The organism is Streptomyces tyrfis, assembly GCF_037034285.1.
Taxonomy (GTDB): domain Bacteria; phylum Actinomycetota; class Actinomycetes; order Streptomycetales; family Streptomycetaceae; genus Streptomyces.
This window is the reverse complement of sequence record NZ_JBAGJZ010000036.1, coordinates 1-57,401: the sequence shown is the minus strand read 5'-3', so window position 1 is coordinate 57,401 and position 57,401 is coordinate 1. Positions and strand designations below refer to the sequence as shown.

Here is a 57,401-nt window from a genome sequence, read left to right as displayed (position 1 = left end):
CGCGGCCGCCGTCCGCGGGCGGGGCCGCCGACGAGCCCCTCGTGACCAGCCGCACGGGCAGGCTGCCCGGCTCGGCGGGACGGCCGTCCAGGACCGCCAGCAGGGCGGCCATGCCGCGTTCGCCCACCCGCTCCGCGGGCAGCCGCACGGTGGTCAGCTCCGGTTCCAGGGCCGTGGCCAGGGCCAGATCGTCGAAGCCGGTGACCGACAGGTCGTCCGGGACCCGCAGACCGAGCCTGCGGGCCGTCTTGCAGGCGCCCGCGGCGAGGACGTCGTCGTCGCACACGACCGCCGTGGGCCGCGGGCCCGGAGCGGCCAGCGCCCGCTCGGCGGCCTCGCGCCCGCCCCGGACGTCGAGCGTGGCCCCGACCGTCCGCAGGGAGGCGCCGGGCACCGCCGCCACCGCCTCGCGCAGCGCCCGGGCGCGGACCGCGAACGTCCAGGAGTCGACCGCCGACGCCAGGTGGACGAAGCGGCGGTGGCCGAGCGCGAGCAGATGCTCCGCGACCTGCCGCATGCCGTCCGCGATGTCGAGGTTGACCCGCGCCGCGACGCCGGTGTCCGCGGGGTCGCTGTCGAGCATGACCAGCGGCAGGCCCGCGCCGCGCAGCGCGTCGAGCGCCCCCGCGGCCATCGAGGAGGCGATCACCCCGTCCAGGGAGGCGCGCGCCGAGGCGAAGGGGTCCCTGGCCGGGCCGACGCCCTCCGGGGACGGGTAGAGCACCACCCCGAAGCCGTGCTCGGCGGCGACGGCGGCGGCGCCGGTGTAGACGCGGGCGAAGAACTCGCTGGTGAGGGCCGGCACCACCAGCAGCGCCGTCCTGGTACGGCCGAGGCGCAGGTGGCGGGCGGCCAGGTTGGGCCGGTAGCCGAGGCCGTCCGCGGCGTGCCGCACCCGTTCGGCGGTCGCCGCCGAGACCCGGCCGCGCCACTTGTCGCCGAGCACCAGGGAGACCGTGGCCTGCGAGACGCCGGCCGCCCGGGCGACGTCCCGGCTGGTGGGCCGGGCGGGGGCGGGCTGTGCTGCGCTGGTCACTCGGGCCTCCGGGCCGGTCGGGGCGGGTCCGAGGTGGACCCGTGAACTCGGCACATGGTACGTATGGGCCGCTTAGTTATACGTAAAACCCCATGGCGCCGGAGGGCGCCCGAGGAGAGGGACGGATCATGGCCGCCGGATATCTGGACATCCTCCGGGCGCGGCACGCCGCCAGACTGCTGGCGGGAACCCTGATCGGCCGGCTGCCCAACGGCACCGCCCACATCGCGATCGTGCTGTTCACCCGGGCCGAGGGCGGCAGCTACACCCTGGCCGGGGCGCTCGCGGCCGTCTACGGGCTGTCCACCGCCGTCGGGCAGCCGCTGCTGGGCCGGGCCGTGGACCTCTGCGGACAGCCGAGGGTCCAGCTGCCGGCCGCCGTGGTGTCGGGGCTCGGCATGGCGCTGCTCGCGCTGACGGGCCCGCACTCGCTGCCGGCGGCCTGCGTGGGCGTGGTGGTGGCGGGGCTGTTCACCCCGCCGCTGGAGGGCGGCCTGCGGGCCCTGTGGCCGTCGGTGCTGGACGGCGAGGAGCGGGTGCACCGGGCGTACGCGATGGACGCGGTCGCCCAGGAGATCATGTTCACGGTGGGGCCGCTGCTGGTGACACTGCTCGTCTCCCTCTGGTCGCCCGCCGCGGCGCTGCTGGTGATCAACGCGATCGGCGTCCTCGGGGCGCTCTCCGTGGTCGTCTCCGAGCCGTCCCGGGCCTGGCGCTCCGCGCCCCGCGAGGCGCACTGGCTGGGCGCGCTGCGCTCGCCGGGGCTGCTGGCTCTGCTGGGCGCGTTCTTCTTCGTCGGGCTCGCCCTGGGCTCGATCACCGTCGCCGCCGTGGCGTACGCCGACGACCACGGCCGGGAGTCGGTGTACGGCTGGCTGATGGCCGCGCTCGGCCTGGGCGCGCTGATCGGCGGTGCGGTGTACGGGGCGCGGCGGTGGGCCGGGGCCCCGGAGCGCCGGCTGCGGTTCCTGGTGGCCCTGCTGGCGCTGGGCTACCTGCCGCTGACGCTGACCCCGGGGGTGGCCGCCATGACCGCGCTGGCGGCCCTGGCGGGGGTCTTCCTGGCCCCGACGATGGCCTGCTCGTTCATCGTGGTCGACCGGCACGCGCCGCAGGGCACGGTCACCGAGGCGTTCTCCTGGCTGGTGACGACGTTCGGGGTGGGCGCGGCGGTGGGCACCGCGGTCGCGGGCCCCGCCGTCGAACTGGGCGGCACGCGGTGGAGCTTCGCCGTGGCCGGGGCCAGTGGGGTGGCGGCGCTGATCGTTCTCCTGGCCACGAAAAAGGCGCTGGACGTTCCCGGACGTATGACCGTCGCGGTACGGAGATCGGAAAATGATCGAAACGGTGCTGTCGAACCCGGTTTCAGCTCAGGCCGTAAGGCGTAATGTTCAGTCATGGACCGCCGCATTTTCGGGCTGGAGAACGAGTACGGCGTCACGTGCACGTTCAGGGGACAGCGCCGACTGTCCCCTGACGAAGTGGCGCGCTACCTCTTCCGCCGTGTCGTGTCATGGGGCCGCAGCAGCAATGTCTTCCTGCGGAACGGCGCCCGCCTCTACCTCGACGTGGGATCGCATCCGGAATATGCAACCCCCGAATGCGACAACCTGACCGAACTGGTCACCCACGACAAGGCCGGTGAGCGCATTCTCGAAGGTCTGCTCGTCGACGCCGAACGCCGCCTGCACGAGGAGGGAATCGCGGGCGACGTCTACCTCTTCAAGAACAACACCGACTCTGCGGGAAACTCCTACGGATGCCATGAGAACTATCTCGTGGCCCGGCACGGGGAATTCTCCCGGCTCGCGGACATCCTGATTCCCTTCCTCGTCACCCGGCAGCTGATCTGCGGCGCGGGCAAGGTGCTGCAGACGCCGCGCGGCGCGGTCTACTGCGTCAGCCAGCGCGCCGAGCACATCTGGGAGGGCGTCAGCTCCGCCACCACCCGGTCCCGGCCCATCATCAACACGCGGGACGAGCCGCACGCGGACGCGGAGCGCTACCGCCGCCTGCACGTCATCGTCGGCGACTCCAACATGTCCGAGACGACGATGCTGCTCAAGGTCGGCGCGACCGACCTCGTGCTCCGCATGATCGAGGCGGGCACGGTGATGCGGGACCTGACGCTGGAGAACCCGATCCGGGCGATCCGCGAGGTCAGCCACGACACCACCGGCCAGCGCAAGGTGCGTCTGGCCAGCGGCCGCGAGGCGTCCGCCATCGAGGTGCAGCGCGAGTACTACGAGAAGGCCGTCGACTTCGTCGACCGCCGGGGCATCCGCACCGGCACGGTCGCCCGGGTCCTGGACCTGTGGGGCCGCACGCTCGAGGCGATCGAGACCCAGGACCTCGACCGGATCGACACCGAGATCGACTGGGTGATGAAGTACAAGCTCATCGACCGGTACCGGACCAAGCACAACATGACGATGTCGCATCCGCGGGTCGCCCAGATAGACCTCGCATACCACGACATCCACCGCCGGCGGGGCCTGTACTACCTGCTGGAGCGCAAGGGACAGGCCGACCGCGTCTGCAACGACCTGAAGATCTTCGAGGGCAAGTCCGTGCCCCCGCAGACCACCAGGGCGCGGCTGCGCGGGGACTTCATCCGCCGGGCCCAGGAGCAGCGGCGGGACTTCACCGTCGACTGGGTCCACCTCAAGCTCAACGACCAGGCGCAGCGCACCGTGTTGTGCAAGGACCCGTTCCGCTCGGTGGACGACCGGGTCGAGAAGCTGATCGCCGGGATGTGAGGCGGCGCCGGATCCCGCCGGAGGGTGACGCGACGCGGGCCCCGTACGTTTCTCGTACGGGGCCCCGCGCACGCCCTAGAGTGTCCGGGACCCAACCAACAGTGCCGTCTGAGATCTGAGGAACACGTGCGCCGACTTGCCGGCCTTCTCGTCGTCCCCCTGCTGCTGCTGACAGGGGCCTGTGGCAACGACAAGGGCTCCGAATCAGCTTCCGCCTCCAAGGACGGGTTCCCCGCGATCACTGCGGGTGCGAAGTTCGGGGAGAAGCCCACCCTGGCCAAGGGATCCGGGACCCCGCCCAAGGAGCTGAAGACGAGGGTCCTCAGCCAGGGCGACGGACCCGAGATCAAGAACGGCGAGGCCGTCCAGGTCAACTACCTCGGACAGTCCTGGGACTCCGACAAGCCCTTCGACAACAGCTTCGACCGCAAGCCCTTCGACCTGACCCTGGGCGCCGGCATGGTCATCCAGGGCTGGGACAAGGGCCTCGCAGGCAAGAAGGTCGGCAGCCGGGTCCAGCTGGTCATCCCGCCCGACCTCGGGTACGGCGCGCAGGGCCAGGGCGACATCAAGCCCAACTCCACGCTGGTCTTCGTCGTCGACATCCTGAAGGCGACGCAGATCCCGGCCTCCGCCAAGGGCACCGCGGTCGCCCAGAACGACCCCGCCCTGCCGAAGGTCGCCACCAACACGGACGGCAAGGCCCCGAAGGTCACCATCCCCTCCCAGAGCGCCCCGCCGACGAAGCTCGTCTCCGACTACGTCCTGGAGTCCGACGGCGAGGTCGTCAAGGACACCGACAGCGTCATCGTGAACTACGTCGGCCTGGTCTGGAAGGACGGCAAGGAGTTCGACAGCACCTACACCGCGGGCCGCACGCAGACTTTCCCGCTCGCCCAGGTGACCCTGAAGGGCCTCAAGAACGGTCTGGTCGGCAAGAAGATCGGCAGCCGGGTGCTCCTCGTCATCCCGCCGGACCAGGGCTTCGGCGACCAGGCGCAGCAGACCATCCCCGCGAAGTCCACCCTGGTCTTCGCCGTGGACCTGCTGGCGAAGATGTAAGACTGTCCCGGTTGCGCAGTTCATCATCAAGAGGAGCACCTCAGTGAGCATCGAGAAGCCCGAGATCGACTTCCCGGGTGGCGAGCCGCCGGCCGACCTGGAGATCAAGGACATCTGGGAGGGCGACGGCGCGGAGGCCAAGGCGGGCGACACCGTCTCCGTCCACTACGTGGGCGTGGCCTTCTCCACCGGCGAGGAGTTCGACGCCTCCTGGAACCGCGGCACCCCGCTGCAGTTCCAGCTCGGCGTCGGGCAGGTCATCGCGGGCTGGGACAAGGGCGTGCAGGGCATGAAGGTCGGCGGCCGCCGCCAGCTCACCATCCCCGCGCACCTCGCGTACGGCGACCGCGGCGCCGGGGCCCGCATCGCCCCCGGCGAGACGCTGATCTTCGTCTGCGACCTGGTCGCCGTCTGAGCCGCGTCTCCCACGCCACGAGGGCCCGTGCCGCAAGGCGCGGGCCCTCGCTTTTGTCCCGGCACCGCATAGCGGTACGGTCGACGATCGTAGAGCGGAACAGAAAGGGCGTCGATGGCGATCGCCAAGGCCGAGCGGCTGATGAACCTGGCCCTGTGCCTGCTGGGAACCCGGCGCCCGCTGAGCAAGCGCGAGCTCCGCGGCTCGATCGAGGCGTACCTGGAAGCGGGCTCCGACGACGCCTTCAACCGCATGTTCGAGCGCGACAAGGACGATCTGCGCGAGCTCGGCCTGGTCATCGAGACGGTGGAGAGCCTGGACGGCGACATCGGCTACCTCGCCCGCCGCGACAGCAACCGGCTGCCCCCGATCACCCTGGACGCCGAGGAGGCCGCCGCGCTCGGGCTGGCCGCCAAGGTCTGGCAGCAGGCCCGGCTCGCCGGGGCGGCCAGCGGCGCGCTGCAGAAGCTGCGGGCGGCCGGCATGCCGGAGGCCGAGGACGCCTACGAGGTGCACAGCGCCCTGGAGCCCCGGATCCCGGTGCACGAGGCCGCGTTCGAGCCGCTGATGCTGGCCTGCCGGGACCGCCGCCCGGTGACCTTCGACTACCGCAAGGCCAACGCCGCCCGGCCCGAGACGCGCCAGGTCGAGCCCTGGACCCTGGAGTGCTGGCGCGGCCACTGGTATCTGGCGGGCTGGGACCGGGAACGCCGGGCCGAGCGGGTCTTCCGCCTCTCCCGGATCACCGGAAGGGTGCGCTCCCGGCAGGCCGGGACGTTCACCGCCGAGGTGCCCGACGTGGTCACCGTCCGCGAGACCGTGGAGAGCTGGGCGGGGGAGACCGCCACCCGGACCGCGCTGATCAGGCTGCGCACCGGCGCCGGATACCCGCTGCGCTCGCGCGCCGTCTCGGTCCGCGAACTCGGCGACGGCTGGGACGAGCTGGAGATCCCGTACGGACACGGACTGGACGCCTGGCTCGTCGAGTTCGGCCCGGACGTCGTCGTGCAGGAGCCCGCGGACCTGCGGGCCGACGTGGTGGACCGGCTGCGCGCCGTGGCCAAGGACTGAGGGGGCCCGTTCATGGCCACGAACGCGATCGACCAGACCCGGCGGATGCTCTCCCTGGTCACCTATCTGCGCGAGCGCCCCGGCGCCCACGTCCAGGACGTCGCCCGCGCGTTCGGGATCAGCGAGGACGAGCTGATCTCGGACCTCGACGTGCTGCCCATGTGCGGGACGAGCTTCCGCGGCGGCGACCTGCTGGACATCGACACCGACGGCGACCGGATCTGGTGGCACAACCCGGACGACGTCGCGGAGCCGCTGCGGCTGGCGGCCGACGAGGCGACGGCGCTCCTGGTCGCCGCCCGCGCCGTGGCCACGCTGCCGGGGCTGCGCGAGAGCGACCGGCAGGCGCTGCTGCGGGCCACCGCGAAGCTGGAGACCGCCGCCGGCGAGGTGGGGGCGGCGAGTTCGCGGCTCTCGGTCACCTTCGAGTCCGAGGGCGGGGTCTTCGCGGAGGTCGACCGGGCGATCTCGGAGCGGCGCCGGCTGTGGCTGCGCTACTACTCGCCCGCCCGCGACGAGCTCACCGAGCGCGAGGTGGACCCGATCCGGCTGTTCGCCGTGGGGCACACCTACATGGAGGCGTGGTGCCGCTCCTCCGAGGACCGGCGCACCTTCCGGCTCGACCGGGTCGCCGAGATCCGGCTGCTGGACGCCCCGGCCGCGCCGCCCGAGCTCGAACTCCGCGACCTGTCCGCGGGGCTCGTCCAGCCGTCGGCACAGGACCCGGAGGTCGTGGTCGAGGTCGGCCCCGGCGGACGGTGGGTCGCCGAGTACTACCCGCACGACACCGCCCAGGAACTGCCGGACGGCGGACTGCGGATCACCCTGCGCACGCCCGACCCGGCCTCGCTGCGCAGACTCGCGCTGCGACTCGGCGGCGAGGGCCGCATCGTCTCCCCGCCGGACCTGGCGCGGAGCGCACAGGACGCGGCCCGTGCCGCGCTCGCCGCCTATGACGACCCGGTCCGAGCGGACAGTTCGAGGGAGAAGTGAGCGATATGCCTGCGATGTCAGGTACGCCGACCGTGGTTCCGGAGTCCGTGCGCTTCAAGGCGGCCTGTCCGGACTGCCGGGAGCGGTTCGAGCTGGCGGCGGGAGCGATCCGGCTCGCCGTGGGCGCCAGCCGCCGTACCACGTTCTACTCCTTCACCTGTCCGGAGTGCGGCGCGGCCGTCCGCAAACCCGCCGGGGAGCGGATAGTCGAGCTCCTCACCCACGGCGGTGTGCGGACGCTGCGCCTCCACAGCAGTCTGTAGCACCGCCGTCGCACGCGCCGCGTGGCCGGATCGCCCGGACACCACCGTGCGCGGGCGCTTCCGCGCCGTGCGACGCACCACATCCGACGCCCTGCGCCGTCCCGCCGACGAGGGGGACGGCCCTGAGAACACACAGCGAGGCTCCGCGCATGTTCTGGCCCATGCTCGCCGTCGCCCTGGGATTCCTCGGCATCGCCGTTCTCGGCGTGCTGGGCGTCAGGGTCTTCATCGAGGTCCGGCGTCTGGGACGGCAGGTGGCCCGGACCGCCGAGCGGATCAACCGGGCCGCCGAGGACCTGGAACGGGCCGCGACGGACCTCGCCGCTGCGGGCGGGGCCCGGCCCCCGGTCCCGCGCGTCCGCACACCCTTGTGACCTGGGGTGATCCATCGGCCAGGGCGCGCCCTCCTGTTTCCCGGACTCGGCAGGTACGCTGCTGAGGCGGCCCGGAGAGCGAGGCGTGGGCCGTCGCCGCGGGGACGCACGGGTATTGCCCCGTGTTCACTCCCGCGGGATACGATCGCTGACAGTACGACGACCGGTCGTCCGTCGGATGTCCGGTCCGCCCCACCCCCGCTGCCTCGGTGAGAAGGTACACGCTTATGTTCGGAAGAATCGGCGCTCCCGAGATCATCCTGATCCTCGTCGTCGTTGTTCTGCTGTTCGGCGCGAAGAAGCTTCCTGACATGGCTCGCTCGCTCGGCAAGTCGGCCCGCATCCTGAAGAGCGAGGCCAAGGCGATGAAGTCCGAGGGCTCCCCGTCGGCCACCCCGGCCGAGCCGGCCTCCAACGACCAGGCCCAGGACCAGGCCGCCCCGCGCACCATCAAGGCCGCGCCGGGCGACGTGACGAGTTCCCGCCCGGTCGCCGAGCCGAGTGACTCGACCAAGCGCTGACAGAAACGGGCCGACGCAGGCGCCCGGAACGGGTGGCGGCCTGCTGTACGAGATGAGGACGTGGGTTGCTCAAGTCTGCCCGCAAGCAGGAGAGGGACCCCGAGGGCCGCATGCCCTTGGTGGAGCACCTGCGTGAGCTGCGCAACCGGTTGGCGAAGGGGCTGCTGGGGATCGTCGTCGTCACGATCGTCGCCGCCTTCTTCTACAAGGGGATCATCGAGTTCTTCACCAACCCGGTACTGAAGTCGGTCGGTTGCGAGTCGAGCTTCGCCGAACTCGCCAAGAGGGAAGACGGCACCTGCGCCCGCATCGTCCTGAACGGTCTGCTCACCCCGTTCACGCTGGCCCTCAAGGTCTCCCTGATGGCGGGCGTCGTCGTCTCCTCGCCGATCTGGCTGTACCAGCTGTGGGCCTTCGTCGCGCCCGGGCTGCACCGGCACGAGAAGAAGTACTCCCTCGCCTTCGTGGGCGCGGGCTTCCCGCTGTTCCTCGCCGGCGGCTTCTTCGCCTACAAGACCCTGCCCACGATGGCGCGGGTGCTCCTGGACTTCTCGCCCGCCGATCTCGACAACCAGCTGCCGCTGGACGAGCTGCTGGATCTGATCACGCGCATGGTTGTGGTCTTCGGGCTCGCCTTCGAGCTGCCGCTGCTGCTCGTGATGCTCAACTTCGGCGGGATCCTCACCGGCAAGCGGATGCTCGGCTGGTGGCGCGGCATGATCATGGGGATCACGGTCTTCGCGGCGGTGGCCACCCCCAGCACCGACCCGGTCAGCATGCTGCTGCTCGCCGGACCGATCTGGGTCCTGTACTTCGTGGCCACGGCGATCTCCCTCGTCAACGACCGGCGCAAGGCGCGGCGCGAGGCGGAGGGCCCCGGCGACGACGAGGCGTCGGAGCTGGACCTCACCCCCGAGGACATCGGCGAGATCGAACCGGTCTCCACCGGGCGCCCGCTGCCGGGCGGGGCGAACCAGGACCGGGACCGGGACCGGGTCAACGGTTACGACGACATCACCTGACCTTGTAGGGTCCCCCGGGTGACCAGCGAGATCACCCTCTTCGTCAATCCCACCGCAGGACGCGGCCGGGGCGCGCGAGCCGCGCGACCGGCCGCGTCCGCGTTGCGGGACGCGGGATTCTCCGTGCGCACCGTGCTCGGCGCGGACGCCCCCGACGCGCTGCGGCGCGCCCGGGAGGCCGTCGCGGGCGGCACCGGCGCGCTGATAACCGTCGGCGGGGACGGCATGATGTCCCTCGCCCTGCGCGCCCTCGCCGGGACGACGACCCCGCTCGGCGTCGTCGCCGTCGGCACCGGGAACGACTTCGCCCGCGCCCTGGGCATGCCGATCAGGGACCCGGCGGCCGCCGGACGGCTGGCCGCCGAGGCGCTCAAGGGCGGCGACGTCCGCGCGATCGACCTCGGCAGGGCCGGGGACCGCTGGTTCGGGTCCGTCCTGGCCTCCGGCTTCGACTCCCGGGTCAACGACCGCGGCAACCGGATGCGCTTCGTCGGCGGACGCTTCAAGTACGACCTCGCGGTCCTCGCCGAGCTCGCCGCGTTCCGGCCCGTCCCGTACCGCCTGCGACTGGACGGCGGCCCGGTCCGCGAGATCGAGGCCACGCTCGTCGCCGTCGGCAACGGCGCCTCGTACGGCGGCGGCATGCGGATCTGCGCCGACGCCGTCATGGACGACGGGCTCCTCGACGTGACCGTCGTCGGCGACTGCAGCCGGGCCACGCTCCTCAAGGTCTTCCCCCGGGTCTACCGCGGGACCCATCTCGACCACCCCGTGGTGACCGCGCACCGGGTCTCCTCGGTCGAGCTGGCCGCCGCCGGCGTCACCGCCTACGCGGACGGCGAACCCCTGGGGGAGCTGCCGCTCACCGTGACCTGCGTCCCGGGCGCGGTGCGGGTGCTCGGGCCCCGTCCGTCCACCGGTTCCTAAAGATCGCGCCGCTGTCAGGGGGGACGGGTAGGCTCGGGGACAAGATGACAGAGGACCTCTCACCCGCTGAGCGATACCAGGCCTCCCGGCTCCGTGCCGCCGAGCTGGCCACCGCACTCGCGCCCTTCCGGGAGCTGTACGAATTCGGTCTGGACCCCTACCAGATCGAGGCATGCGAGGCCCTGGAGGCCGGAAAGGGCGTGCTCGTCGCCGCCCCGACCGGCTCGGGCAAGACGATCGTCGGCGAGTTCGCCGTGCACCTCGCGCTCCAGCAGGGCCGCAAGTGCTTCTACACCACGCCGATCAAGGCCCTGTCCAACCAGAAGTTCGCGGACCTGGTCAGGCGCTACGGACCGGACAAGGTCGGCCTGCTCACCGGCGACAACAGCGTCAACGGCGACGCCCCCGTGGTCGTCATGACCACCGAGGTCCTGCGGAACATGCTGTACGCGGGCTCGCAGGCGCTGCGCGGCCTCGGCTACGTGGTGATGGACGAGGTGCACTACCTCTCCGACCGGTTCCGGGGCGCCGTCTGGGAGGAAGTGATCATCCACCTACCGGAATCCGTGACGCTGGTGTCGCTCTCCGCGACCGTGTCCAACGCCGAGGAGTTCGGCGACTGGCTGGACACCGTCCGCGGCGACACCCAGGTGATCGTCTCCGAGCACCGCCCCGTGCCGCTCTGGCAGCACGTGCTGGCGGGCCGCCGGATGTACGACCTCTTCGAGGAGGAGAGCGACCACGGCGGCCGCGGCACCGCCCGCCGCGAGGTCAACCCCGACCTCATCCGGCTGGCCCGGATGGAGAACCAGCGGACGTACAACCCGCGCGAGCGCCGCCGCGGCAAGATGGTCCGCGAGGCGGACCGGGAGCGCGAGCGGCGCCAGCGCAGCCGGATGTGGACCCCGTCCAGGCCGGAGGTCATCGACCGGCTGGACGCCGAGGGGCTGCTCCCCGCGATCACCTTCATCTTCAGCCGGGCGGGCTGCGAGGCCGCCGTGCAGCAGTGTCTGCAGGCTGGGCTGCGCCTCAACGACGAGGCCGGGCGCCGTCTGGTCCGGGAGATCGTCGAGGAGCGCACCGCCTCCATCCCCGGCGAGGACCTCCACGTCCTGGGCTACTACGAGTGGCTCGAAGGACTGGAGCGGGGCATCGCCGCGCACCACGCCGGAATGCTGCCCACGTTCAAGGAGGTCGTCGAGGAGCTGTTCGTGCGGGGCCTGGTCAAGGCGGTCTTCGCGACCGAGACCCTCGCCCTGGGCATCAACATGCCCGCGCGCTCGGTCGTGCTGGAGAAGCTCGTCAAGTGGAACGGCGAGCAGCACGCCGACATCACGCCCGGCGAGTACACCCAGCTGACCGGGCGGGCCGGACGGCGCGGCATCGACGTGGAGGGCCACGCCGTGGTCCTGTGGCAGCGCGGCATGGACCCGGGCGCCCTGGCCGGCCTCGCCGGCACCCGCACCTACCCGCTGCGGTCCAGCTTCCGGCCCTCGTACAACATGGCGGTCAACCTGGTCCACCAGTACGGGCGGCACCGCTCGCGCGAGCTGCTGGAGACGTCCTTCGCGCAGTTCCAGGCCGACCGGTCGGTGGTCGGGATCTCCCGGCAGGTCCAGCGGAACGAGGAGGGGCTCGCCGGCTACCGCGAGGGGATGACCTGCCACCTCGGGGACTTCGCGGAGTACGCGGGGCTGCGCCGCGAGCTCAAGGACCGCGAGACCGAGCTCGCCAAGCGCGGCGCGACCCAGCGGCGGGCCGAGGCGGCGGCCTCCCTGGAGAAGCTGCGGCCCGGCGACGTCATCCACGTGCCCACCGGCAAGTTCGCCGGGCTGGCGCTGGTCCTGGACCCCGGGCTGCCGGCCGGCCGGACCAACGGGCACCGCGGGATCGAATACCACGACGGGCCCAGGCCCCTGGTGTTGACCGCCGAGCGGCAGGTGAAGCGGCTGGCGCCGATCGACTTCCCGGTCCCGGTGCGGGCGCTGGAGCGGATGCGGGTGCCGAAGTCGTTCAACGCGCGCTCGCCGCAGTCGCGCCGCGACCTGGCCTCCGCCCTGCGGACCAAGGCGGGGCACATTCCGCCGGAGCGGCACCGCAAGGGGCGGGCCCCGGCCGCCGACGACCGGGAGATAGCCCGCCTGCGGGCAGCCCTGCGCGCGCACCCCTGCCACGGGTGCGACGAGCGCGAGGACCACGCCCGCTGGGCCGAGCGCCACCACCGGCTCCAACGCGACACCCGGCAGCTGGAGCGCCGCATCGAGGGGCGCACCAACACCATCGCCCGCACCTTCGACCGGATCGTGGCCCTGCTCACCGAGCTCGACTATCTGAGGGCCGACGAGGTCACCGAGCACGGGCGGCGGCTGGCCCGCCTCTACGGGGAACTCGACCTGCTGGCCAGCGAATGCCTGCGGGCCGGTGTGTGGGAGGGCCTCAACCCCGCCGAACTCGCGGCCTGCGTCTCGGCGCTGGTGTACGAGGCCCGGCAGGCCGACGACGCCGTCGCGCCCAAGCTGCCGTCGGGGGCCGCGCGGACCGCGATGGGGGAGATGGTCCGGATCTGGGGCAGGCTCGACGCCCTGGAGGAGGAGTTCAAGATCAACCAGGCGGAGGGGGTCGGGCAGCGCGAGCCCGACCTGGGCTTCGCCTGGGCGGTGCACATGTGGGCGTCGGGGCGCTCCCTGGACGAGGTGCTGGGCGAGGCGGAGATGCCCGCCGGGGACTTCGTGCGGTGGTGCAAGCAGGTGATCGACGTGCTGGGCCAGATCGAGGCGGCGGCCCCCCGGGACGGGAGCACCGTGGCGCGGAGCGCGCGCAAGGCGATGGACGCGGTGCTGCGCGGAGTGGTGGCCTACAGCTCCGTGGGCTGACCCGGCGCCCGGGCGGCACGGCGGGCCCCGGGCGGGCCGGGCGCCCGCGGGGTGCGCCGGTCCGCCCGGGGCCCGTGGACGTTCGCCGCCCGCCCGGGGTCAGGCGGCGGCGCGGGCCGCGTCCCGCCTGGCCACTTCCTCCCGGACGAGCGGGATGACGTGCCGTCCGAAGTCGATCGCGTCGTCCAGCAGGTCGTAGCCGCGCGCGGACAGGATCTCCACGCCCAGGTCGTAGTAGTCCAGCAGGGCCCGCGCCACGGTCTCCGGAGTGCCCACCAGAGCCGTCGAGTTGCCCGCCCCGCCGGTCTCCGCCGCGGTCGGCGTCCACAGCGCCCGGTCGTGGCGCTCGCCCGCGGCCGCCACCGCGAGCAGCCGCTGGGACCCGGCGTTCTCCGGGGCCTGCGACGGGTGACGGCGGCCCGGCCGCGCACCGGCCCCGCGGGCCCTGATCCGGTCCAGGGTGCGATGCGCCTTCTCCCAGGCCAGTTCCTCGGTCGGGGCGATGATCGGCCGGAACGCCACCTGGATCCTCGGCGTGTCGGTGCGGCCCGCCGCCAGCGCCGCCGCCTTCACCGAGGCGATCTGCTCGGCGGTCTGTGCCAGGGGTTCGCCCCACAGGCAGTAGACATCGGCCTCGGCGCCCCCGGCCGCGTACGCCGCGGGCGACGAACCGCCGAACGAGACCCGGGGGTGCGGCCGTTGCACGGGGAAGGTGTCGCTGACGAAGTCGTGGAAGCGGTAGTACGTACCCTCGTGGTCGAAGGGCTCGTGCGAGGTCCACGCCCGCTTGATGATCCGGATGGCCTCGCGGGTGCGCGCGTACCGCTCGTCCTTGGTGAGGAAGTCGCCCTCGCGCCGCTGTTCGCGGTCGTCGCCGCCGGTGATGAAGTGCACGGCGAGACGGCCGTCGCTGATGCGGTCCAGGGTGGCGAAGGTCTTGGCCGCGAACGTCGGGTACGAGACGTTGGGGCGGTGGGCGACCAGGATCTGGAGCTTTTCGGTGCGGGCCGCGACGAAGGCGGCGGCGGGGGACGGGTCGGGGGAACCGGAGCCGTAGGCGAACAGCACCCGGTCCCAGCCGTGGTCCTCATGGGCGCGGGCCAGCCGGAGGGTGTACTCCTTGTCGAAGGACGCCCCGGAACGGGGCGTCACCTCGGAGCCCTGGTTGGTCGCCGCGATGCCGAGAAACTCGACGGGCATGGCAGAGCCTCATCTCGTGCTGGGAGGGACGGTCGTGTGTCGTGCCGGCGCGGAAGCGGTCAGGGACGACACGAGGCGGACCACACCCGACCGAAGTCGATGTGGTCACGGGTGACCAGCCGCAGCAGAGGGCTCATCCGCCCAGTGGAACAGGCGATTCGACGACGCGTCAACCACTCCCGGGCGCGGACGGACGGTCCCGGACACCGCGGCGCCCGGCCGGATCGCGCCCCCCGGGGGGCCTGCGACAGGCGGTCAGCGGTCCGGCAGGCGGCAGGCGGCAGGCGCTCAGCGGTCGGCCGGCGGCCGGGGCGTCCGGCCGTCGTCCGTCGCCCCGGCCGCGGGCGCGGGCGCGTCGCCGTGCGGCGCGGACAGGCTCGCGCGGCAGGCCAGTTGGAGCGCGAGCCGGACGTCCGGATCGTTCAGGTCGGCGCCCGTCAGCCGGGCGACCTTGCGGATCCGGGCGCCCACCGCGTTGCGGTGCAGATGCAGCGCCTCGGCCGCGCGGGCGGGCGAGTTGTTGTGGTCCAGATAGCCCTGGAGCGTGCGCACCAGCGGCTCGGCGCGCTCCGGGCCCAACGCCAGTACGGGAGCGAGGAGTTCGGCGACCGCCTCGCGGGCGGTGTCGGAGGCGTACCACTCCAGCAGCATCCGGTCGAGCCCCACCGCGTCGTGCGCGGCCACCACCGGGCCGGCGCCGCGCGGCACGGCCGCCCGTGCCTCCCGGGCCGAGGTGCGGATGCCCAGCGGCCCCCGGTGGGGCGAGCCCACCCCGCACCGCAGCCCGGCCTCCGGACGCGGCCCGCCCAGCCGGTCCACCACGCGCCGGGCGCGGGCCAGGACGGCGCGCCGCCCGTCCGCCCCCGGGTCGGCGGGCCAGGTGCTCAGCAGCACGAGGGCGTCGTCGACCAGGGCGGCGTTCCACTGCACCGCGTCGGCGGCCGGCGCGGCGGGCGCGGCGGGCCCCGCCGAGGCGTCCCAGGCCCGCAGCAGGGTCAGCGCCTGGGACATCACCGCGTCCAGCGCCTTCGGCCGGTCGGCGGCGTCGAGACCGGCGGCCTCCACCCGCAGCGCGATGTGCCAGCCGTCCACCGGCAGCGCCAGCGCCCGGCCCCGGGCGGCCAGCCGGGCGGTACGGTCCCTCGGGGCCACCAGCAGCTCGGCCAGCAGCCGGCCCCGGGAGCGCACGGGGACGTCGTCGTGCCCGCCGCCCGCCGCCGCGAGGGCCGCCAGCGCCAGGACGGCCCGCACCGCGGACCCGGCGTGACCGGGCCGGGGCGGGGCCGCGAGCCGGATCTCGCCGTCCGGCCCGGCCGCGGACGCCCCCTCCTCGCCGGGCCCCGCCGCCCGCAGTTCCACCGGCAGACCCAGCGCCCGGGACGCGGCGGCGGCCACCCGTTCCGGGTCCCCGGCGGCGGCCGTCACCTCCCGCGCCGCGGCGGCGACCCGGGCCAGCGCGTCCGCGGCCGACCCGGCCGTCGCGCGCTCCACCGCCACCACCAGGGCGGCGAGATCCCCCTCCGCGTACAGCACCGCGACCCGGCCCCGCTCGGCGAGTGCCCGCGCGGTCGCCGTCACCTCGGCGGGCAGCCCGTGCGGCGCCTCGGCCACCCCCGTCAGCACCAGGGCGGCGGCCCCCGCGGCCGCCGCGTCCCGCACCGCCACGTCCAGCAGATGCCCGGGCACCGGCGCCAGCAGCACCGCGACCGTCCCGGCGGGCAGCGCGGCGAGCCGGTCCGGGCGCCGCTCCAGGCGCACGCCCGTGACCTCCACCGCGTCGAGCGGACCCACCAGCGGGCGGAGCCCGTCCAGGCCGGGGGAGGAGAGCAGTTCCAGGAGGTTCGGCATCCTTCCAGTGTGCCGCGAGCACACCGACACGGCGAAGAGAGGGCCTTCGGCCCAGGTGGCACGGCCCGCGTCTCCCTACGCTGGAACACATGCACGTGGACGCCGGAGCACTCGCCGACTTCGCGCGGGGCTGTGCCGTCCTGGGATCGGGGGGCGGCGGCCCCGCCGACGTGACCCTGCCCGTCGCCGCCCAGGCGATCGAGGAGCGCGGCCCGGTGCCCGTCGTCGACCCCGCCCGGCTGCCCGCCGACGCGCTGGTCATGCCCGTCGGACTGGTGGGATCGCCCGCGGTCGCCGCCGAACGGATCGGCGGCCGCACGGAACCCGCCCGGCTGCGCGCCCGCTTCGAGGCCCTGCACGGGGCGCCGGTGACCGCGGTGATGAGCAGCGAGATCGGCGGCCTCAACGGCTGCGTCGCCGTCGCCTGGGCGGCCCGGCTCGGGCTGCCGCTGCTGGACGCCGACTCGATGGGCCGCGCCTTCCCGCGCATGGACCAGAACGTCCTGGAACTGGCCGGAGTGCGCCCCTGCCCGGCCGTCCTCGCCGACGAGCACGGCCACACCGTCGTCATCGACGACGTCGACGGCGCGCACCTCGAACGGTTCGCCCGCGCCGCCGTCGTCGCCTTCGGCGGGCGCGCCGCGTCCACCGACTACCCCCTCACCGCCGGGCGGGCGGCCCGCCACGCCGTCACCGGATCGGTCACCCGGGCCCTCGCCCTCGGCCGGGGCGAAGGACCCGCGCCGCTGCTCACCGGCAAGGTCTCCTCGGTCCGCCGGTACGCCACCGAGGACGCCGACGGCGACGACGCCGCCACGGTCCTGCTGGAGGGCACCGGCCCCGACGCCGGCCGGCTGGTGCTGCTGGAGGCCCGCAGCGAGTTCGTCGCCGCGCTGGAGGACGGCGCCCCCCTCGCCGTCGTCCCGGACGTGATCGCCCTGGTCGACGTGGCCACGGGCTGGGCCGTCCCGGTCGAGGAGGTCCGCTACGGGCTGCGCGTCCGCCTCGTCACGCTCCCCTCCGCCCCCGCCTGGTACACACCGGCGGGCCTGCGGCTGGCCGGACCGGCCGCCTTCGGCCTCCCCGGGCTGGCCCCGGACCGCCGCCCGGGAACCGCCCCCGGAACCTCCCCGGCCGCTCCCGGCCCCGCGACCGGGGGAGGCGCGCCGTGATCCTCGGTGTCGACGTCGGGCCCACCAGCACCGACGCCGTCCTGCTGGACGGCGGCCGGGCGGTCCGGGCCGTCAAGGTCCCCTCGATCGCCGGTGACGCCGTCGGCTCGCTGGCCGCCGCGGTCGGCGCGCTCCCCGCCGGGCCCCGGAGCCGGGCCACGCAGCTCGCCGTGGGGCTGCGGGTCGCCGCCCGCGCGGTCCGGGAGCGCGAGGGGCTGGCCCGGGTCGGGGTGCTGCGCGTCGGGGGCGCCGCCGCCGACGCGGTGCGGCCGCTGTACGGCTGGCCCGCGGCGCTGCGCGACGCCGTGTGTGCGGGCACCGCCAACGTCCGGGGCGGCGGGGGCCTGTCGCCCCGCGACGCCACGCCGCTCGACCGGGACGCCGTCGCCCGCTTCGGCGCCGCGCTCGCCGGCCGCGCCGAGGCCTTCGCCGTCACCGCCGTGTTCTCGCCGGCCGACGGCGGGCAGGAGCGGGAGGCCGCCGAGATCCTGCGCGCCGAGACCGGCCCGGACACCACCGTCCTGCTCTCCAGCGACGTCGGCACGCTCGACCTGCTCTCCCGCGAGAACGCCACCGTCCTCGACGCCGCCCTGTCCGTGCTGGTGGCACGGGTCGCGGACGAACTGACCGCCACCCTGCCCCGTCTCGGTCTCGCGCCCGGCGCCGCCGTCCTCGTCACCCGCAGCGACGGCACCCTGATGAGCCTGGAGTACCTGCGCCGCCAGCCCGGGCTCAGCCTGGGCAGCGGACCCGCCTGCACCATCCGCGGCGCCGGACTCCTGGCAGGCCTCGGCGACGCCGTCGTCGCCGACATCGGCGGCCGCCGCGCCCGGGTCGGCGTGCTGACCGGCGGTTACCCGCAGGAGGCCGGGCCCGGCGAGCGCTTCGGCGGCGTACCCGTCAGCCTGCGCTTCCCCGACCTGATCACGGTGCCCGCCGACGCGCACCGCGAACTGGCCGAGGCCGCCGACCGGATGCGCCCCGCCGCCGGACCCCTGCCGCTGATCCTGGTCGGCGGCGGCGCGGACGGGGTGCCCGGCGGCGTCCTCACCGGATTCGACGTGGTGCGGCCCGAACACGGCGGCGTGGCCGGGGCGTTCGGCGCGGCGGCCAGCCCGGTCGGCGGCCAGTACGACCGCATCGTCACCCGCGGCCCGGGCCGCAGGCTCGACGCCGTGCGCGACGAGGTCCGGGACCTGGCCAGGGCCGGGGCGGTACGGGCCGGCGCCGACCCCCGGCGCGTGGAGACCCGGTCCGAACCGGACCTTCCGGTGCCGTATCTGCCCGGCGCGGTGCTCCTGCGCGCCCGGGCCGCGGGACCGCCGCTCCCGCTCTGACCCGCTCGCCCCCTCGCTCCCGCTCGTCTCCTCCTCGTCCTCCTTCTCCTCCCGTTTCTCCGTCCCGCAGCGGCCCGGCGCCGTGCTGCCGCGGCCCTTCCCCGTACCCGCGTCCCCGTCCTTCCCTCCCCGCCCTTCCCCGCCCCGCCCAGCCCAGCCAAGGAACCGTCCCCATGACCCAGCAGTCCGCAGCGCGGCCCCAGCCGGAGCCGCCCACCCAGCCGCCCGCGCCCGAGCCGCCCGCGCCCGAGCCGGTTGCACCCGGGCCGGCCGCCCCGTCCCAGGACGAGGACTACCCGCTGGAGCGGGTGCCGCGCGCCGCCCGCTACTCCTGGTTCAACGTCGCCGTGCAGCGTTTCGGCCAGCTCTCCGACCTGACCCAGTTCCTGCTGGGGGCCACGCTCGGCGCCGGTCTCTCCTTCTGGGGCGCGTTCTGGGCGTTCACCCTGGGGTCGGTGATCCTGGAGATCGTCTGCATCTTCGTCGGCGTCGCCGGGATGAGGGAGGGGCTCTCCACCTCGATGCTGGTCCGCTGGACCGGCTTCGGCCGCTACGGCTCCACCCTGATCGGGCTCGTCATCGCGGTCAGTCTGTTCGGCTGGTTCGGGGTGCAGACGGCGGTGTTCGCGGCCGGACTGCACTCCATCGTGCCCGCGCTGCCCGTCTGGGCCTGGTGCCTGATCTGCGGCCTCGGCGTCACCGCCCTGGTGCTGCGCGGCTTCCGGGCCATGGGCTGGACCGCCTTCGTCACCGTCCCCGCCTTCCTCGGCCTCGCGGGCTGGGCCATGGCGGTCGAGTTCTCCCGGCACCACATCGGCGACCTGGTGACGGCCGCGCCGTTCGGCGCCCACCTCTCCGTCGCCACCGGAGCCACCATCGTGGCCGGCTCGTACATCGTGGGCGCGGTCACCACCCCCGACATGACCCGCTTCAACCGGAACACCGGCGACGTCGTCAAGCAGACCGTCGTCGGCATCAGCCTCGGCGAGTACGTCCTGGGCCTGGGCGGGGTGCTGCTGGCCTACGCGGTGAAGTCCTCCGACCTGATCGCCATCATCACCTCGTCCTCCGGGGTCATCGGCGTCATCGTCCTGGTCTCCGCCACCGTGAAGATCAACAACTGGAACCTGTACTCCTCGTCGCTGGGCCTGATCGGCGCCGTCGAGGCGCTCTTCAAGGTCCGGCTGCACCGGGTCGGCACCACCGTCGCCATCGGCGTGCTCGGCAGCCTCGCGGCGGCGGCCGGGATCCTGGACCGGTTCACCGAGTTCCTGACCGTGCTCGGGGTCCTCACCCCGCCGGTCGCCGGGATCATGGTCGCCGAGTACTTCGTCGTGAAGAAGTGGCGGCCGCAGCTGGACGCCTCGCGCGCGGTGGGGCGGCTGCCCGAGACCGAGCCCAGCTGGGTTCCGGCCACGATCGCCCTGTGGGCCGTCGCCTCCTTGTTCGGCTGGCTCGGCGACCACTACCAGTGGTGGGGGATACCGGCGCTCAACTCCCTGCTGCTGGCCGGGATCGGCTATGTCGTCGTCGGCCGGCTCGGCCTGGTCCGCAGCGCCCGTGACCTGCCGTTCGACCAGCCCGCACGGCCCGCCGCGGCGATCGAGGCGGAGCGCGACGCGGCCCGGGCGCGGAGCGCCGCCGCCTGACCGGCGGACCCCTCATCCACCCACCCCCTACGAAAGACGGACACACCATGCGCATCGGAATCGACGTCGGAGGCACCAACACCGACGCCGCCCTCCTGGGGGACGACGACCGGATCATCGCGACCGCGAAGACCCCCACCACCGCCGACATCACCTCCGGCGTCACCACGGCGATCCGGGCCCTGGACCCGCCGAAGGAGGACGTCACCGCCGTCATGATCGGCACGACGCACTTCCTGAACGCGCTGATCGAGGGCGCCCGCCTCGCCCCGGTCGCCGCGGTGCGCCTGGGCCTGCCGGCGACGGCGGCGCTGCCCCCGATGACGGACTGGCCGGAGCGCCAGCGGGCGGCCGTCGGCGGGCACGGCTACCTCTGCCACGGCGGGCGGGAGTTCGACGGGCGGCCCCTGTCGCCGCTGGACCCGGAGGAGCTGAAGCGCACCGCCGCGGACATCGCCGCGCGCGGACTGACCTCGGTGGCCGTCTCCTCGGTGTTCTCGCCGGTCGCGGAGGAGGACGAGCGCCGCGCCGCCGAGATCCTCCGCGCGGAGCTGGGCCCCGACGTCCACTTCTCGCTCTCCCACGAGCTGGGCCGGGTCGGGCTGCTCGCCCGCGAGAACGCCACCATCGTCAACGCGGCCCTGCGCGACCTGGCGACCGCGATCGTGGAGTCGTTCGCCGCCTCGCTCGCGGAGGTCTCGCTGACCGCGCCGTTCTTCCTGTCCCAGAACGACGGCACCCTGATGGACGTGGACTTCGCCCGGGCCTACCCGGTGGCGACCTTCGCCTCCGGGCCCACCAACTCGATGCGCGGGGCCGCGTTCCTGTCCGGTCTCGGCGACTGCGCGGTCGTGGACGTCGGCGGCACCACCGCGGACGTCGGCATCCTCTCCGGCGGCTTTCCGCGCGAGGCGGCCGGGGAGAGCGAGGCCGCGGGCATCCGCACCAACTTCCGCATCCCCGACGTCCTCTCGCTCGGCATCGGCGGCGGGTCCCTGGTGTCCGCCGACGGCGAGACGGGCCCCCGCTCGGTGGGCTACCGGCTCGCGGAGGAGGCGCTGGTCTTCGGCGGCTCCACGCTGACGGCCACCGACCTCGCGGTCGCCGCGGGCCGCGCCGACATCGGCGACCGCTCCCGCGTCGCGCACCTGGACCCGGGGTTCACCGCCCGGGCGCTGGACCGGATCGCCGAGCGCCTCGCCGAGACCGTCGACCGGATGCGCACCTCGCCGGGGGCGCTGCCGGTCGTCGCGGTGGGCGGCGGCAGCGTGCTGGTTCCCTCCTCCCTGCCGGGCTTCGACGACGTGCGACGCCCCGGCCACTTCGACGTCGCGAACGCCGTCGGCGCCGCCATAGCCCAGGTCGGCGGGGAGGTGGACCGGGTCTTCCAGGTCCTCGACGGACGCCGGGACGCCGTGCTCGCGGAGGCCCGCGAGGAGGCCGTCGCCCGGGCCGAGAGCGCGGGCGCCCGGCACGGCACCGTCCGCGTCGTGGACGTCGAGGAGGTCCCGCTGGCCTACCTGCCCGGCGGCGCGACCCGGATCCGGGTCAAGGCGGTCGGCGACCTCGACCTGAACGGCATCGGCACCACCCGCGCCCCGGCCGGGGCGCGCGACACCCATGGAGCAGCGTCACATGCGTGAGATCACCCTCGACAACCTGGACGACATCGCGCGCGGCGCGGGCATCCTCGGCACCGGCGGGGGAGGCGACCCGTACATCGGCAAGCTGCTGGCCCGCGAGGCCATCCGCAGGCACGGACCGGTCCGGCTCGTCTCCTTCGACGAGGTCCCGGCCGACGCGACCGTCGTCCCCGTCTCCGGGATGGGCGCCCCGACGGTGCTGCTGGAACGCGTCCCGGCCGGCGGCGAGGAGGTGGCCGCCCTGCGCGCCCTGGAGAGGCACATCGGCCGCCCCGCCACCCATGTCGCGCCGATCGAGGTCGGCGGCGTCAACTCGATGCTGCCCATCGCCTGCGCCGCCGAGGCGGGCCTGCCGCTGGTCGACGGGGACGCCATGGGCCGGGCCTTCCCCGAGGCGCAGATGGTCCTGCCCGGACTGATCGGGGTGGCCAACACGCCGATGGCGCTCGCCGACGACAAGGGCAACAGCATCATCGTCGACGCCGTGTCCAACCACGCCGCCGAGCGCATCGCCCGGGCGGTCTGCGTGGAACTCGGCTGCCAGATCTCCAGCGCCGACACCGTGATGCGCGGCGACCAGCTCGCCGACGGGCTCGTCCCCGCCACGCTGACGCTGGCCGAACGGCTCGGCGCCGCCGTCCGCGAGGCGCGCGCCGCGCACGCCGACCCGGTGCGGGCGGCCCGCGCCATGCTGTCCGGCAGCCATCTGCTGACCGGCAAGGTCGTCGACGTCAGCCGCCGCACCGAGGGCGGCTTCGCCCGCGGCAGCGCCCGGATCGAGGGCGTCGGCGAGGACAGCGGCCGGACCCTGGCGCTCGGTTTCCAGAACGAGCACCTGCTCGCCACCCGGGACGGCGAGACGGTCGCCACCACCCCCGACCTCATCTGCGTGCTGGACACCGACACCGGTGACCCGGTCACCACGGAGGGCCTGCGCTACGGGCTGCGCGTCAGCGTGCTGGCCGCCCCGTGCGACCCGCGCTGGACCACCCCGGGCGGCCTGGCCCTCGCCGGGCCGCGGTACTTCGGCTACGACGTGGACTATCTGCCGTTCCGTCGCGACTGACCGGCGGCGGAAGGGCCCGTGCGCCTCGGGCGCACGGGCCGCGCGCGGCCGGCCGGCCCGCCTTCCGCGGACCGGCCGGCCGTCGGCCGGGGCCGACGCTCCCTCCTGTTCAGGCCGGGCGGTCGGCTCGGGCCGACCGGTCGACTCGGGCCGCTCGCCTGCCGGTCGTGCGGGTGCCGGACTTCCCGGACTTCATCGACGCGGCCGCGCAGACCAGCCCGAGCAGCAGGGTCAGTGCGCCGATGATGACGTTGTTCAGGATCACCCCGAGGCTCGGGGCGGTGCCGACGACCCAGGGCGAGATGATCATCCAGATGCCCATGGCGCAGATGGCCCAGCTCAGGCCGTACATCCGCTCCGGCATGGCGGTGAACCCCAGACCCAGGACCGCGATCGCGATACCCATGATCAGGTTGTGCGTCGACAGTCTGGGCTGGGTCCCCAGGAAGTTGACCACCCAGGGCGAGATGGCGCAGTAGAGACCGACGAGGAACACCGGTGCGTCCACGAGCGCCACGTCCCGCCCGCCCATCACGCGGGCGTAGCGGTCACGCATCTCGGAAACATCGGGGTGACCGGCCATGTCCTGGCCGGCGTGCGAGAGGTTCGACATGGGGTTCGTCTCCTTCGCTTCTGCAGACCCGGCCGCCTCTTGCGAGCGAAAGCGGCCTGCTCTGCCATTCTGCTCTTATATGCCCCTTATGTGTAGTTCTGGGGTGTGTGAACATCCGGAGAAGGCGGGCGAACGCCCGCGGAGGCGGAACGCGCGCCGGGCGGGGAGCCGTCCAGCCGCCGGGCCAGGCCCATCAGGTCGGGGGCCCGCAGCACCCGGTTCCCGTGCCCCGGGAGCGGCACGTGCAGCGGCGCCGTCCAGCGCGCCGGAACGGCCCGGAAGCCGTGCACCGCGCCGGCCACCGCACCGGTCACCGCCGCGACCGTGTCCGTGTCCCCGCCCACGTCGACCGCCGCGGCCAGCGCCTCCTCGAACGTACGCGTGGTGCACAGCGCCCACAGCGCCGTGCCGAGGCAGGGCCACACCGCCCCGTTGAACTCCGTCGCCGCGGCCGGATGCCGGCCGGGCGCGAGCACGGTCGCCCAGCGCGCGATGGTCCCCGTGCACCTGCTCCAGCGCGCCCGGCACGGCCGCGAGCGGATCGCCGCCGTCCAGCGCCACCCGGATCAGCTCGTGCAGCACGGCCGTGCCCCCCAGGCCGCCCGGTCGCCGTGGGTGAGCACGGCGATCCGGCGGGCGGCGTCCATCGTCGCCGCCCGCCCCGCCCGCGCGAAGTACACGGCCGACGTGGCCGCCCGCATCAGCGAACCGTTGCCCGCCGCCCGTCCCTCGACCTGGAAATGCAGGGCCGCCGCGAGGTCCCAGGGCGTCGCCGACCGCCGACCCGACCACCGTGCCCACCACCCGGTCCGGCCGGTCCGGCCCGCCCCTCGCCCGTGAAGCCTCCGGGAGGCCGGGAACACCGGTGCCGCTCGATCGGTCCACGCGGGCAGCGTACGGAGTGCCGGACCTCCACGTCCCCCGCTTCCGGGCGCGGGCCTTCGTACGCGCCTCGCGTACGGGCGCGGCCCCCGGGACTTCCCCGGGGCAGGGGCAGCGGCAGGGGCCGGGCGTCGCGCCGGGCGCGGGCGCGGCACGGCGGCGGCGCCGGTCCCGGTCAGGGCCGGTGCGGGGCGCGGGCCCGGGCGAAGCGGTCCCGTGCCGCGACGAGATCCACGATCGGCTCCGGGTAGTCCGGCGCCGCGTCCCGGACGGCCGGCTTCCACGGCTCGTGGACGGCCCGGCCCTCGATCCCGGCCAGCTCCGGCACCCAGCGACGCACGTACGCGCCGCGCGGATCGAACCGCTTCCCCTGCGCGACCGGATCGAGGACCCGGTTCGGCCGGGTGTCCGTGCCCGTTCCGGCCATCCACTGCCAGTTCAGCTGATTGTTCGCCAGGTCCCCGTCGACCAGCAGGTCCAGGAAGTGCGCGGCCCCGACCCGCCAGTCCACGTACAGCGTCTTGGTCAGGAAGCACGCCGCCGGCATGCGCGCCCGGTTGTGCATCCAGCCCTCGTGCGCCAGCTGCCGCATGCCCGCGTCCACCAGCGGGAAGCCGGTGCGCCCGGCCCGCCAGGCGGCGATCTCCGCCTCGTCGGAGCGCCAGCGGTCGCCGCGCGGGCGGTAGTCCTCGTGGGCGGCGTCGGGACGGGCCGCGAGGACCTGGTGGTGGAAGTCCCGCCAGGCCAGCTGCCGCACGAACGCCTCGGCCCCGGGCCCGCCCCGGCGCCGGGCCCGGAGAACAGCCTCGGTCGCGGAGAGGCAGCCGAAGTGGAGGTGGGGGGAGAGGCGTGACGTCGCGTCGGCGGACAGGTCGTCATGACCGCTCTCGTATCCGGCCATCGGGCCGTCGACCCAGGCGGACAGCAGCCGCCGGGCCACCGACTCGCCGCCCGCGGCCAGCCCGGGCGACACCCCGGCCACCTCGCCCCGCTCCGGCAGCGGGTCGCTCCCCACCCCCTCCGGCAGCCGCACCGCGCGGGGGGCGGACAGCGTGCCGCGCACGTCCGACGCCGCCCAGCGGCGGAAGTAGGGCGTGAACACCGCGAAATGGTCGCGGCCGGCCGGCACGACCCGGCCCGGCGGGACCACGGTGACCACCGCGTCATGGACGCGCAGCGCGCAGCCGACCGCCGCCAGCTCCGTCCGCAGCCGCTCCTCGCGGCGCAGCGCGTAACCGCTGACCCCGGACGCGATGTGCAGTTCACGGGCGCCGGTCCGCACGACCACGTCACGGGCGGCGGCCACCACCTCGCCGTGCCGGACGATCAGCCGGCCGCCCCGGCGGCGCAGCCCCGCGTCGAGGTCGCGGAGGCAGTCCGCCAGGAACGCCCGGCGGTTGGGCGCGTCGAAACCGGCCCGCCGGATGCCGTCGTCCCGGACGAACAGCGGGACCACGGCGTCCGCGCCCCGCCCGGCCGCCCGCAGCACCGGGTTGTCGTGCAGACGCAGGTCGGAGGTGAACAGCGCCACGGAGACCGTCATCGCCCCGCGCCCTTCCGTCGTCGGTCGTGCGCCCGGGACCGGCCGCCGGGGCGCGCTGCGCGGCCGGCGGCCGGTCCGACGGCCGGTCCCGGCCGGGGCGTGCGCGCGATCCTGCCAGCCGCGCGGGGCCCGCCGCGCGCCGCCGTCCCGCGCGTCCCCCGTACGGCGCACCCGTTCGAGACGCGTCCGTCCGGCCGGCCGCCGTGGCCCGCGCCGGGCGCGGCCCTCGGGCGCGTGGTCCCCGGGCCGGTCCCGGAAACGCGGGCGCCCCGGCCGGGGCCGGGGCGCGCACGGGCGGGCGGCGTCAGGCGGCCGCGCCCTCCTGCTCGCGTTCCACCCGGGCGTTCCACTCGCGCTTGACCGAACGCCAGGCCTCGTCGTTCTGGCCGAGCCGCCAGTACCCGGAGACCGACAGCCGGGAGAGCGGGACCGCGCGGTCCAGGCGGAGATGGCGGCGGATCTCCTTCACGAAGCCCGCCTCGCCGTGCACGAACGCCTGGACCTCGCCCGCCGGGAACTCCAGCGCCGTGACCGCGGCGATCAGCGCCTCGCCGACCGGCCGCTCCCCGCGGTGCAGCCAGGTCACCGCCACCCCGTCGGGCGTCACGATCTTCTGCTCGTCCGCGGCGTCCGCCACCTCCACGAAGGTGTGCGCCACGGCGCCCGCCGGCATCCGCTCCAGCGAGGCGGCGATCGCCGGGAGGGCGCTCTCGTCGCCCACCAGGAGATGCCAGTCCGCCGAGGCGTCCGGGGCGTACCCCCCGCCGGGGCCGAGGAGCGTCATCCGCTCGCCCGGGACCGCCCGGAGCGCCCAGGGCCCGGCGAGGCCCTCGTCGCCGTGGACCACGAAGTCGATGGCCAGCTCCCGGGCGGCCGGGTCCCAGGAGCGGACCGTGTAGGTCCGGGTGGTCGGCCACAGCTCCCGCGGCTGCTCCTCGCGGATGCGGGCCATGTCGAACGGGTGCGGGTAGTCCGCGCCCTCGGGCGCGAAGCAGATCTTGACGTAGTGGTCGGTGCAGCCGGAGAGCTCGAAGCCGTCGAGCCCGTCGCCGCCGAACACCACCCGCACCATGTGCGGGGAGATCCGTTCGGTGCGCAGCACCTCGGCCCACTGCGCCCTGGGTGCCTGCCGTGCCGGTCGCTCTGCCACGAGTCTCTCCCCTGATGCGATGTGCTTAGGCTTACCTAAGTTAGCATCTCGGCGTGCGCGGCGTCAGACGCGCAGCGCGGAGAGCAGGCGCTGCAGCGAGCCCCCCAGGCCCCACCGCTTCGCGAGGGCGTCCAGGGCGGCCGGGTCGCGCGGCGCGGCGGGCAGCGCGGGGTCGAAGCCCGGCAGGGGCACGTCCCCGGCGACGCGGACCACCTTCGGGGCGACCGCCACGTAGTCGCGCGCCTCGTCGAGCCGCTTGCGCTGCGAGGGGGTCAGCCGGGCGGCCGGGTCGTCGACCGCGGCCATGATCCCGGCCAGGTCGCCGAAAGCGTCCAGCAGCTTCGCCGCGGTCTTCTCGCCGATGCCGGGCACCCCGGGCAGGCCGTCGCTGGGGTCGCCGCGCAGCAGCGCCAGGTCGGCGTAGCCGGAGCCGTCCACCCCGTACCTCTCCCGCAGCCAGGTCCCGTCGGTGACCTGGAGCGAGCCGACGCCCTTCAGCGGGTAGAGGACCCGCACCCCGCGGGCGTCGTCGACCAGCTGGTAGAGGTCCCGGTCGCCGGTGACGATGTCCACCGGTCCGGTGGCCCGCAGGGCGAGCGTGCCGATCACGTCGTCCGCCTCGTAGCCCGCGACGCCGACCCGGGCGATGCCGAGCGCGTCCAGCACGTCCTCGATCACCGGCACCTGGGGGGCCAGGGTGTCGGGGGTCTCCTCCTCGTCGGGCAGGCCCTCGGCGGTCTCCGCCGCCACCCGGTGCGCCTTGTACGAGGGGATCAGCTCCACCCGCCAGTGCGGCCGCCAGTCCGCGTCCATGCAGGCCACCAGGTCGTCGGGGCGGTGGTCCTGTACCAGGCGCGCGATGAAGTCGAGCAGCCCGCGCACGGCGTTGACCGGCGTCCCGTCCGGCGCGCGCACCGAGTCGGGGACCCCGAAGTAGGCGCGGAAGTAGAGGGAGGCGGTGTCCAGGAGCATCAGTCGTCGCGTCACACCCCGATGATGCCGCACCCCGCCGACGCCGGCCGTCGGCCGGACGGGCAGCCGGGCGAGGGGGCGCCGGGGTCCGGGTCGGGGCGAGACGGGGGGCGGTGCGCCGGGTCCGCCCGTGCGGCCTACACCGTGCGTCCCGGCCACGTCCACACGGCACACCTCATTCATATGTGACCTGAATCACTCTTGCGTTTGGCTCGTGTAAGCCCGGGCAGGCGCGCAGCCGGAGCGGAACACGTAGCAGATTCAACCAGTGCACGTGCCATGCGGACCGAATCCGTGCCGCTCCACGGTCTGCCGAAGGGGGTGGCAGACCGTTTTTCGGTTCAACGCGCGAGGTGTATGTGTCAAGGCTGCAAGCCGAACACCTGTACAAGGTGTTCGGTAGACGACCCGATCAAGCAGTGCGAAAGCTCGAGGACGGCGCCGACCGTGACGAGCTCCGCGCCGACGGAACGACCGCAGCGGTGATCGATGCCTCGTTCAGCGTCGAACCGGGGCAGATCTTCGTCGTGATGGGTCTGTCCGGGTCCGGGAAGTCCACGTTGCTGCGCATGCTCAACGGACTTCTGGAGCCCACAGCCGGACGCGTGCTCTTCGACGGCCAGGACCTGACCTCCCTGAGCCCCGCCGAGCTGCGCCATGTCCGTTCCTCCAAGATCAGCATGGTGTTCCAGCACTTCGCTCTCTTCCCCCACCGGAGCGTGCTGGAGAACGCCGCGTACGGCCTGGAGGTCCAGGGCGTGCCGCGCGCCGAGCGCGAGACGCGCGCAGCCGAGGCGCTCGAACTGACCGGCCTGGCCGGCTGGGAGAAGTCCTGGCCCGACGAGCTGTCCGGCGGCATGCAGCAGCGGGTCGGCCTGGCCCGCGCCCTGGCCACCGACGCCGATCTGCTGCTGATGGACGAGTCCTTCAGCGCCCTCGACCCGCTGATCCGCCGCGACATGCAGGACCAGCTGCTCGAACTGCAGAAGCGGCTGAAGAAGACCATCGTCTTCATCACCCACGACCTCAACGAGGCCATGCGCCTCGGCGACCGCATCGCCGTGATGCGGGACGGCCGGATCGTGCAGCTGGGCACCGCCGAGGACATCCTCGTCACCCCGGCCAACGACTACGTCGCCTCCTTCACCCAGGACGTGGACCGCACCCGGGTGCTGACCGCCGGCGCCATCATGGCCGAGCCGCACACCGTGATGGGCACCCGCACGGACGACGGCAAGGAACTGCGCTGCCCCGACGACGTCCTGCGGGAGGCCCCGGCCACCGTCGACGAGTCCACCCCGATCGTCGAGCTCTTCACCCCCTGCTCCCGGAGCGGGGTCGCCGTCGCCGTCACCGACGCGAAGGGCAAGCTCGTCGGCGTCGTCCCGCGCGCCCGGCTGCTCGCCGTCCTCGGTGAGCCGATGACCCCCGCCGAGGCCCCGCGGGACGTCCGGCCCGGCGCCGCCACGAAGAAGGTGGCCCATGCCTAGGCTTCCCCTCGGCGACTGGGTCGACTCCGCGGTCGACTGGCTGCAGGCCCACCTGGCCTGGCTGTTCGACGCGATCAGCGCCGTCGTCAGCGGCATGTTCGACGGCATCGCGGCCGTGCTCTCCGCGCCCTCCCCGCTGATCTTCGCGGGCATCGTCGCGGTCGTCGCCTGGTGGCTGCGCGGTCTGCTCGCCGGCCTCCTCGCCTTCGCCGGCTTCCTCCTCATCGACTCCGTCGAGTTGTGGGACGAGGCCATGGACACCGTCACCCTGGTGCTCGTCGCCACCATCATCGCGCTGGTGCTGTCCGTGCCGCTGGGCATCTGGGCGTCCCGCTCGAAGGCCGTGAGCGCGGTGACCCGGCCCGTCCTGGACTTCATGCAGACCATGCCCGCCATGGTCTACCTGATCCCCGGCGTCATCTTCTTCGGCGTCGGCGTGGTCCCCGGCATCATCGCCACCATCATCTTCTCGCTGCCCCCGGGCGTCCGGATGACCGAGCTCGGCATCCGCCAGGTCGACGGCGAGCTGGTCGAGGCGGCCGAGGCGTTCGGCACCACCCGGCGCAACACCCTGCTCAGGGTGCAGCTGCCGCTCGCGCTGCCCACGATCATGGCGGGCGTCAACCAGGTCATCATGCTGGGCCTGTCCATGGTGGTCATCGCCGGCATGGTCGGCGGCGGCGGCCTCGGCGGCGCCGTCTACCGGGCCATCGGCAACGTCGACGTCGGCCTCGGCTTCGAGGCGGGCGTCTCCATCGTCATCGTGGCGATGTACCTGGACCGGATGACCGGCGCGCTGGGCCGCGAGGTCTCCCCGCTCGCCCGCCGCGCCGTGGCGAAGGCGCAGGCGATGGCCGGCGGCCTGAAGATCTGGAACCACCGCCCGCAGCCCGTCGTCGCGGTCGTCGGCATCGTGGTGCTCGCGCTCGTCGCGGGCGGCATGGGCCTCTTCGGCTCCGGCGGCGCGGGCAAGGACACCGCCGCCGACGCCGCGAAGCCGGGCGCCGGCAAGAAGATCAGCATGGGCTACATCCCGTGGGACGAGGGCATCGCCTCCACCTTCCTCTGGAAGGAGATGCTGGAGCGGCGCGGCTACCAGGTCGACGTCAAGCAGTACGAGGCCGGCGCCCTCTACACCGGCATGGCCGGCGGGCAGATCGACTTCGAGACCGACTCCTGGCTCCCGGTCACCCACGCCCAGTACTGGAAGAAGTACCAGGACCGCCTGGAGGACCTGGGCTCCTGGTACGGCCCCACCTCCCTGGAGCTGGCCGTCCCCGCGTACATGAAGGACGTCAAGTCCCTGGAGGACCTCAAGGGCAAGGCGTCGCGGTTCAAGGGCCGGATCGTCGGCATCGAGCCCAGCGCCGGCGAGATGGGGCTGCTCAAGGAGAAGATCCTGCCGGGCTACGGCCTGGACAAGGAGTACAAGGTCGTCGACGGCTCCACCCCGTCGATGCTGGCCGAGCTGAAGCGCGCGTACGCCAAGAAGGAACCCATCGTCGTCCCGCTCTGGTCGCCGCACTGGGCGTACAACCAGTTCGAGCTGACCAAGCTCAAGGACCCCAAGGGCCTCTGGGGCAAGGGCGACGGCGTCCACACCCTGGCCCGCAAGGGCTTCTCCGCCGACAACCCCGAGGTCGGCGGCTGGCTCAAGGACTTCCGGATGACCGAGGACCAGCTCACCAGCCTGGAGGCGGAGATCCAGAAGGCCGGCTCCGGCAACGAGCAGCAGGCCGTCCGGACCTGGCTGAAAGCCAACCCCGGCGTCGCCGACAAGTGGACCCCGGTCGGCAGCGGCACGGCCGAGGGCGCGCACGGCAAGGACGAGCGCGCCCGCCCGGTCGAGATGGCCTGGTTCCCCTGGGAGGAGGACATCGCCGCCACCTACCTGTGGAAGGCCGTCCTGGAGGAGCGCGGATACAAGGTCAACCTGAAGCAGTTCGAGGTCGGCCCGATGTACACCGCGATGTCCCGGGGCCAGATCGACGTGCAGTTCGACGGCTGGCTGCCGTACACCCAGAAGAACTACTGGGACAAGTACGGCTCCCGGCTGACCGACCTCGGCTCCTGGTACGGCCCGACCTCCATCGAGGTCGCGGTGCCCTCCTACGTGAAGGACGTCAAGTCCCTCGCCGATCTCAAGGGCAAGGCGTCGCGGTTCAAGGGCCGGATCATCGGCATCGAGCCGGGCACCGCCACCATGGAGAACCTCAAGAAGAACGTCCTGCCGACGTACGGCCTGGACAAGGAGTACCAGGTCGTCGACTCCTCGACGCCGGGCATGCTGGCCGAGCTGAAGCGCGCGTACGCCAAGAAGGAACCCATCGCGGTGCTGCTGTGGACCCCGCACTGGGCCTACAACGAGTTCGGCATGACCAAGCTGGCGGATCCCGAGAAGGCCTTCGGCGACGGCGACCGGCTGCACACCATCGCCAGCGAGGACTTCCCGCGGCAGTACCCCCGCCTGGCGAAGTGGTTCAAGAACTTCAAGCTGAGCGAGGACCAGCTCGCCGGCCTGGAGAACGAGATCCAGAAGCGCGGCGCAGGCCACGAGGCGGAGGCCGTCAAGTCCTGGATGCAGGAGAACCCCGGCATCGTGGACACCATGGCCCCGCAGTAGGCGCGGGGAGCACGGCCCGGGACGCGTGACCCCCGGGACGTGGAGGAACGGGGGAAGGGGCGGGCCCGCCGACGGCGGCCCGCCCCTTCCCGGCTGTCCGGAAGCCGCGCGCCGCCCTCCGGGGGACGATCGGAGAGGCCCTAACCGGCCGATCTCGCGCATTCATGTGCGGAATGTGCCGACAACCGGAAGGATGACGAGTCGGGAGGGAGCCGCACATGGACGAGAAGGAAGCACTCCGCGTGGGCGCCGCGATCCGGCGGCGGCGCAGGTCCCTGGGGCTCACGCTGGCCGTGGTCGCGACCCGCAGCGGCCTGTCCGTGCCGTTCCTCAGCCAGATCGAGAACGAGCGGGCACGGCCCAGCACCCGGTCCCTGGACCGGGTCGCCCGCGCCCTGGAGACCACCACGGCCCGGCTGCGCGCCGCCGCGGACTCGGCGCGCGCCGTCGAGGTCGTGCGGGCGGCCGGGAGCGACGGCGGCCCCGGGGACGAGGGGGTGCGCCGGGTGGTGCGCGGGCGCCACCAGCTCAGCGCCCTGGAGTTCACCGGCGAGCTCGACCTCGGACGCGAGTTCCAGCACCGCAACGACGAGGTGATGTACGTGGTGCGGGGCGCCGCCGAGGTGGAGGCCGAGGGGCGGGCCCACCGGCTGGAGGAGGGCGACACGCTGTTCCTGTCCGGCGGGGTGCGGCACCGCTGGCGGGCCACGACGCCGGACACCCGGCTGCTGGTCGTCGCGGTGGCCGAGCACATCGACGCCACCGTCGACCCGCGCCGCTGAGGGGGCCGGCCGTGCGCGTCGTCTCCCTGGTCCCGTCCCTCACCGAGGCCGTCGCCGTCACCGCCCCCGGTCGGCTGGTCGGCGTCACCGACTGGTGCACCCACCCGGCCGGCCTGACCGCCGCCCGCGTCGGCGGCACCAAGAACCCCGACGTGGCGGCGGTCCTCGCGCTGCGGCCCGACCTGGTCGTCGCCAACGAGGAGGAGAACCGCGCACCGGACCTCGCGGCGCTCCGGGCCGCCGGGACGGAGGTCCTGGTCACCGAGATCCGCACCCTCGACCAGGCATTCGAGGAGCTGGAGCGGGTGCTGGGAGCCGCCTGCGGCCTGCCCCGTCCGCGCTGGCTGGACGAGGCGGAGGCCGCCTGGGCCGCGCTGCCGCCGCCCCGGGCCCCGCGCCGCGCGCTCGTGCCGGTGTGGCGCAGGCCCTGGGTGGTGCTGGGCCGGGACACCTTCGCCGGCGACCTGCTGTCCCGGCTCGGCGTCGAGAACGTCTACGCCGGCCACGCCGAGCGCTACCCCCGCATTCCGCTGGACCGGCTCAACGCGGCGGGCGCCGACCTGGTGGTGCTGCCGGACGAGCCGTACCGCTTCACCGCGGACGACGGCCCCGAAGCGTTCCCCGCGCTGCCCGCCGCACTCGTCGACGGGCGGTACCTCACGTGGTACGGGCCGTCACTGGTGCGGGCGCCTGCGGCGCTGCGAGCAGCGCTCCGCTGAGCAGCCCGCGCAGCGTCCGCAGCCCGGCCACCGCCCACGCCGTCACCAGCAGCGCGTACAGCCCGACGGCCAGCCAGGTGTACGCGGTCAGCCCGGTGTGCCGGGCCAGCCCCGCCGCGCCCGTGACACACGTGCCGACCGGGAAGGTGAAGCCCCACCACGTCATGGCGAAGGTCATGCCGTTGCGCGCGGCCCGCACCACCAGTGCGGCGGCCAGGGCCAGCCACATCAGCGCGAAGCCCATCACCGGCACCCCGTAGAGCACGGCGAACGTCTCGAAGCCCGCCGCGTACGGCGCCGGGACCGCACCCTTCGCCACGTCGGCGAGCTGGTTGACCGCCGTCGTCGACTGGCCCAGCGGCCCCAGTACCAGGAACAGGGTGGGCGTCAGCGCGAGCGGCAGCGGACCGAGGTGCACCAGCCGGGCGAAGATCAGCGGCAGCATCACCAGCGTGGCCAGCAGACTCAGCCCGAACATCGCGTAGCAGGCCAGCAGCGCCGCCTCCCGCCACTGCCCGGCGGGCAGCTCGGGCAGCAGCAGCGGGCCCAGCGCCGCGGAGACCATCGGGGCCACCACCGGCAGCAGCCACACCGGCGAGGCGTTGCCCGCCTCGATCCGGTGCCGCGCCACCATCAGGTACGGGATCGCGACCGCGGCGGCCAGCCCGATCACCGTGCCCGCCGAGTAGAGCACCGCGTCCACGGCCACCGCCGCCCCGTGCCCGATGACGTCCCGGCCGACCACCATCGTCGACCCCCCGACGGCCAGCAGCGCCATCGACAGACAGCCGTAGAACGGGGCGACGGCGGGATCCAGCAGATGGGTGCGCGCCTGGTCGCGGTGGGCGGCCCAGTGCCCGGCGCGGGCCACGAGCACGACGGCCAGCATCAACGTCGCGAGCGCCCACACCACCGTGCAGGCGCCCCGCAGCCCCGGCACGTCCACCGGCAGCGCGACCCCCGCGCTGGCCACGATCGAGGTGCCCATGACACTGGCGTACCAGTTGGGACCGATGTGCCGCAGACGGGGGAGGGACTGAGCGGTCGGGCGTGACGCCGAGGGCGGCGCCGGGGACTGCCGGGGCTGGGAATAGATGGCCATGCCACGATTCTCGGCGGCCTCGCCCGGGCCCACCAGGGACTCCGTCCCTATGAGGTCATAAGCTGGCTTTATGGCCGTTGACGTGCGTGTTCCGCTCTCCCACCGGGTTCCCGATCTCGGAGCGCTGGAGCTGCTGCTCGCCGTCGCCCGGCACGGCAGCCTGGGCCGGGCGGCCCGCGAGCTCGGCGTCTCCCAGCCCGCCGCCAGCGCCCGCGTCCGGTCCATGGAACGGCAGCTGGGGCTGGCCCTGCTGGAGCGTTCGCCGCGCGGCTCCCGGCTCACCGACGCGGGCGCGCTGGTCACCGACTGGGCGCGCCGGGTCGTCGAGGCGGCCGAGGCGTTCGACGCCGGCACGCAGGCGCTGCGCGACCGGCGGGACTCCCGGCTGCGGATCGCCGCCTCGATGACCATCGCCGAGTACCTGCTGCCGGGCTGGCTGATTTCGCTGCGCGCCGAGCGGCCGGACACCGCGGTGTCGCTGATCGCCGGGAACTCCGCGGCGGTCGCGGGACGGCTGCTCGGCGGGGAGGCCGACCTCGGTTTCGTCGAGGGGCTGTCGGTGCCCGCGGGGCTCGACGGCACCGTCATCGCCCATGACCGCCTCGTCGTGGCCGTCGCCCCGTCCCACGCGTGGGCCCGTCGCCGTGCGCCGCTGACCCCGCGCGAACTGGCCGCGACCCCGCTGGTGCTGCGTGAGCAGGGCTCCGGGACCCGCCAGGTCCTGGACGCGGCCCTGGCCGTGCACGGCGGACTCGCCGAGCCGCTGCTCGAACTCTCCTCGACGACCGCGGTGAAGGGCGCGGCCCAGAGCGGGGCCGGGCCGTGCGTGCTCAGCGAACTGGCGCTGGGGGAGGAGCTGTCCGCCCGCCGCCTGGTGCAGATCCCGCTCGGCGGCATGCGGCTGCGGCGCCAGCTGCGCGCGGTGTGGCCCGCCGGGCACCGCCCGACCGGGCCCGCCCGCGACCTGCTGTCCCTGACCGCTCGGGGCGCCGCGCCGGAGTGAACCGGACCCCTGCGGCCCGGATCTCCGGGGCCCGGCCGGGGGCGACCGGGCCCGGCCGGGGGCGACCGGGACCGGCCGGGGGCGACCGGGACCGGCCGGGGCCTGGGCGACCAAGGGCGACCGGGACCGGCCTGGGCGCACCGGGCTGGGGGTGGGCCGGGGGCGGGTCTGGCCGCGCTCGCCGGTCGGCCCCGTGGCGTCGTCCGGCCCCGGGGGCGTCGTCCGGTCCCGGAGGTGTCGGCCGACGGGCGCCGTCCGGCTCGCGGGGGCCGGTCAGCCGCCCGTCCGGCGGAGCGACGCCAGGTCCGCCGCCGGCGTACGGGCCGGGATCGGGCGGGACGCCGAGGCCGCCGCCACCAGCGCCCGGGACAGCCGCAGGTCCTCGCCCATCTCCGGATGCCACTGCACCCCGAGCACCCAGGGGGAGCCGGGCAGTTCGACCGCCTCGACCGTGCCGTCCGCGGTGTGCGCCGAGGCCGTCAGCCCCGGGGCCAGCCGCTGTACGCACTGATGGTGATACGTGGGGACGTCGCTCTCCTCCGGCACGATCGACGCGTAGCGCGTCCCCGGCACCGGCACGACCGGGTGCGAGCCGAGGACGCCGGCCGCGCCCAGCGGGCCGCCGTGCCCGTCGAGGTGCTGGGTCAGGGTGCCGCCGAGCGCCACGTTGAGCAGCTGCATGCCCCGGCAGACGCCCAGCAGCGGCGTGCCGGACTCCAGCGCGGCCCGGATCAGGGCCGTCTCCCAGACGTCGCGCTCCCGCGCCGGCGGGCCGGTGCGGAAGTCGCGCTCCGCGCCGTACAACGACGGCTCCACGTCCGCGCCGCCCGCGAGCACCAGACCGTCCAGCCGGGCCACGGCGGTCGCGGCCCGGCCCGGGGCGTCCGGCGGCAGCAGCACGGCCAGCCCGCCGGACCGCTGGATCATGCGCGGATAGGCGGCCGGGAGGAGAGCGGCGGGCAGCTCCCACACCCCCCAGCGGGCCGTGGGCTCCAAATAGGTGGAAACGCCGATGAGAGGTTCGGACATGGGACGTTCCTCCGGTCGGCCGCCCCCCTGGGCGGGCGGATCCAGTTCGCAATGGTGGCAGAGAATACCTTTGGGGTCGGGTGGGCCCGCAGGGCTTGACGGGTCCGCGACCCGCGGCGGGCCCGCGGGCCGTCAGGCCAGGAACCCGCGCAGCAGCGCCGCCGTGCCGTCGCAGTGCTCGCGGGCCACGGCGCGCGCCGCCTCCGCGTCCCCGTCCAGCACCGCCTCGACGACGCTGGTGTGCTGGTGCTGGGAGTGCTCCAGGTTGCGCACCAGCAGCGGTATGCAGTCCAGCAGGTCGTTCACGGTGGCCCGGACCGCCGCGTACTGAGCGGTGAGCGAGGGGGAGCCGGAGAGCTCGGCCAGGGTCAGATGGAACAGGGTGTCGCGCCTGCGGTACTCGGGCAGGGGCGCCTCGTGCGTCGCCGCCAGGGCCGCGCGCAGCCGCTTCGCCCCCGCGTCCGTCAGCCCCTGCTCGGCGCAGAGCCCGGCCGCGCCGGTCTCCAGCACCTCGCGGAAGCGCAGCACGTCCTCGATGTCGACCGACTCCACCTTCCGGCGCAGCTCCGCCTCGCCCGCCCCGCCGGTGCGCGGCAGCACGAACGTGCCGCCGTACCGCCCGCGCCTGCTCTCCACCAGCCCCTGGTCGTGCAGCACCTTCAGCGCCTCGCGCAGCGTGACCCGGCTGATCCCCAGCAGCTCCGCCAGCTCCCGCTCGGCCGGCAGCCGCCCGCCGCCCGGCACCAGGCCCAGCCGGACCACCTGGAGGATCTGCTCCAGCGCCTCCTCGAAACCGTTGCCCGCCCGGACCGGACGGAGCACGGGCGGCAGACGGTCGGCGAACTCGATTTCCTCGGCCACGCCCCGTGTTCCCTTCCCAATCAATGGTTCACTCACATACCTTAAGCCTTCCGGCCTGACCGAAGGAGGAGTGTCCCGTGGCAGACCCGACGGCACCGCTCGGCATCGAGGAGCTGCGCGCCCTGGTCGGAGACGGCGAGATCGACACGGTCGTCCTGGCCTTCCCCGACATGCAGGGGCGGCTCCAGGGCAAGCGGTTCGCCGCCCGCCACTTCCTCGACGAGGTCCTGGAGCACGGCACCGAGGCCTGCAACTACCTGCTCGCCGTCGACACCGAGATGAACACCGTCGACGGGTTCGCGCTGTCCTCCTGGGAGAACGGCTACGGCGACTTCGCCCTCCGCCCCGACCCGGCCACCCTCCGCCGGACCCCCTGGAACGAGGGCACAGCCCTGGTCATCGCCGACCTGACCGGGACGGACGGCTCCCCGGTCGCCGCCTCGCCCCGGTACATCCTCGACCGCCAGCTGGCGCGCCTCGCCGGGCACGGCTACACCGCCCACGTCGGCACCGAGCTGGAGTTCATCGTCTTCCGGGACACCTACGAACAGGCCTGGGACCGCAACTACCGCGACCTCACCCCGGCCAACCGGTACAACGTCGACTACTCCGTCCTCGGCACCGGCCGCGTCGAGCCCTTACTGCGCCGCATCCGCAACGAGATGGCCGCCGCGGGCCTCACCGTCGAGTCCGCCAAGGGCGAGTGCAACCCCGGGCAGCACGAGATCGTGTTCCGCTACGACGAGGCCCGGGTCACCTGCGACCAGCACGCCGTCTACAAGACCGGGGCCAAGGAGATCGCCGCCCAGGAGGGCGTGGCGCTCACCTTCATGGCGAAGTTCAACGAACGCGAGGGCAACTCCTGCCACATCCACCTCTCGCTCAGGTCCACCGAGGACCCGGAGCGCGGCGCCATGGCCGGCGAGGACGGCGGGATGTCCCCGGTGATGCGCCACTTCCTCGCCGGCCAGCTGGCCACCCTGCGCGAGTTCTCGCTCCTGTACGCGCCGAACATCAACTCCTACAAACGCTTCCAGCCCGGCTCCTTCGCCCCGACCGCCGTCGCCTGGGGCCACGACAACCGCACCTGCTCGCTGCGCGTCGTCGGCCACGGCCGCTCGCTGCGCTTCGAGAACCGGCTGCCCGGCGGCGACGTCAACCCGTACCTCGCCGTCGCCGCGATGGTCGCGGCCGGCGTCCACGGCATCGAGAAGGGCCTCGAACTCCCCGAGCCCTGCGCGCGCAACGCCTACACCGCCGGCTACGACCACGTGCCGACCACCCTGCGCGAGGCCGCGGACCTCTGGGAGCGCGGCGAGGTGGCCAGGGCCGCCTTCGGCGACGACGTCGTCGCGCACTACCGCAACATGGCCCGCGTCGAGCTCGACGCCTTCGACGCGGCCGTGACCGACTGGGAACTCCGCCGCTCCTTCGAACGTCTGTGAGGCCCCCCGTGCCCCTGCCCGACCAGCCCCCGGGACGCCCCGCCCCCGACCGGCCCGCGGAACACCGCGTACTCGACCAGCCCTCGGAACACCGCGTACTCGACCCGGCGACCGAGGAACTCCTCGCCACCGTCCCGTCCACCACCGTCGCCGAGGTGGACGCGGCCGTCGGACGGGCCGAGGCCGCCCAGCGCACCTGGGCCGCCCTGGCCCCCGCCGACCGCGCCCGGCTGCTGCGCCGCTTCGCGGCCGCCGTCGACGCCGAGGCCGAGGAACTGGCCCGGCTGGAGGTGCGGGAGGCCGGACACACCCTGGGCAACGCCCGTTGGGAGGCCGGCAACGTACGCGACCTGCTCGACTACGCCGCCGGGGGAGTGGAACGCCTCGCCGGGAGGCAGATCCCGGTGCCCGGCGGCCTCGACGTCACCTTCCTCGAACCCCTCGGCGTCGTCGGGGTGATCGCGCCCTGGAACTTCCCCATGCCGATCGCCGCCTGGGGCTTCGCCCCCGCCCTCGCGGCCGGCAACGCCGTGCTCCTCAAACCCGCCGAGACCACCCCGCTCACCGCCCTGCGGCTGGCCCGGACCGCCCTGGAGGCCGGACTGCCCGAACACCTCCTCCAGGTGCTGCCCGGCACGGGCGCCGTCACCGGCGAGGCCCTGGTCGGGCACCCCGGCGTCGCCAAGATCGTCTTCACCGGCTCCACCCGCACCGGCCGGCGGATCATGGCCGGATGCGCCGGCCGGGTGAAGCGGCTCACCCTCGAACTCGGCGGCAAGAGCCCCAACATCGTCTTCGCCGACGCCGACGTCGAGGCCGCGGCGGCCGCCGCCCCCATGGCGTTCCTGGACAACGCGGGCCAGGACTGCTGCGCCCGCACCCGCATCCTCGTCCAGCGGACCGCGTACGACCGCTTCCTCGAACTCCTCGCCCCCGCGATCGAATCCGTCGTCGTGGGCGACCCGTCCGACGAGCGCACCCAGATGGGACCGCTGATCTCCCGGGAACAGCGCGACCGGGTGCGCGGCCATGTGCCGGACGGCGCGGCGGCGATCCGCGGCAAGGCGCCCGACGGACCCGGCTTCTGGTTCCCGCCGACCGTCCTCACCGGAGTGCGCCCGGACGCCCCGGTCGCCACCGAGGAGGTCTTCGGCCCGGTCGCCGTCGTCCTCCCCTTCGAGGACGAGGCCGACGCCGTCCGGCTCGCCAACGCCACGGAGTACGGCCTGGCCGGCTCGGTCTGGACCCGGGACGTGGGCCGCGCGCTACGCGTCTCACGGGCGGTCCGGGCCGGGAACCTCTCCGTCAACTCGCACTCCAGCGTGCGCTACTGGACCCCCTTCGGCGGCTTCGGGCAGTCCGGCCTCGGCCGGGAGCTCGGCCCGGACGCCCTCGCCGCGTTCACCGAGACCAAGAACGTCTTCATCAGCACGGAGGACTGAGCCGACATGACCAGCACCGGACCCGCCCCCATCTGCCGCCGCCTGGACGGCCGCACCGCCGTCGTCACCGGCGCCGCCGGCGGCATCGGCCTGGCCGCCGCGCGCCGGCTGGCGTCGGAGGGCGCCCACGTCGTCTGCGCCGACATCGACGAGGCGGCGGGCAGGGCCGCCGCCGAGGAGGTCGGCGGCGCCTTCGTGCGCACCGACGTCACCGACCCCGAACAGGTCGAGGCGCTCTTCGCGGTCGCGTTCGACGCCCACGGATCCGTCGACGTCGCCTTCAACAACGCGGGCATCTCCCCGCCCGAGGACGACTCGATCCTCACCACCGGCCTGGAGGCGTGGAAGCGGGTCCAGGACGTCAACCTCACCTCCGTCTACCTCTGCTGCAAGGCCGCCCTGCCCTACATGCGCCGCCAGGGCCGCGGCTCGATCATCAACACGGCGTCCTTCGTCGCGGTCATGGGGGCGGCCACCAGCCAGATCTCCTACACCGCCTCCAAGGGCGGCGTCCTCGCCCTCTCCCGCGAACTCGGGGTGCAGTTCGCCCGGGAGGGCATCCGGGTCAACGCGCTGTGCCCCGGACCGGTCGACACCCCGCTGCTCCGGGAGCTGTTCGCCAAGGACCCGGAGCGCGCGGCCCGCCGGCTGGTGCACATCCCGGTCGGCCGGTTCGCCGCCGCCGAGGAGATCGCGGCGGCCGTCGCGTTCCTCGCCAGCGACGACGCCTCGTTCGTCAACGCCACCGACTTCCTCGTCGACGGAGGCATCTCCGCCGCCTACGTCACCCCGCAGTAGAACGGCGCAGAACAGCAGGCGGCGGGGGCCGCCCCCCCCAGGCCCCCGCCCGAGCGGCGCCCCGCGACGCTCAGAGGAACGTGCGGCCCTCGCCCCGGTACGTCGGCGCCGTCGCCGTCACCCGGTCTCCCTCGATCAGCCTCAACGCGTCGAAGCGCTCGCACAGTTCACCGGCCTTCGCGTGCCGGAACCACACCTTGTCGCCGATCAGCAGATCGTCGGCCGCGGCGCCCAGCAGCGGGGTCTGCACCTCGCCGGGCCCCTCCTGCGGGTCGTAGCGCAGCCCCTCCGGCAGATACGGGACCGGCAGCCGGTCCGGCCCCGCGGGACCGGACGCCGGGTAGCCGCCGCCGAGCACGGTCACCACCCCGACCCCGGGACGGCGCACCACCGGCTGGGCGAACAGGGCCGCCGGACGCGCCGAGAACGACGTGTAGTGGTCGAACAGCCGGGGGACGAACAGCCCCGACCCGGCCGCGACCTCCGTCACCGCCCGCTCCGCCGCCGTGTGCTGCACGCTGCCGGTGCCGCCGCCGTTCACGAACTCCAGGTCCGGGGCCACCGCCCGCACCGCCCGCACCGACTCGGCCCGCCGCACGACCAGTTCCCTGCGGCTCGTGGCCTGCATCAGCCGGACCGCCCGCGAGCGCAGCGGACGCCCCGCCACCGCGTCCCCGACCCCGGCGATGTGCCCCTCGTACGCCATCAGGCCCACCAGCCGGAAACCCGGCCTGCGCACCACCGAGCGCGCCAGCTCGGCCAGCCGGTCGGGCGTCCGCAGCGGCGAGCGCCGGGCGCCGACCCGGACCCGGCCGCCCAACAGGCGCAGCGAGGTGTCCAGTTCCAGACAGACCCGGATCTCCTCCCGGCCGCCGGCCCGTGCCGCGTCGATGAACTCCAGCTGCGCGTGGTCGTCCACCATCACCGTCACGGCCGCCGCGAGCTTCGGGTCGGACGCCAGCTCCGCGAAGCCCGCCCGGTCGGCCGACGGATAGGCCAGCAGCACGTCGTCGAAACCGGACCCGGCCAGCCACAGCGACTCGGCCAGCGTGAACGACATGATCCCGGCGAACCCCGGCCGCGCCAGCACCCGTTCCAGCAGGGGCCGGCAGCGCACGGACTTGCTCGCCACCCGGACCGGCTTCCCGCCGGCCCGGCGCACCAGGTAGTCGGCGTTGGCGTCGAACGCGTCCAGATCGACGACGGCGATCGGCGCGTCCAGATGGGCGGTGGCCCGGTCGTAACGGGCCCGGTCAACGGCGCGGGCAGTCATGGGCGCAGCTTGCCAGACCTCCGTACCGCTGGGTAGGGGGATGATCCGCGCGGATCTCCCCGATGGCCGGGCGTCCTGCTCCCACCAGGGCCCCGCCACCCCGTAGAGTGACGGCACGCGGCGAACCAACGGGCCTGCCTGCGGCGTCGATCCGCGCACGGTACGGAATGGGATCAGGGGGGCGGATGAGTACCGAGGCGCAGCGTCCTCCAGTCCCGCCCCGTCCCGCCGCCCCGCCCCGAGGTCCCGTACGGCCCCAGCCGGACCCCGTCGCGGCCTCCGCCCCGCCGCCCGCCGCGCCGCGCGCGCAGACCCCGCCGCCCGCCGCGCCGCCGCCCCCGTCCCCGGCGCACCGCCCGGCCGCCGTCCCGGCCCCGCAGGTCCCGTCACCCGGCCCGGCCCCGCGGGCCGTCCCCGCCGCGCCGTCCGTCCCGGTCCCGCCGGTCCCGCCGGTCACCCCGGTCCCGCCCGTCCCGTTCCCGCCGCCCTGCCCGGGCCGCGGACCGTACGCGTACCGGCCGCCGTTCCCCGAGACGCCCGCCGAGACCACCACCCGGCTGCGCCCCGTCCGGGCCCGCCGCCCGGCCCGGACCGCGACCGCCGCGACGTGCGTGGTGCTCGGGCTCGGGCTGATCGGCGGCGCGGCCACCGGCGCCTGGCTGACCAGCTCCTCCTCCGCGGACACCGTCGCCCGCAGCCCCTACACCGTGGGGCGCTCCGTCTGGCACGAGGTCCCCGTGGACACCCTCTTCCCACGCACCCTGGACGGCCGGGGAGCCGGACCCGGCGGCGCCGACCGGGTCTGGACCCGGGTCGCCGCGGCCCCGGACGGCGACTGCGCGCCGGCCCTGGACCCGCTGCTGACCAGGGTGCTGGGCCCGGTCGGCTGCGCGCGGCTGCTGCGGGCCACCTACACCGACGCCACCGCCTCCGCCGTCACCACGGTCGGGGCGGTCTTCACCGAGGGCGACGCCGAGGCCATGACGGCACTGCGCCGCCGGTTCGCCGAGCAGCGCCTCGACCACCGCGCCGACCTGATGCCCCGCGCCTACTCCGTCGACGGCACGGTCGCCGCCGGATTCGGCGACCGCCAGCGCGCCAGCTGGACCGTCCGGGTGCCGGACGGGCTGCCCGTCGTCGTGTTCGCCGTCTCCGGATTCGCCGACGGACGCCCCGTCGCCGACCCCCGGCCCGCGGACCGGGCCACCGCCCCCGACGCGACGGGCGCGGTCGCCGAGGCCGGACTCGGCCACGAGGCCGCGGGCCTCGCCGACCGGATCGAGCGCGACCTGCGACGGACCGTCACCGACCGCACGGAGAAGCCGCGATGAGCCGCCGCGCCCGCCACCGCCGCCGCGCCCTGGGCGCGCTCTGCGCCGCCGCCGCGTTCACGCTGCTGCCCGCCGTCCCGGCCCGCGCCGACGCCATACGGGACCAGCAGTGGGGCCTCCAGGCGATGCACACCGACGAGGCCTGGCGGACCACCCGGGGCCGGGGGATCACCGTCGCCGTCGTCGACACCGGGGTCGACGGCAGCCTCCCCGACCTGGCCGGCCAGGTGCTGCCCGGCAAGGACATGATCGGCTTCGGCGCCCGCCGCGGCGACCGCTCCTGGGCCCGGCACGGCACGGCGATGGCGGGCATCATCGCGGGCCGCGGACACGGCGCCGGCCGCGGCGACGGAGTGCTCGGGGTGGCGCCCGAGGCGAAGATCCTCCCGGTCCGGGTGATCCTCGAAGCCTCCGACCCGGCCCGCGCCGAGGCCCGGGAGTCCCGGGGCGCCGCCCTCGCCGACGGCATCCGCTGGGCCGCCGACCACGGCGCCGACGTCATCAACCTCTCGCTCGGCGACGACAGCGAGTCCGCCCACCCCGAGGCGGGCGAGGACGCCGCGATCCAGTACGCGCTGAAGAAGGGGGCCGTCGTCGTCGCCTCCTCGGGCAACGGCGGGGAGAAGGGCGACCACGTCTCGTACCCGGCCGCCTACCCCGGCGTGATCGCCGTCGCCGCCGTCGACCGGTACGGCACCCACGCCGCCTTCTCCACCCGCCGCTGGTACACCACCGTCAGCGCCCCCGGGGTCGACATCGTCGTCCCCGCCCCCGACCGCCAGTACTACGTGGAGTGGGGGACCTCGGCCGCCGCCGCGTTCGTCTCCGGCGCGGTCGCGCTGGTGCGCTCCGCGCACCCCGGGCTGACCCCCGCCCAGATCAAGCGGCTGCTCGCCGACACCGCCCGCGGCGCCTCCGGCCCCGGACACGACGACGCCCGCGGGTACGGCATCGTGGACCCCGCCGCCGCGCTGGAGGCCGGCGCCGCGCTCCGCCCCGACGGGCTGCGGACCGAGTCCACCGGGGCCGGATACCGCGAGCGCTACTTCGGCCCCGGCCCCGCGCCCGAGCACCACGACAGCAGGCCCACGGGTCGGCTCGCCCTCGCCGCGGGCGGTCTCGGGGTGGTCCTGCTGGCCCTGGCCGTGGTGCTGTGGCGGGGCGGCGGCGGATGGGTCCGGGCCCGGCGCCGGGCGTGATCCGCCGGCGGCGGGCGGCCGTGCGCCGACCTGTCGCCGGGGCGTGAAACCGCAGGGACTACGCTCGCCCCGTGGAGCTGAAGAACATCCCGGACCCCGGATACTCCGACGACGACGGCTCGGCCGACCCCGCCCTCGCGGCGGCGCTCGCCGCCTGGGCCGAGGACCGCGAGGCCGTCGGCCCGGTCCTCGAAGCACTCCAGGGCGCCCGGCTCCTGGTCCCCGTCGTCGCCGTCCTCGGCGAGGTGGAGGAGGCCGGGGGCGACTCCCACTGCGCGGGCCACAAGGGTCTCCGCCGCGAGAAGACCAGCGACATGGCCGTCCCCACCCTGGTGGCGGGGGACCGCCGCGCCCTGCCCGCCTTCACCTCGACCGACTCGCTGGCCCGCTGGGACCCGCAGGCCCGCCCCGTCGCCGTCCCGCTGCATCAGGCGCTGCGGGCCGCCGCGCACGAGAAGGCGGACACCGTGGTCCTCGACATGGCCGGCCCGGTCGCGTTCGAACTGACCGGCCCCGCGCTGCTCGCCCTCGCCGAGGGCCGCACCAGCGCCGATCCGCTGGACGACCCCGCGGTCACCGCGGCGGTGCGCGACGCGGTCGCCGCCGACCCGGCCGTGCGGCGCGCCCATCTGGTCCCCGGCGGGGCCGACGGCGTCCTCGCCCTCGTCCTCGACCCCGGCGCGGACCCCGCCGAGGCGGCCGGACGGGTGGCCCGGCGGCTGGCGGAGGACGAGGTGCTGCGCGCCCGCCTGGTGCGCGGCCTGGACCTGGCGGTGCTCCCGGCCGACGGGACCGCGCCGGGCGAGGCCCTGTTCACGCGCTGAGCCCCCGGCGCGCAGGTGTTCCGCCTCGGCGCCCGCCGCGGCGGCCCGTACGGCCGTGAGCCCTCCTCCCCGGCCGGGGAGGAGGGCTCACGTTGACGGAGGACGGGGGCGGAGGGGTCAGCCGAAGACCGGGCCGGTGTACTTCTCGCCGGGGCCCTGACCGGGCTCGTCCGGCACCAGCGACGCCTCGCGGAAGGCGAGCTGCAGCGACTTCAGGCCGTCCCGCAGCGGGGCCGCGTGGAAGGAGCTGATCTCCGTCGCGCTCGCGTCCAGCAGACCGGCCAGGGCGTGGACCAGCTTGCGCGCCTCGTCGAGGTCCTTGTGCTCGTCGCCCTCCTCGGTCAGCCCCAGCTTGACGGCGGCGGCGCTCATCAGATTGACCGCGACCGTCACGATCACCTCGACCGCGGGCACCTCCGCGATGTCGCGGGCCATGTCGTCGAAGCCGGGGGCGCCGGACGAATCCGGGGCGCCGGTGGGGGAGGTCGTGTCGCTCATGAGCCATACGATAGGCCCCTTCGGGCCCCGGCCTCGTCCCGGGGAGCGGACCACCGGGACGGCGGATCCGCGGCCGGTTGGTGCCCGCCCCGCGGAGCTGCTAACCTTGAGTGACGACCGGCTGGGCAGAAATATGCCCGGCCCACAAGTGGAGGCTCCGATCTCCCACCTGGCTGTCCTCCGGACAGCGGGTCACCGGTCAGGCGGTGCCCATCGTTCCGTACGGACGATGGATCCGCCCGATGCGCCCCGCGGCAGACCGCGGCGGTGTTCCGGTTTTCCAGGAGCCCCGCCTGTGTCCCGTCCGGGGCATTTTTCTTGTCCTTGAGCGGTTGGTCTGACGAAACAGACGTTACGTGGCTGTCCGCCAGGCGGCCGCGTGGTGCTACCGAGGAGGATCCATCAGCGCCGAGCCCCGCATCAACGACCGGATTCGCGTTCCCGAGGTGCGACTTGTCGGTCCCAGCGGCGAGCAGGTCGGGATTGTTCCGCTTGCCAAGGCCCTGGAACTCGCGCAGGAGTACGACCTCGACCTGGTCGAGGTGGCGGCGACCGCCCGTCCGCCCGTGTGCAAGCTCATGGACTACGGGAAGTTCAAGTACGAGTCGGCCATGAAGGCCCGTGAGGCGCGCAAGAACCAGGCGCACACGGTCATCAAGGAGATGAAGCTCCGGCCGAAGATCGACCCGCACGACTACGACACCAAGAAGGGTCACGTCGTCCGGTTCCTCAAGCAGGGCGACAAGGTCAAGATCACGATCATGTTCCGCGGTCGTGAGCAGTCCCGCCCCGAGCTGGGCTTCCGACTGCTCCAGCGGCTGGCTTCGGACGTGGAGGACCTCGGTTTCATCGAGTCCAACCCGAAGCAGGACGGCCGGAACATGATCATGGTTCTGGGCCCGCACAAGAAGAAGACCGAAGCCATGGCCGAGGCCCGCGAGGCCCAGGCCGCCCGCAAGGCCGGACGCCAGGGCTCCGCCCCCGGCTCCGCGGCCGCGGACGACAACGCCCAGGCTCCGGGCGAGAACCCTTCCGAGGCGTGATCGCGGGGGCCGCCCTCCAGGCGGCCCCGGGTCACCCAGGAAACCCCACCAAGATCTGACGCCCCTGCTGTCCGGTGCCCGCACCGAGAGGGGCGCCACTGACGAGGAGAGAACGGCGCGATGCCGAAGAACAAGACGCACAGCGGTGCCAGCAAGCGTTTCAAGATCACCGGCTCCGGCAAGGTGGTCCGCGAGCGCGCCGGCAAGCGCCACCTTCTTGAGCACAAGTCCTCCAAGAAGACCCGCTCGCTGACCGGCACGGTCGTGCTGGCCCCGGCCGACGCCAAGAAGGTCAAGAAGCTTCTCGGCAAGTGAGTCGGCGCCCGCCCCGGGGGAACCCGGGGGCGGCGACACCGACCCGACCGGGACCCAATCGTTTCCGGGCCGTGTGAGTCCAACCACGGCCCCGCTACAAGGAGTTGACAAGTGGCACGCGTCAAGCGCGCAGTAAACGCCCACAAGAAGCGCCGGGCGATCCTGGAGCAGGCCAGCGGTTACCGGGGCCAGCGCTCGCGGCTGTACCGCAAGGCGAAGGAGCAGGTCACCCACTCCCTCGTCTACAACTACAACGACCGCAAGAAGCGCAAGGGCGACTTCCGTCAGCTCTGGATCCAGCGCATCAACGCCGCCGCCCGCCAGAACGGCATGACGTACAACCGCCTCATCCAGGGTCTGAAGGCCGCCAACATCGAGGTGGACCGCAAGATGCTGGCCGAGCTCGCGGTCAACGACGCCAACGCGTTCGCCGCCCTCGTCGAGGTGGCCCAGAAGGCCCTCCCGAGCGACGTCAACGCCCCGAAGGCCGCCGCCTGATCCAGGCAGCACCTCTCGTTCGCCGAGCCGGACCCGCAGGCGCCCGCCGCCTGCGGGTCCGGTGCGTTGCACCCCCGTCGTCCCGTACGCCCGTCACCTCCGTACGCAGAGAGGCCCGCCGCCGACCATGGCCACCCCCGAACTGATCTCCCCGCGATCGCCGCGCGTCACCGCCGCCCGGCGGCTGGCCAAGCGCAACTTCCGCGGCAAGGAGCGCAGGTTCATCGCCGAGGGGCCGCAGGCCGTGCGCGAGGCCGTCGGACACCGCGGCGCCGACGGCGAACCCACCCTGATCGAGCTCTTCGTCACCGTCGAGGCCGCCGAGCGCTACGCCGGCATCGTCGACGCCGCCCGCGCGACCGGCGCCCGGGTGCACCTCGCGGACGCCGACGTGCTCGCCGACGTGTCCCAGACCGTCACCCCGCAGGGCCTGATCGGCGTCTGCCGCTTCCTCGACTCCCCGTTCGACGCCATCCTCGCCGCGCGGCCGAAACTGGTCGCCGTGCTCGCCCACGTGCGCGACCCCGGCAACGCCGGCACGGTGCTGCGCTGCGCCGACGCCGCGGGCGCCGACGCCGTCGTGCTCACCGACGCCTCGGTGGACCTCTACAACCCCAAGTCCGTCCGGGCCTCGGTCGGCTCGCTCTTCCACCTGCCGGTCGCCGTCGGCGTCCCGGTCGAGGAGGCGGTCCGGGGCCTGCGGGAGGCGGGGGTGCGCATCCTCGCCGCCGACGGCGCGGGCGACGACGACCTCGACGACGAACTCGACGCCGGGACCATGGGCGGGCCCACCGCCTGGGTCTTCGGCAACGAGGCGTGGGGGCTCCCCGAGGAGACCCGGGCGCTGGCCGACGCCGTCGTACGGGTACCGATCCACGGCAGGGCGGAGAGCCTCAACCTGGCGACCGCGGCGGCCGTCTGCCTGTACGCCTCCGCCCGGGCCCAGCGGGCCCGCCCCTGAGCCCCGCGCACGGGCGGAGGAGAAGGCCGCGTCGCCCCCGGGCGGCGCACGGCGACCGCGCTCCCGCGGGGTGTCGCCGCCGCCCCCGACGGCTAGTAGGGTGACGGGCCCGGGGGCCCACTGCTCCGGTTGGCGTTCGAGAGGTGGGATAAGGGATATGGGCGTCGGCATGAACAGGCCGCGCGGACCACACACCGCCGTCGTGCGCACCCGCGAGGACTCCGACGCGGCGGAGCGGCCGGCCGCCGGCGCCGGTCCCCGCGACCTCCGCCCGGCCGTCGACCCCGACGACCTCCCCGACGGTCTCGTCGTCGCCGACGAGACCGGCCGGATCGTCTGCTTCAACGCCGCGGCCGCCCGGATCACCGCCGTGCCCCCCGCCGCCGCCCTCGGCCGCCCGCTGGAGCGGGCGCTGCCGCTGGAGGACCTCAAGGGACGCCGCTGGTGGGCCCTGACCGACCCGTACGGCGGACTCGTCACCCGCACCGGCCAGCCGGAGCGGAACCTGCTCCTGCCGGGCGGCCGCGAGGTCCTGGTCTCCGCGCGGTACGTGCGCGAGCGCCCGGCCGGGCCGGTGCGCCGCGTGGTGGTGTCCCTGCGCGGCACCGAGGCCCGCCGCCGCACCGAGCGCAGCCACGCCGAGCTCATCGCCACGGTCGCCCACGAACTGCGCTCCCCGCTGACCTCCGTCAAGGGGTTCACCGCCACCCTCCTCGCCAAGTGGGAACGGTTCACCGACGACCAGAAGCGCCTGATGCTGGAGACCGTCGACGCCGACGCCGGGCGCGTCACCCGGCTCATCGCCGAGCTGCTCGACATCTCCCGCATCGACTCCGGGCGGCTGGAGCTGCGCCGGCAGCCGGTCGACCTCTCCGCCGCCGTCGAACGGCACGTCCAGGCCCTCACCGCGAAGGGCCAGGACCCCGACCGCTTCCTCGTCCGCACCTGCCAGCCGCTGCCCGCGGTCTGGGCCGATCCGGACAAGGTCGACCAGGTCCTCGGCAACCTGCTGGAAAACGCGGTGCGCCACGGCGAGGGAACCGTCACCATCGACGTGGCGCCCGCCGGCCCCGCCGAGACCAGCGACGAGAAGGGAACAGCCGTCACCGTGAGCGACGAAGGACCCGGCATCCCCGAGGAGTCGATGGCCCGCGTCTTCACCCGCTTCTGGCGGGGCAGCAAGCGCGGCGGCACGGGCCTGGGCCTGTACATCGTCAAGGGCATCGTCGAGGCCCACGGCGGGGCGATCACCGTCGGGCGCGGTCCCGGGGGCGGGGCCGAGTTCCGTTTCGTCCTGCCGGTGAGCGCCCCGGCCTACCTCGGATAGCGGCCGCCGGACGGCCCGGCGGCCGGCTCCGGTAGGCCCCGGCACGGCCCGCGGGCCGTCCCGGCGTCCCGCGCCCCTTAGACTCGTCCTTTGGCACCTTTGCGTTCTCCCAGCCGTCGGGCCGGGGCCGCCGGGGTCCGGGGCGTCCCCGGTTCAGAGCAGTACCAGCCAATCGGAAGCACGGGAAGAGATGTCGGCACCGAACAAGTCGTACGACCCAGTCGAGGTCGAGGCACTGAAACCGGAAGAGATCGAGCGCATGCGGGACGAGGCGTTCGCCGCCTTCGCCGCCGCCGGTGACCTCGACGCGCTCGCCCGGGCGAAGACCGCGCACACCGGGGGCACCTCGCCGCTGGCGCTCGCCAACCGCGAGATCGGCGCCCTGCCGCCGCACGCGAAGGCCGAGGCCGGCAAGCGCGTCGGCCAGGCCCGCGGCGCCGTGAGCAAGGCCCTCGCCGCCCGCCAGGCGGAGCTGGAGGCCGAGCGGGACGCCCGTGTGCTGGTCGAGGAAGCGGTCGACGTCACCCTGCCGTACGACCGTGTGCCGGCCGGCGCCCGCCACCCGCTGACGACCCTCATGGACCGCGTCGCGGACGTCTTCGTGGCCATGGGCTACGAGGTCGCGGAGGGTCCCGAGGCCGAGGCCGAGTGGTTCAACTTCGACGCGCTGAACTTCGTGCCCGACCACCCGGCCCGGCAGATGCAGGACACCTTCTTCGTCCGCGGCGCCGACGGCGCCGACACGGACGAGTCCGGGATCGTGCTGCGCACCCACACCTCGCCGGTCCAGGCCCGCACCCTGCTCGACCGCGAGCCCCCGGTCTACGTCGTCTGCCCCGGCCGCGTCTACCGCACCGACGAGCTCGACGCGACGCACACCCCGGTCTTCCACCAGATCGAGCTGCTCGCCGTCGACGAGGGCCTCACCATGGCCGACCTCAAGGGCACCCTCGACCACATGGTCCAGGCGCTCTTCGGCCCGGACATGAAGACCCGGCTGCGGCCGAACTTCTTCCCGTTCACCGAGCCGTCCGCCGAGATGGACATGGTCTGCTACGTCTGCCGCGGCGCCTCCGTCGGCAACCCGGACCGCCCCTGCCGCACCTGCGGCAGCGAGGGCTGGATCGAGCTCGGCGGCTGCGGCATGGTCAACCCCCGGGTGCTCACCGCCTGCGGCGTCGACCCCCAGAAGTACAGCGGATTCGCCTTCGGGTTCGGCATCGAACGGATGCTGATGTTCCGCCACAACGTCGAAGACATGCGAGACATGGTCGAGGGTGACGTCCGGTTCACCCGGCCGTTCGGGATGGAGATCTGATGCGTGTCCCGCTTTCCTGGCTGCGGGAGTACGTCGACCTGCCGGCGACGGAGACCGGCCGTGACGTACAGGCCAAGCTCGTCGCCGTCGGCCTGGAGGTCGAGACGGTCGAGCAGGTCGGCGCCGGCCTCAAGGGCCCCCTGGTCGTCGGACAGGTGCTGACCATCGAGGAGCTGGAGGGCTTCAAGAAGCCGATCCGCTTCTGCACGGTCGACGTCGGCGACGCCAACGGCACCGGCGAGCCGCAGGAGATCGTCTGCGGCGCCCGCAACTTCTCCGTCGGCGACAAGGTCGTCGTGGTCCTCCCGGGCGCCGTCCTGCCCGGCGACTTCGCGATCTCCGCGCGCAAGACCTACGGCCGCACCTCGCACGGCATGATCTGCTCCACCGACGAGCTCGGCATGGGCGACGACGGCACGCACGGCATCATCGTGCTGCCGCCGGAGCACGAGGCCGGCACCGACGCCATCGAGCTGCTCCAGCTCGTCGACGAGGTCCTGGACATCGCCGTCACCCCGGACCGCGGCTACTGCCTGTCCCTGCGCGGCGTGGCCCGTGAGACCGCCATCGCCTACGGCCTGCCGCTGCGCGACCCGGCGCTCCTCGACGTGCCCGCGCCGAACGCGTTCGGCCACCCGGTCAAGGTCGCCGACCCGGTCGGCTGCGACCGGTTCACCGCGCGCACCGTCGTCGGCCTCCAGCCCGAGGCCCGCTCCCCGATCTGGATGCAGCGCCGGCTGCAGAAGGCCGGGATGCGCCCGATCTCGCTCGCCGTCGACGTCACCAACTACGTGATGCTGGAGCTCGGCCAGCCCCTGCACGCCTACGACCGCACCCGCCTCGACGGGCCGATCGGGGTGCGCCGCGCCCTGGCGGGCGAGAAGCTCACCACCCTCGACGGCACGGTCCGCGTCCTGGACCCCGAGGACCTGGTCATCACCGACGACCGCGGGCCGATCGGCCTCGCCGGCGTCATGGGCGGCGCCAACACCGAGATCGCGGACGCCCAGGAGGGCGCGCACGGCACCACCGAGGTCGTCATCGAGGCGGCGCACTTCGACGCGATCGCGATCGCCCGTACCGCCCGGCGCCACAAGCTGTCCTCCGAGGCGTCCAAGCGCTTCGAGCGCGGCACCGACCCGCAGGCCGCGGCCGCCGCAGCGCAGCGCACCGTCGACCTGCTGGTGCTGCTCGCCGGCGGCACCGCCGAGGCCGGCGTCACCGAGGTCTGCGCCCCCGGCGCGCCCCGCACCATCACGATGCCCGCCTCGCACCCCGACCGGGTGGCCGGCGTCGAGTACGGCCGCGAGACCGTCGTGCGCCGACTCCAGGAGGTCGGCTGCGACGTCTACGGACAGGACGAGCTGATCGTCACCGTGCCGTCCTGGCGCCCCGACCTCGCCGACCCCAACGACCTCGCCGAGGAGGTCATCCGGCTGGAGGGCTACGAGAACCTCCCCTCCACGCTCCCGACGCCGCCGTCCGGCCGCGGTCTCACCGACCGCCAGCGGCTGCACCGCCGCATCGGCCGGGCGCTCGCCGGAGCCGGATACGTCGAGGCCCTGAACTACCCGTTCATCGGCGCCGGCGTCTTCGACCAGCTCGGGCTCGACGCGGACGACGCCCGCCGCCGCACCGTCGACCTCGTCAACCCGCTCTCCGACGAGGAGCCCTCGCTGCGCACCACGCTGCTGCCGGGGCTGCTCGCCGCGCTGCGGCGCAACGACGGCCGGGGCAGCCACGACCTGGCGCTCTTCGAGACCGGCCTCGTCTTCCGGCCCGCCGACGGCGGGGCGAAGGCCACCCGGCTGCCCGTCGACCGCCGCCCCGCCGACGAGGAGATCGCCGCGCTCGACGCCGCGCTCCCGCGCCAGCCCCGCCACGCCGCGGCCGTCCTCGCGGGCGCCCGCGAGCAGAGCGGCTGGTGGGGCGCGGGCCGCCCGGGGGACTGGGCGGACGCCGTCGAGGCAGCCCGCACCGTCGCCCGCGAGGCGGGCGTCGAGGTCACCGTGCGCGCCGACCGGCACGCGCCGTGGCACCCGGGCCGCTGCGCCGCGCTGTACGTCTCGGTGAACGGCGAGGAGACCCTTCTCGGGCACGCCGGCGAGCTGCACCCGCGCGTCGTCAAGGCGCTCCACCTGCCGGAGCGCACCTGCGCCATGGAGGTCGAGCTGGACGTCCTGGAACGGGCCGTCGACGGCCCCGTCCGGGCGCCCCGGATCTCGGCCTTCCCGGTGGCGACCCAGGACGTGGCGCTGGTCGTCGCGGAGAACGTGCCCGCCGCCGACGTGGAGCGGGCGCTGCGCGAGGGCGCGGGCGAACTCCTCGAGTCGCTGCGGCTGTTCGACGTCTTCACCGGCGACCAGATCGGTGCGGGCCGCAAGTCCCTGGCGTACGCGCTGCGCTTCCGCGCGGCGGACCGCACGCTGACCGTCGACGAGGCCACGGCCGCCCGTGACGCCGCGGTGGCCCTGGCCGCCGAGCGGACGGGCGCGGTCCTGCGGGGCGCGTGACGGCGCACCGCGCCCGGGCGCGGTGAGAAGGGGCGTGTCCGGCCACCGGACACGCCCCTTCGTCGTGCGCGTCGCGGGTCTTCGCGTGCGCCCGGCCGGTTTTCCGGGCCGTGCCGCCGGTCTCGCGCGCGGGCCGGCGGTCTTCCCGTGCGCGCCGCCGGGGGAGGAGCGTCCCGGAACGCGTCCGGGGCCGGCCGGGGATCGCCCGGCCGGCCCCGGACGGGGCGCGTCGAGGGGTCAGGAGTACAGGTAGAAGCCCGAACCGGACTTCCGGCCCAGGCGGCCCGCGTCCACCATGCGCTGGAGCAGCGGGGGAGCGGCGTAGAGCGGCTCCTTGAACTCCGCGTACATCGAGTCGGCGACCGACGCCACGGTGTCCAGCCCGATCAGGTCGGCGAGCTTGAGCGGGCCCATGGGGTGGGCGCAGCCGAGCTCCATGCCGTTGTCGATGTCCTCGCGGCCGGCGATCCCCGACTCGAACATCCGGATCGCGGAGAGGAGATACGGGATCAGCAGCGCGTTGACGACGAAGCCGGACCGGTCCTGGGCGTGGATCGGGTGCTTGCCGAGGACGTCCCGCACCAGGGCCTCGGAGCGCTTCACCGTCTCCTCGGACGTGGTCAGCGCGGGGATCAGCTCGACGAGCTTCTGCACCGGCGCCGGGTTGAAGAAGTGGATGCCGACGACCTGGTCCGGGCGGGAGGTCGCCACGGCCAGCCGTACCAGCGGGATGGAGGAGGTGTTCGAGGCGAGGATCGCGTCCGGCCGCGTCACCACCTGGTCGAGCACCTGGAAGATCTCGGTCTTGACCTGCTCGTTCTCCACCACGGCCTCGATGACGAGATCGCGGTCGGCGAACTCCCCGAGATCGGTCGTGAAGGTGAGCCGGGCCAGCGTCTCCTCCCGTTCCTCCGCTGTGATCTTGCCGCGGTCGGCGGCCTTCGCCAGGGAGTTGTGCAGCCTGGTGCGGCCGATCTCCAGCGCCTCACCGGTGGTCTCGGCCACCTTGACCTCAAGACCGCTGCGGGCGCACACCTCCGCGATGCCCGCGCCCATCTGGCCACAGCCCACCACTCCGACGCGTGAAATATCGGCCATAGAGTCCGTCACCTCATGCCTTTCGCTGATCTCCGAGTCGCAGGTTCCCGTCCGATTCCGGTGCCCGCCCCGACCCCCCGACGTTACTCCGCGGCCTACGCGTCTTCGCGGGCCGGGGCGGGCATGCTCTGCGTTGTGCCCGGACGCGGAGACGACGGGCGCCGCCGACGGCGGTGAGAAGCACGACGATGACCACGACACAGAGACGGCAGGTGTGACGAGATGCGGCAGATGGCCAGACGAGGCTTTGTGACGGGAGCGGCCGGAGTGGTCGCCGGGGTGGCGGGCTCGGCCGCCCTGGCGGGCGACGCCGTCGCCGCTCCCTTCCGGCGGGCCGTCGGCCCCGGCCCGGCGGGGACTCCGGCGCGCGAGGACCGCCGACGGGCCGCGCGACGCGAGCTGCGCGGCATGTGGGTCGCCACCGTCGCCAACATCGACTGGCCGTCCAAGCCCGGCCTGACGGCCGCAGCGCAGCGGGCGGAGCTGACCGCCCTCCTCGACGAGGCCGTGGACCGGCGGCTGAACACCGTGGTCCTCCAGGTCCGGCCGACCGCCGACGCCCTGTGGCCCTCGCCGTACGAGCCGTGGGCCCAGTGCCTCACCGGCGTGCAGGGCCGGGACCCGGGCTGGGACCCGCTGGGCACGGCGGTGCGCGAGGCGCACGACCGCGGCCTGGAGCTGCACGCCTGGTTCAACCCCTACCGGGTCGCCAACCACACCGACCCGTCCCGGCTGGTCGCCGGCCACCCCGCCAGGCGGCACCCCGAATGGGTCCTCCCGTACGGCGGCAAGCTCTACTACAACCCGGGCATCCCCGAGGTCCGCCGCTTCGTCCAGGACGCCATGCTCGACGCGGTCGCCCGCTACGACATCGACGCCGTGCACTGGGACGACTACTTCTACCCGTACCCGGTGGCCGGGCAGGAGTTCGGCGACGACGCCGCGTACGCGAAGTACGGGGCCGCGTTCCCCGACAAGGCCTCCTGGCGGCGCGACAACACCGACCGGCTGGTGCGCGAGACCGCCGAACGGATCAGGAGGACCAAGAAGAACGTCCGGTTCGGCATCAGCCCGTTCGCGGTCTGGCGCAACGCCGCGACGGACCCGCTCGGCTCCGACACCAGGGCGGGCGTCCAGACGTACGACGACCTGCACGCCGATACCCGCGGCTGGATCAAGAAGGGCTGGATCGACTACATCTGCCCGCAGATCTACTGGAACCTCGGCTACGCCGCCGCCGACTACGCCAAGCTGGTGCCCTGGTGGAACGAGGTGGTGCGGGGCACGGGCGTCGACCTGTACGTCGGCGAGGCGCTGTACAAGGCCGGTGACCCGGCGCAGCCGGCCGCCTGGCAGGACCCGGCGGAACTCTCCCGGCACCTCGACTTCGCCGCCGGCCACGACCAGGTGCGCGGCCATGTGTACTTCTCGGGCAAGGACGTGGTCGGTGACCCGATCGGGGCCATGTCCCGGGTGGTGGCCGACCACTACCGCACCCGGGTGCGCCCGCCCCCCTGG

At 74.2% G+C, this 57,401-nt stretch carries 49 protein-coding genes and 1 pseudogene (1 of these 50 running past the window's edge); 36 read left to right on the top strand and 14 right to left on the bottom strand.

Translation table 11 applies throughout. From position 1 onward, the window contains the following. Positions 1 to 1,036: the 5' portion of a LacI family DNA-binding transcriptional regulator gene (locus WA762_RS24985; RefSeq protein ID WP_335938550.1), read on the bottom strand. It extends 5 nt beyond the left edge of the window; 1,036 of the gene's 1,041 nt are visible here — the first part of the coding sequence; it begins with the start codon at positions 1,034 to 1,036; its stop codon lies beyond the left edge, outside the window. A gap of 128 nt (positions 1,037 to 1,164) precedes the next feature. Here WA762_RS24985 and WA762_RS24980 point away from each other — a divergent pair, with 128 nt between their 5' ends. From WA762_RS24980 to WA762_RS24925, 12 genes are all read left to right on the top strand, one after another. Further along, positions 1,165 to 2,424: an MFS transporter gene (locus tag WA762_RS24980; protein WP_335938549.1), complete on the top strand. Its 1,260-nt coding sequence runs from the start codon at positions 1,165 to 1,167 to the stop codon at positions 2,422 to 2,424. A 9-nt stretch (positions 2,425 to 2,433) separates the two neighbouring features. Further along, a complete protein-coding gene (gene pafA, locus WA762_RS24975; RefSeq protein ID WP_335938547.1) occupies positions 2,434 to 3,795 on the top strand; it encodes a Pup--protein ligase in 1,362 nt (453 codons plus the stop codon). Between the two features lie 126 nt (positions 3,796 to 3,921). Continuing rightward, positions 3,922 to 4,857 carry an FKBP-type peptidyl-prolyl cis-trans isomerase gene (locus WA762_RS24970; RefSeq protein ID WP_335938546.1) on the top strand — a complete coding sequence of 312 codons (936 nt, stop codon included), beginning with the start codon at positions 3,922 to 3,924 and terminating at the stop codon, positions 4,855 to 4,857. A 43-nt stretch (positions 4,858 to 4,900) separates the two neighbouring features. After that, on the top strand, positions 4,901 to 5,272 hold the full coding sequence (locus WA762_RS24965) for an FKBP-type peptidyl-prolyl cis-trans isomerase (protein ID WP_335938545.1): 372 nt from the start codon (positions 4,901 to 4,903) through the stop codon (positions 5,270 to 5,272). A 114-nt stretch (positions 5,273 to 5,386) separates the two neighbouring features. Further along, complete coding sequence (locus WA762_RS24960; RefSeq protein ID WP_335938544.1) at positions 5,387 to 6,343, top strand: helix-turn-helix transcriptional regulator; 957 nt, start codon at positions 5,387 to 5,389, stop codon at positions 6,341 to 6,343. A gap of 12 nt (positions 6,344 to 6,355) precedes the next feature. Continuing rightward, on the top strand, positions 6,356 to 7,336 hold the full coding sequence (locus tag WA762_RS24955; protein ID WP_335938543.1) for a helix-turn-helix transcriptional regulator: 981 nt from the start codon (positions 6,356 to 6,358) through the stop codon (positions 7,334 to 7,336). 5 nt (positions 7,337 to 7,341) lie between these two features. Further along, a complete protein-coding gene (locus WA762_RS24950; RefSeq protein WP_335938542.1) occupies positions 7,342 to 7,599 on the top strand; it encodes a hypothetical protein in 258 nt (85 codons plus the stop codon). Positions 7,600 to 7,748: 149 nt separating this feature from the next. Further along, positions 7,749 to 7,973, top strand: coding sequence for a hypothetical protein (locus tag WA762_RS24945; RefSeq protein ID WP_335938541.1), 225 nt, complete (start codon positions 7,749 to 7,751; stop codon positions 7,971 to 7,973). Between the two features lie 227 nt (positions 7,974 to 8,200). Then, positions 8,201 to 8,494: a Sec-independent protein translocase subunit TatA gene (gene tatA / locus WA762_RS24940; protein WP_335938540.1), complete on the top strand. Its 294-nt coding sequence runs from the start codon at positions 8,201 to 8,203 to the stop codon at positions 8,492 to 8,494. Positions 8,495 to 8,559: 65 nt separating this feature from the next. Beyond that, on the top strand, positions 8,560 to 9,516 hold the full coding sequence (gene tatC / locus WA762_RS24935; protein ID WP_335938537.1) for a twin-arginine translocase subunit TatC: 957 nt from the start codon (positions 8,560 to 8,562) through the stop codon (positions 9,514 to 9,516). Between the two features lie 18 nt (positions 9,517 to 9,534). Continuing rightward, entirely contained in the window at positions 9,535 to 10,443 is a 909-nt protein-coding gene (locus WA762_RS24930; protein ID WP_335938535.1) for a diacylglycerol kinase, read from the top strand. A 44-nt stretch (positions 10,444 to 10,487) separates the two neighbouring features. Continuing rightward, the gene (locus WA762_RS24925) at positions 10,488 to 13,316 is read left to right on the top strand and encodes a DEAD/DEAH box helicase (protein ID WP_335938533.1); all 2,829 of its coding nucleotides are present in this window, start codon (positions 10,488 to 10,490) and stop codon (positions 13,314 to 13,316) included. 99 nt (positions 13,317 to 13,415) lie between these two features. Here WA762_RS24925 and WA762_RS24920 read toward each other — a convergent pair whose 3' ends face one another. Further along, positions 13,416 to 14,516: an LLM class flavin-dependent oxidoreductase gene (locus WA762_RS24920; protein ID WP_335938531.1), complete on the bottom strand. Its 1,101-nt coding sequence runs from the start codon at positions 14,514 to 14,516 to the stop codon at positions 13,416 to 13,418. Between the two features lie 288 nt (positions 14,517 to 14,804). After that, on the bottom strand, positions 14,805 to 16,364 hold the full coding sequence (locus WA762_RS24915) for a PucR family transcriptional regulator (RefSeq protein ID WP_335938530.1): 1,560 nt from the start codon (positions 16,362 to 16,364) through the stop codon (positions 14,805 to 14,807). An 89-nt stretch (positions 16,365 to 16,453) separates the two neighbouring features. Here WA762_RS24915 and WA762_RS24910 point away from each other — a divergent pair, with 89 nt between their 5' ends. The 5 genes from WA762_RS24910 to WA762_RS24890 all read left to right on the top strand — a co-directional run bounded on the left by WA762_RS24910 (position 16,454) and on the right by WA762_RS24890 (position 23,231). Further along, a complete protein-coding gene (locus WA762_RS24910) occupies positions 16,454 to 17,536 on the top strand; it encodes a DUF917 domain-containing protein (protein ID WP_335938528.1) in 1,083 nt (360 codons plus the stop codon). Further along, positions 17,533 to 18,873, top strand: coding sequence for a hydantoinase/oxoprolinase N-terminal domain-containing protein (locus WA762_RS24905; protein ID WP_335938526.1), 1,341 nt, complete (start codon positions 17,533 to 17,535; stop codon positions 18,871 to 18,873). The genes WA762_RS24910 and WA762_RS24905 overlap by 4 nt, the downstream gene beginning before the upstream one ends. A gap of 173 nt (positions 18,874 to 19,046) precedes the next feature. Continuing rightward, positions 19,047 to 20,522 (top strand): purine-cytosine permease family protein, encoded by a 1,476-nt coding sequence (locus tag WA762_RS24900; protein WP_335938525.1) that lies wholly within the window; start codon positions 19,047 to 19,049, stop codon positions 20,520 to 20,522. Positions 20,523 to 20,569: 47 nt separating this feature from the next. Further along, the gene (locus WA762_RS24895) at positions 20,570 to 22,165 is read left to right on the top strand and encodes a hydantoinase/oxoprolinase family protein (protein ID WP_335938523.1); all 1,596 of its coding nucleotides are present in this window, start codon (positions 20,570 to 20,572) and stop codon (positions 22,163 to 22,165) included. Continuing rightward, entirely contained in the window at positions 22,158 to 23,231 is a 1,074-nt protein-coding gene (locus tag WA762_RS24890; protein WP_335938521.1) for a DUF917 domain-containing protein, read from the top strand. The genes WA762_RS24895 and WA762_RS24890 overlap by 8 nt, the downstream gene beginning before the upstream one ends. A 109-nt stretch (positions 23,232 to 23,340) precedes the next feature. Here the strand turns inward: WA762_RS24890 and WA762_RS24885 are convergent, their stop codons facing one another. From WA762_RS24885 to WA762_RS24865, 5 genes and pseudogenes are all read right to left on the bottom strand, one after another. Beyond that, positions 23,341 to 23,844, bottom strand: coding sequence for an SPW repeat protein (locus tag WA762_RS24885; protein ID WP_335938519.1), 504 nt, complete (start codon positions 23,842 to 23,844; stop codon positions 23,341 to 23,343). Positions 23,845 to 23,930: 86 nt separating this feature from the next. Then, a pseudogene (locus WA762_RS24880) lies at positions 23,931 to 24,614 on the bottom strand (ADP-ribosylglycohydrolase family protein); the annotation flags it as partial. Positions 24,615 to 24,901: 287 nt separating this feature from the next. Continuing rightward, positions 24,902 to 26,269 (bottom strand): cryptochrome/photolyase family protein, encoded by a 1,368-nt coding sequence (locus tag WA762_RS24875; protein WP_335938518.1) that lies wholly within the window; start codon positions 26,267 to 26,269, stop codon positions 24,902 to 24,904. A gap of 304 nt (positions 26,270 to 26,573) precedes the next feature. Next, positions 26,574 to 27,419: a siderophore-interacting protein gene (locus tag WA762_RS24870; protein ID WP_335938516.1), complete on the bottom strand. Its 846-nt coding sequence runs from the start codon at positions 27,417 to 27,419 to the stop codon at positions 26,574 to 26,576. Between the two features lie 63 nt (positions 27,420 to 27,482). Beyond that, on the bottom strand, positions 27,483 to 28,391 hold the full coding sequence (locus WA762_RS24865) for a 5'-3' exonuclease (RefSeq protein ID WP_335938575.1): 909 nt from the start codon (positions 28,389 to 28,391) through the stop codon (positions 27,483 to 27,485). 419 nt (positions 28,392 to 28,810) lie between these two features. Between WA762_RS24865 and WA762_RS24860 the strand changes: the two genes are divergently transcribed. The 4 genes from WA762_RS24860 (at position 28,811) to WA762_RS24845 (ending at position 34,005) form a co-directional block, all read left to right on the top strand. Next, positions 28,811 to 29,881: a quaternary amine ABC transporter ATP-binding protein gene (locus tag WA762_RS24860; RefSeq protein ID WP_335938515.1), complete on the top strand. Its 1,071-nt coding sequence runs from the start codon at positions 28,811 to 28,813 to the stop codon at positions 29,879 to 29,881. Further along, positions 29,874 to 32,504, top strand: a complete 2,631-nt coding sequence (locus WA762_RS24855; RefSeq protein ID WP_335938514.1) for an ABC transporter permease/substrate binding protein — start codon at positions 29,874 to 29,876, stop codon at positions 32,502 to 32,504. The genes WA762_RS24860 and WA762_RS24855 overlap by 8 nt, the downstream gene beginning before the upstream one ends. 218 nt (positions 32,505 to 32,722) lie before the next feature. Further along, the gene (locus tag WA762_RS24850; protein WP_335938513.1) at positions 32,723 to 33,286 is read left to right on the top strand and encodes a helix-turn-helix domain-containing protein; all 564 of its coding nucleotides are present in this window, start codon (positions 32,723 to 32,725) and stop codon (positions 33,284 to 33,286) included. A gap of 11 nt (positions 33,287 to 33,297) precedes the next feature. Then, entirely contained in the window at positions 33,298 to 34,005 is a 708-nt protein-coding gene (locus tag WA762_RS24845) for a helical backbone metal receptor (RefSeq protein ID WP_335938512.1), read from the top strand. Here the strand turns inward: WA762_RS24845 and WA762_RS24840 are convergent. Then, the gene (locus tag WA762_RS24840; protein ID WP_335938511.1) at positions 33,944 to 35,107 is read right to left on the bottom strand and encodes a TDT family transporter; all 1,164 of its coding nucleotides are present in this window, start codon (positions 35,105 to 35,107) and stop codon (positions 33,944 to 33,946) included. The genes WA762_RS24845 and WA762_RS24840 overlap by 62 nt on opposite strands. 70 nt (positions 35,108 to 35,177) lie before the next feature. Between WA762_RS24840 and WA762_RS24835 the strand changes: the two genes are divergently transcribed. Next, positions 35,178 to 36,110, top strand: coding sequence for a LysR family transcriptional regulator (locus WA762_RS24835; RefSeq protein ID WP_335938510.1), 933 nt, complete (start codon positions 35,178 to 35,180; stop codon positions 36,108 to 36,110). 273 nt (positions 36,111 to 36,383) lie between these two features. On the opposite strand, the gene WA762_RS24830 is transcribed toward WA762_RS24835, so the two are convergent. After that, positions 36,384 to 37,139 carry a gamma-glutamyl-gamma-aminobutyrate hydrolase family protein gene (locus WA762_RS24830; protein WP_335938509.1) on the bottom strand — a complete coding sequence of 252 codons (756 nt, stop codon included), beginning with the start codon at positions 37,137 to 37,139 and terminating at the stop codon, positions 36,384 to 36,386. A 132-nt stretch (positions 37,140 to 37,271) separates the two neighbouring features. Continuing rightward, entirely contained in the window at positions 37,272 to 38,000 is a 729-nt protein-coding gene (locus WA762_RS24825) for a FadR/GntR family transcriptional regulator (RefSeq protein ID WP_335938507.1), read from the bottom strand. Positions 38,001 to 38,077: 77 nt separating this feature from the next. On the opposite strand from WA762_RS24825, the gene WA762_RS24820 reads away from it, so the two are divergent. The 3 genes from WA762_RS24820 to WA762_RS24810 are packed head-to-tail and all read left to right on the top strand — an operon-like array spanning position 38,078 to position 41,685. After that, positions 38,078 to 39,445, top strand: coding sequence for a glutamine synthetase family protein (locus WA762_RS24820; RefSeq protein ID WP_335938506.1), 1,368 nt, complete (start codon positions 38,078 to 38,080; stop codon positions 39,443 to 39,445). 8 nt (positions 39,446 to 39,453) lie between these two features. After that, complete coding sequence (locus tag WA762_RS24815) at positions 39,454 to 40,887, top strand: aldehyde dehydrogenase family protein (protein ID WP_335938504.1); 1,434 nt, start codon at positions 39,454 to 39,456, stop codon at positions 40,885 to 40,887. A 6-nt stretch (positions 40,888 to 40,893) separates the two neighbouring features. Further along, entirely contained in the window at positions 40,894 to 41,685 is a 792-nt protein-coding gene (locus tag WA762_RS24810) for a 3-oxoacyl-ACP reductase (protein ID WP_335938502.1), read from the top strand. Positions 41,686 to 41,755: 70 nt separating this feature from the next. On the opposite strand, the gene WA762_RS24805 is transcribed toward WA762_RS24810, so the two are convergent. Beyond that, entirely contained in the window at positions 41,756 to 42,958 is a 1,203-nt protein-coding gene (locus WA762_RS24805) for an amino acid deaminase/aldolase (protein WP_335938501.1), read from the bottom strand. A 557-nt stretch (positions 42,959 to 43,515) separates the two neighbouring features. Here WA762_RS24805 and WA762_RS24800 point away from each other — a divergent pair. From WA762_RS24800 to WA762_RS24790, 3 genes are all read left to right on the top strand, one after another. Next, positions 43,516 to 44,289: a hypothetical protein gene (locus WA762_RS24800; protein ID WP_335938574.1), complete on the top strand. Its 774-nt coding sequence runs from the start codon at positions 43,516 to 43,518 to the stop codon at positions 44,287 to 44,289. Then, on the top strand, positions 44,286 to 45,488 hold the full coding sequence (gene mycP, locus WA762_RS24795; RefSeq protein WP_335938500.1) for a type VII secretion-associated serine protease mycosin: 1,203 nt from the start codon (positions 44,286 to 44,288) through the stop codon (positions 45,486 to 45,488). The genes WA762_RS24800 and mycP overlap by 4 nt, the downstream gene beginning before the upstream one ends. A gap of 71 nt (positions 45,489 to 45,559) precedes the next feature. After that, a complete protein-coding gene (locus WA762_RS24790) occupies positions 45,560 to 46,312 on the top strand; it encodes an SseB family protein (RefSeq protein WP_335938499.1) in 753 nt (250 codons plus the stop codon). Positions 46,313 to 46,429: 117 nt separating this feature from the next. Here the strand turns inward: WA762_RS24790 and WA762_RS24785 are convergent, their stop codons facing one another. After that, positions 46,430 to 46,810, bottom strand: coding sequence for a DUF1844 domain-containing protein (locus tag WA762_RS24785; protein WP_335938497.1), 381 nt, complete (start codon positions 46,808 to 46,810; stop codon positions 46,430 to 46,432). Positions 46,811 to 47,166: 356 nt separating this feature from the next. On the opposite strand from WA762_RS24785, the gene infC reads away from it, so the two are divergent. The 7 genes from infC to pheT all read left to right on the top strand — a co-directional run bounded on the left by infC (position 47,167) and on the right by pheT (position 54,785). Beyond that, the gene (infC, locus tag WA762_RS24780; protein WP_335938495.1) at positions 47,167 to 47,853 is read left to right on the top strand and encodes a translation initiation factor IF-3; all 687 of its coding nucleotides are present in this window, start codon (positions 47,167 to 47,169) and stop codon (positions 47,851 to 47,853) included. 120 nt (positions 47,854 to 47,973) lie between these two features. Continuing rightward, positions 47,974 to 48,168, top strand: coding sequence for a 50S ribosomal protein L35 (rpmI, locus tag WA762_RS24775; RefSeq protein ID WP_335938494.1), 195 nt, complete (start codon positions 47,974 to 47,976; stop codon positions 48,166 to 48,168). Between the two features lie 111 nt (positions 48,169 to 48,279). Further along, positions 48,280 to 48,666 carry a 50S ribosomal protein L20 gene (gene rplT / locus WA762_RS24770; RefSeq protein ID WP_073787782.1) on the top strand — a complete coding sequence of 129 codons (387 nt, stop codon included), beginning with the start codon at positions 48,280 to 48,282 and terminating at the stop codon, positions 48,664 to 48,666. Between the two features lie 127 nt (positions 48,667 to 48,793). Beyond that, positions 48,794 to 49,627, top strand: a complete 834-nt coding sequence (locus WA762_RS24765) for a TrmH family RNA methyltransferase (RefSeq protein WP_335938491.1) — start codon at positions 48,794 to 48,796, stop codon at positions 49,625 to 49,627. Positions 49,628 to 49,784: 157 nt separating this feature from the next. Then, positions 49,785 to 50,954: a sensor histidine kinase gene (locus tag WA762_RS24760; protein ID WP_335938490.1), complete on the top strand. Its 1,170-nt coding sequence runs from the start codon at positions 49,785 to 49,787 to the stop codon at positions 50,952 to 50,954. 190 nt (positions 50,955 to 51,144) lie between these two features. Continuing rightward, complete coding sequence (gene pheS / locus WA762_RS24755; protein WP_335938488.1) at positions 51,145 to 52,272, top strand: phenylalanine--tRNA ligase subunit alpha; 1,128 nt, start codon at positions 51,145 to 51,147, stop codon at positions 52,270 to 52,272. Next, on the top strand, positions 52,272 to 54,785 hold the full coding sequence (pheT, locus tag WA762_RS24750; RefSeq protein ID WP_335938486.1) for a phenylalanine--tRNA ligase subunit beta: 2,514 nt from the start codon (positions 52,272 to 52,274) through the stop codon (positions 54,783 to 54,785). Before pheS ends, pheT begins: the two co-directional genes overlap by 1 nt. A 237-nt stretch (positions 54,786 to 55,022) precedes the next feature. Here pheT and WA762_RS24745 read toward each other — a convergent pair whose 3' ends face one another. Further along, on the bottom strand, positions 55,023 to 55,883 hold the full coding sequence (locus tag WA762_RS24745) for a 3-hydroxybutyryl-CoA dehydrogenase (protein WP_335938484.1): 861 nt from the start codon (positions 55,881 to 55,883) through the stop codon (positions 55,023 to 55,025). Between the two features lie 222 nt (positions 55,884 to 56,105). Here WA762_RS24745 and WA762_RS24740 point away from each other — a divergent pair. Then, the coding region (locus WA762_RS24740) for a glycoside hydrolase family 10-like protein (protein WP_443080666.1) at positions 56,106 to 57,401 on the top strand (1,296 nt) is incomplete at its 3' end.

Bases quoted from the DNA above. Each gene is read 5' to 3' on its own strand.
- WA762_RS24980 (WP_335938549.1), top strand. From the start codon at position 1,165: ATGGCCGCCGGATATCTGGACATCCTCCGGGCGCGGCACGCCGCCAGA.
- pafA (WP_335938547.1), top strand. From the start codon at position 2,434: ATGGACCGCCGCATTTTCGGGCTGGAGAACGAGTACGGCGTCACGTGC.
- WA762_RS24960 (WP_335938544.1), top strand. From the start codon at position 5,387: ATGGCGATCGCCAAGGCCGAGCGGCTGATGAACCTGGCCCTGTGCCTG.
- WA762_RS24955 (WP_335938543.1), top strand. From the start codon at position 6,356: ATGGCCACGAACGCGATCGACCAGACCCGGCGGATGCTCTCCCTGGTC.
- WA762_RS24950 (WP_335938542.1), top strand. From the start codon at position 7,342: ATGCCTGCGATGTCAGGTACGCCGACCGTGGTTCCGGAGTCCGTGCGC.
- WA762_RS24945 (WP_335938541.1), top strand. From the start codon at position 7,749: ATGTTCTGGCCCATGCTCGCCGTCGCCCTGGGATTCCTCGGCATCGCC.
- tatA (WP_335938540.1), top strand. From the start codon at position 8,201: ATGTTCGGAAGAATCGGCGCTCCCGAGATCATCCTGATCCTCGTCGTC.
- WA762_RS24925 (WP_335938533.1), top strand. From the start codon at position 10,488: ATGACAGAGGACCTCTCACCCGCTGAGCGATACCAGGCCTCCCGGCTC.
- WA762_RS24920 (WP_335938531.1), bottom strand. From the start codon at position 14,516: ATGCCCGTCGAGTTTCTCGGCATCGCGGCGACCAACCAGGGCTCCGAG.
- WA762_RS24915 (WP_335938530.1), bottom strand. From the start codon at position 16,364: ATGCCGAACCTCCTGGAACTGCTCTCCTCCCCCGGCCTGGACGGGCTC.
- WA762_RS24910 (WP_335938528.1), top strand. From the start codon at position 16,454: ATGCACGTGGACGCCGGAGCACTCGCCGACTTCGCGCGGGGCTGTGCC.
- WA762_RS24900 (WP_335938525.1), top strand. From the start codon at position 19,047: ATGACCCAGCAGTCCGCAGCGCGGCCCCAGCCGGAGCCGCCCACCCAG.
- WA762_RS24895 (WP_335938523.1), top strand. From the start codon at position 20,570: ATGCGCATCGGAATCGACGTCGGAGGCACCAACACCGACGCCGCCCTC.
- WA762_RS24890 (WP_335938521.1), top strand. From the start codon at position 22,158: ATGCGTGAGATCACCCTCGACAACCTGGACGACATCGCGCGCGGCGCG.
- WA762_RS24885 (WP_335938519.1), bottom strand. From the start codon at position 23,844: ATGTCGAACCTCTCGCACGCCGGCCAGGACATGGCCGGTCACCCCGAT.
- WA762_RS24875 (WP_335938518.1), bottom strand. From the start codon at position 26,269: ATGACGGTCTCCGTGGCGCTGTTCACCTCCGACCTGCGTCTGCACGAC.
- WA762_RS24865 (WP_335938575.1), bottom strand. From the start codon at position 28,391: ATGCTCCTGGACACCGCCTCCCTCTACTTCCGCGCCTACTTCGGGGTC.
- WA762_RS24855 (WP_335938514.1), top strand. From the start codon at position 29,874: ATGCCTAGGCTTCCCCTCGGCGACTGGGTCGACTCCGCGGTCGACTGG.
- WA762_RS24850 (WP_335938513.1), top strand. From the start codon at position 32,723: ATGGACGAGAAGGAAGCACTCCGCGTGGGCGCCGCGATCCGGCGGCGG.
- WA762_RS24840 (WP_335938511.1), bottom strand. From the start codon at position 35,107: ATGGCCATCTATTCCCAGCCCCGGCAGTCCCCGGCGCCGCCCTCGGCG.
- WA762_RS24835 (WP_335938510.1), top strand. From the start codon at position 35,178: ATGGCCGTTGACGTGCGTGTTCCGCTCTCCCACCGGGTTCCCGATCTC.
- WA762_RS24830 (WP_335938509.1), bottom strand. From the start codon at position 37,139: ATGTCCGAACCTCTCATCGGCGTTTCCACCTATTTGGAGCCCACGGCC.
- WA762_RS24810 (WP_335938502.1), top strand. From the start codon at position 40,894: ATGACCAGCACCGGACCCGCCCCCATCTGCCGCCGCCTGGACGGCCGC.
- WA762_RS24805 (WP_335938501.1), bottom strand. From the start codon at position 42,958: ATGACTGCCCGCGCCGTTGACCGGGCCCGTTACGACCGGGCCACCGCC.
- mycP (WP_335938500.1), top strand. From the start codon at position 44,286: ATGAGCCGCCGCGCCCGCCACCGCCGCCGCGCCCTGGGCGCGCTCTGC.
- WA762_RS24785 (WP_335938497.1), bottom strand. From the start codon at position 46,810: ATGAGCGACACGACCTCCCCCACCGGCGCCCCGGATTCGTCCGGCGCC.
- rpmI (WP_335938494.1), top strand. From the start codon at position 47,974: ATGCCGAAGAACAAGACGCACAGCGGTGCCAGCAAGCGTTTCAAGATC.
- WA762_RS24765 (WP_335938491.1), top strand. From the start codon at position 48,794: ATGGCCACCCCCGAACTGATCTCCCCGCGATCGCCGCGCGTCACCGCC.
- WA762_RS24760 (WP_335938490.1), top strand. From the start codon at position 49,785: ATGGGCGTCGGCATGAACAGGCCGCGCGGACCACACACCGCCGTCGTG.
- pheS (WP_335938488.1), top strand. From the start codon at position 51,145: ATGTCGGCACCGAACAAGTCGTACGACCCAGTCGAGGTCGAGGCACTG.
- pheT (WP_335938486.1), top strand. From the start codon at position 52,272: ATGCGTGTCCCGCTTTCCTGGCTGCGGGAGTACGTCGACCTGCCGGCG.
- WA762_RS24745 (WP_335938484.1), bottom strand. From the start codon at position 55,883: ATGGCCGATATTTCACGCGTCGGAGTGGTGGGCTGTGGCCAGATGGGC.